This is a genomic window from Limnohabitans sp., from assembly GCF_031539175.1.
GTDB lineage: Bacteria > Pseudomonadota > Gammaproteobacteria > Burkholderiales > Burkholderiaceae_C > Limnohabitans.
In genome coordinates this window covers 1-52535 of sequence record NZ_JAVKLQ010000082.1, presented here as the reverse complement: position 1 = coordinate 52535, position 52535 = coordinate 1, and the positions used below count along the sequence as shown (strand labels likewise).

The 52535-nt window shown below is 53.5% G+C and carries 65 protein-coding genes, 1 tRNA gene and 1 pseudogene; 46 read left to right on the top strand and 21 right to left on the bottom strand.

Going from position 1 to position 52535, the window contains the following annotated elements; all coding sequences use genetic code 11:
- The 13 genes and pseudogenes from RMS95_RS15400 to RMS95_RS15340 all read left to right on the top strand — a co-directional run.
- A pseudogene (locus tag RMS95_RS15400) lies at window positions 1-141 on the top strand (elongation factor Tu); the annotation flags it as partial.
- A 13-nt stretch (window positions 142-154) separates the two neighbouring features.
- Window positions 155-469, top strand: coding sequence for a 30S ribosomal protein S10 (gene rpsJ / locus RMS95_RS15395; RefSeq protein WP_100133892.1), 315 nt, complete (start codon window positions 155-157; stop codon window positions 467-469).
- Window positions 470-667: 198 nt separating this feature from the next.
- Entirely contained in the window at window positions 668-1333 is a 666-nt protein-coding gene (gene rplC, locus RMS95_RS15390; protein ID WP_310647064.1) for a 50S ribosomal protein L3, read from the top strand.
- A complete protein-coding gene (gene rplD, locus RMS95_RS15385; RefSeq protein ID WP_104799799.1) occupies window positions 1333-1953 on the top strand; it encodes a 50S ribosomal protein L4 in 621 nt (206 codons plus the stop codon). Before rplC ends, rplD begins: the two co-directional genes overlap by 1 nt.
- Window positions 1950-2276, top strand: a complete 327-nt coding sequence (rplW, locus tag RMS95_RS15380; RefSeq protein WP_104799798.1) for a 50S ribosomal protein L23 — start codon at window positions 1950-1952, stop codon at window positions 2274-2276. The genes rplD and rplW overlap by 4 nt, the downstream gene beginning before the upstream one ends.
- 2 nt (window positions 2277-2278) lie before the next feature.
- Entirely contained in the window at window positions 2279-3103 is an 825-nt protein-coding gene (gene rplB, locus RMS95_RS15375) for a 50S ribosomal protein L2 (protein ID WP_310647063.1), read from the top strand.
- A gap of 10 nt (window positions 3104-3113) precedes the next feature.
- Entirely contained in the window at window positions 3114-3392 is a 279-nt protein-coding gene (rpsS, locus tag RMS95_RS15370; RefSeq protein ID WP_100133887.1) for a 30S ribosomal protein S19, read from the top strand.
- A 9-nt stretch (window positions 3393-3401) separates the two neighbouring features.
- A complete protein-coding gene (gene rplV, locus RMS95_RS15365) occupies window positions 3402-3731 on the top strand; it encodes a 50S ribosomal protein L22 (RefSeq protein ID WP_100133886.1) in 330 nt (109 codons plus the stop codon).
- 15 nt (window positions 3732-3746) lie between these two features.
- Window positions 3747-4631 carry a 30S ribosomal protein S3 gene (gene rpsC / locus RMS95_RS15360; RefSeq protein WP_104799796.1) on the top strand — a complete coding sequence of 295 codons (885 nt, stop codon included), beginning with the start codon at window positions 3747-3749 and terminating at the stop codon, window positions 4629-4631.
- Window positions 4632-4633: 2 nt separating this feature from the next.
- Window positions 4634-5050, top strand: coding sequence for a 50S ribosomal protein L16 (gene rplP / locus RMS95_RS15355; RefSeq protein WP_100133884.1), 417 nt, complete (start codon window positions 4634-4636; stop codon window positions 5048-5050).
- Between the two features lie 17 nt (window positions 5051-5067).
- Window positions 5068-5262 (top strand): 50S ribosomal protein L29, encoded by a 195-nt coding sequence (gene rpmC / locus RMS95_RS15350; protein WP_104799795.1) that lies wholly within the window; start codon window positions 5068-5070, stop codon window positions 5260-5262.
- 9 nt (window positions 5263-5271) lie between these two features.
- A complete protein-coding gene (rpsQ, locus tag RMS95_RS15345; RefSeq protein WP_104799794.1) occupies window positions 5272-5541 on the top strand; it encodes a 30S ribosomal protein S17 in 270 nt (89 codons plus the stop codon).
- A gap of 93 nt (window positions 5542-5634) precedes the next feature.
- Window positions 5635-6141 carry a peroxiredoxin gene (locus RMS95_RS15340; RefSeq protein WP_310647062.1) on the top strand — a complete coding sequence of 169 codons (507 nt, stop codon included), beginning with the start codon at window positions 5635-5637 and terminating at the stop codon, window positions 6139-6141.
- A gap of 102 nt (window positions 6142-6243) precedes the next feature.
- Here RMS95_RS15340 and RMS95_RS15335 read toward each other — a convergent pair whose 3' ends face one another.
- On the bottom strand, window positions 6244-6927 hold the full coding sequence (locus tag RMS95_RS15335) for a cytochrome b/b6 domain-containing protein (protein WP_310647061.1): 684 nt from the start codon (window positions 6925-6927) through the stop codon (window positions 6244-6246).
- A gap of 106 nt (window positions 6928-7033) precedes the next feature.
- Here RMS95_RS15335 and RMS95_RS15330 point away from each other — a divergent pair, with 106 nt between their 5' ends.
- Complete coding sequence (locus RMS95_RS15330) at window positions 7034-7477, top strand: cytochrome c (protein WP_310647060.1); 444 nt, start codon at window positions 7034-7036, stop codon at window positions 7475-7477.
- Window positions 7478-7572: 95 nt separating this feature from the next.
- Here RMS95_RS15330 and RMS95_RS15325 read toward each other — a convergent pair whose 3' ends face one another.
- Complete coding sequence (locus tag RMS95_RS15325; protein ID WP_310647059.1) at window positions 7573-8820, bottom strand: CaiB/BaiF CoA-transferase family protein; 1248 nt, start codon at window positions 8818-8820, stop codon at window positions 7573-7575.
- 99 nt (window positions 8821-8919) lie between these two features.
- On the opposite strand from RMS95_RS15325, the gene RMS95_RS15320 reads away from it, so the two are divergent.
- Genes RMS95_RS15320 through ptsP form a run of 5 tightly spaced genes read left to right on the top strand, consistent with a single transcriptional unit; the run spans window position 8920 to window position 13200 of the window.
- A complete protein-coding gene (locus tag RMS95_RS15320) occupies window positions 8920-9456 on the top strand; it encodes a hypothetical protein (protein ID WP_310647058.1) in 537 nt (178 codons plus the stop codon).
- Window positions 9453-10700, top strand: coding sequence for an MFS transporter (locus tag RMS95_RS15315; protein ID WP_310647057.1), 1248 nt, complete (start codon window positions 9453-9455; stop codon window positions 10698-10700). The genes RMS95_RS15320 and RMS95_RS15315 overlap by 4 nt, the downstream gene beginning before the upstream one ends.
- Window positions 10701-10743: 43 nt before the next feature.
- Complete coding sequence (locus RMS95_RS15310; protein ID WP_310647056.1) at window positions 10744-11193, top strand: PTS fructose transporter subunit IIA; 450 nt, start codon at window positions 10744-10746, stop codon at window positions 11191-11193.
- The gene (locus tag RMS95_RS15305; RefSeq protein WP_310647055.1) at window positions 11162-11431 is read left to right on the top strand and encodes an HPr family phosphocarrier protein; all 270 of its coding nucleotides are present in this window, start codon (window positions 11162-11164) and stop codon (window positions 11429-11431) included. Before RMS95_RS15310 ends, RMS95_RS15305 begins: the two co-directional genes overlap by 32 nt.
- Before the next feature lie 8 nt (window positions 11432-11439).
- Complete coding sequence (ptsP, locus tag RMS95_RS15300) at window positions 11440-13200, top strand: phosphoenolpyruvate--protein phosphotransferase (protein WP_310647054.1); 1761 nt, start codon at window positions 11440-11442, stop codon at window positions 13198-13200.
- Here the strand turns inward: ptsP and lipA are convergent.
- Genes lipA through RMS95_RS15285 form a run of 3 tightly spaced genes read right to left on the bottom strand, consistent with a single transcriptional unit; the run spans window position 13197 to window position 15227 of the window.
- Window positions 13197-14195 carry a lipoyl synthase gene (lipA, locus tag RMS95_RS15295; RefSeq protein ID WP_310647053.1) on the bottom strand — a complete coding sequence of 333 codons (999 nt, stop codon included), beginning with the start codon at window positions 14193-14195 and terminating at the stop codon, window positions 13197-13199. The two genes, ptsP and lipA, sit on opposite strands and share 4 nt — an antisense overlap.
- A 33-nt stretch (window positions 14196-14228) precedes the next feature.
- Window positions 14229-14909, bottom strand: a complete 681-nt coding sequence (gene lipB / locus RMS95_RS15290; RefSeq protein WP_310647052.1) for a lipoyl(octanoyl) transferase LipB — start codon at window positions 14907-14909, stop codon at window positions 14229-14231.
- A 6-nt stretch (window positions 14910-14915) separates the two neighbouring features.
- Window positions 14916-15227 carry a DUF493 family protein gene (locus tag RMS95_RS15285; RefSeq protein ID WP_310647051.1) on the bottom strand — a complete coding sequence of 104 codons (312 nt, stop codon included), beginning with the start codon at window positions 15225-15227 and terminating at the stop codon, window positions 14916-14918.
- Between the two features lie 247 nt (window positions 15228-15474).
- Between RMS95_RS15285 and RMS95_RS15280 the strand changes: the two genes are divergently transcribed.
- The 12 genes from RMS95_RS15280 (at window position 15475) to RMS95_RS15225 (ending at window position 24599) form a co-directional block, all read left to right on the top strand.
- Window positions 15475-15948: an ATP synthase subunit I gene (locus RMS95_RS15280; RefSeq protein WP_310647050.1), complete on the top strand. Its 474-nt coding sequence runs from the start codon at window positions 15475-15477 to the stop codon at window positions 15946-15948.
- 26 nt (window positions 15949-15974) lie between these two features.
- Window positions 15975-16853 (top strand): F0F1 ATP synthase subunit A, encoded by an 879-nt coding sequence (gene atpB / locus RMS95_RS15275; protein ID WP_310647049.1) that lies wholly within the window; start codon window positions 15975-15977, stop codon window positions 16851-16853.
- A gap of 53 nt (window positions 16854-16906) precedes the next feature.
- Window positions 16907-17155, top strand: a complete 249-nt coding sequence (gene atpE, locus RMS95_RS15270; RefSeq protein WP_019429175.1) for a F0F1 ATP synthase subunit C — start codon at window positions 16907-16909, stop codon at window positions 17153-17155.
- Between the two features lie 36 nt (window positions 17156-17191).
- A complete protein-coding gene (locus tag RMS95_RS15265; RefSeq protein WP_310647048.1) occupies window positions 17192-17662 on the top strand; it encodes a F0F1 ATP synthase subunit B in 471 nt (156 codons plus the stop codon).
- Window positions 17663-17671: 9 nt separating this feature from the next.
- Complete coding sequence (locus RMS95_RS15260) at window positions 17672-18202, top strand: F0F1 ATP synthase subunit delta (protein WP_310647047.1); 531 nt, start codon at window positions 17672-17674, stop codon at window positions 18200-18202.
- Window positions 18203-18251: 49 nt separating this feature from the next.
- Window positions 18252-19790, top strand: coding sequence for a F0F1 ATP synthase subunit alpha (gene atpA / locus RMS95_RS15255; RefSeq protein WP_310647046.1), 1539 nt, complete (start codon window positions 18252-18254; stop codon window positions 19788-19790).
- A 29-nt stretch (window positions 19791-19819) separates the two neighbouring features.
- Complete coding sequence (gene atpG / locus RMS95_RS15250) at window positions 19820-20686, top strand: F0F1 ATP synthase subunit gamma (RefSeq protein ID WP_310647045.1); 867 nt, start codon at window positions 19820-19822, stop codon at window positions 20684-20686.
- A gap of 21 nt (window positions 20687-20707) precedes the next feature.
- A complete protein-coding gene (gene atpD / locus RMS95_RS15245; RefSeq protein ID WP_310647044.1) occupies window positions 20708-22111 on the top strand; it encodes a F0F1 ATP synthase subunit beta in 1404 nt (467 codons plus the stop codon).
- 8 nt (window positions 22112-22119) lie between these two features.
- Entirely contained in the window at window positions 22120-22536 is a 417-nt protein-coding gene (locus RMS95_RS15240; RefSeq protein WP_310647043.1) for a F0F1 ATP synthase subunit epsilon, read from the top strand.
- A gap of 86 nt (window positions 22537-22622) precedes the next feature.
- The gene (locus RMS95_RS15235) at window positions 22623-23072 is read left to right on the top strand and encodes a nuclear transport factor 2 family protein (protein WP_310647042.1); all 450 of its coding nucleotides are present in this window, start codon (window positions 22623-22625) and stop codon (window positions 23070-23072) included.
- Complete coding sequence (locus RMS95_RS15230; RefSeq protein ID WP_310647041.1) at window positions 23069-24049, top strand: alpha/beta fold hydrolase; 981 nt, start codon at window positions 23069-23071, stop codon at window positions 24047-24049. Before RMS95_RS15235 ends, RMS95_RS15230 begins: the two co-directional genes overlap by 4 nt.
- Window positions 24050-24059: 10 nt before the next feature.
- Window positions 24060-24599 carry a DUF2946 family protein gene (locus tag RMS95_RS15225; protein ID WP_310647040.1) on the top strand — a complete coding sequence of 180 codons (540 nt, stop codon included), beginning with the start codon at window positions 24060-24062 and terminating at the stop codon, window positions 24597-24599.
- 42 nt (window positions 24600-24641) lie between these two features.
- Here RMS95_RS15225 and RMS95_RS15220 read toward each other — a convergent pair whose 3' ends face one another.
- On the bottom strand, window positions 24642-25148 hold the full coding sequence (locus RMS95_RS15220) for a c-type cytochrome (protein WP_310647039.1): 507 nt from the start codon (window positions 25146-25148) through the stop codon (window positions 24642-24644).
- A 78-nt stretch (window positions 25149-25226) separates the two neighbouring features.
- Between RMS95_RS15220 and RMS95_RS15215 the strand changes: the two genes are divergently transcribed.
- The 5 genes from RMS95_RS15215 (at window position 25227) to RMS95_RS15195 (ending at window position 29624) form a co-directional block, all read left to right on the top strand.
- Window positions 25227-25302 (top strand) — tRNA-Arg (locus RMS95_RS15215).
- 92 nt (window positions 25303-25394) lie between these two features.
- Window positions 25395-26810, top strand: a complete 1416-nt coding sequence (locus tag RMS95_RS15210; RefSeq protein WP_310647038.1) for a site-specific integrase — start codon at window positions 25395-25397, stop codon at window positions 26808-26810.
- A gap of 141 nt (window positions 26811-26951) precedes the next feature.
- The gene (locus RMS95_RS15205) at window positions 26952-27908 is read left to right on the top strand and encodes a replication initiation protein (RefSeq protein WP_310647037.1); all 957 of its coding nucleotides are present in this window, start codon (window positions 26952-26954) and stop codon (window positions 27906-27908) included.
- 340 nt (window positions 27909-28248) lie between these two features.
- Window positions 28249-28752 (top strand): hypothetical protein, encoded by a 504-nt coding sequence (locus RMS95_RS15200; RefSeq protein WP_310647036.1) that lies wholly within the window; start codon window positions 28249-28251, stop codon window positions 28750-28752.
- The gene (locus tag RMS95_RS15195; protein ID WP_310647035.1) at window positions 28752-29624 is read left to right on the top strand and encodes a Kiwa anti-phage protein KwaB-like domain-containing protein; all 873 of its coding nucleotides are present in this window, start codon (window positions 28752-28754) and stop codon (window positions 29622-29624) included. The genes RMS95_RS15200 and RMS95_RS15195 overlap by 1 nt, the downstream gene beginning before the upstream one ends.
- A 165-nt stretch (window positions 29625-29789) precedes the next feature.
- On the opposite strand, the gene RMS95_RS15190 is transcribed toward RMS95_RS15195, so the two are convergent.
- The 8 genes from RMS95_RS15190 to RMS95_RS15155 form a co-directional block, all read right to left on the bottom strand.
- Complete coding sequence (locus tag RMS95_RS15190) at window positions 29790-30500, bottom strand: DUF6977 family protein (RefSeq protein ID WP_310647034.1); 711 nt, start codon at window positions 30498-30500, stop codon at window positions 29790-29792.
- 1 nt (window position 30501) lies between these two features.
- The gene (locus tag RMS95_RS15185) at window positions 30502-31128 is read right to left on the bottom strand and encodes a DarT ssDNA thymidine ADP-ribosyltransferase family protein (protein ID WP_310647033.1); all 627 of its coding nucleotides are present in this window, start codon (window positions 31126-31128) and stop codon (window positions 30502-30504) included.
- A gap of 155 nt (window positions 31129-31283) precedes the next feature.
- Window positions 31284-31994: a UPF0149 family protein gene (locus RMS95_RS15180; RefSeq protein ID WP_310647032.1), complete on the bottom strand. Its 711-nt coding sequence runs from the start codon at window positions 31992-31994 to the stop codon at window positions 31284-31286.
- 69 nt (window positions 31995-32063) lie between these two features.
- Entirely contained in the window at window positions 32064-32633 is a 570-nt protein-coding gene (locus RMS95_RS15175) for a hypothetical protein (RefSeq protein ID WP_310647031.1), read from the bottom strand.
- Window positions 32634-32774: 141 nt separating this feature from the next.
- Window positions 32775-33281, bottom strand: coding sequence for a hypothetical protein (locus RMS95_RS15170; RefSeq protein ID WP_310647030.1), 507 nt, complete (start codon window positions 33279-33281; stop codon window positions 32775-32777).
- A gap of 29 nt (window positions 33282-33310) precedes the next feature.
- On the bottom strand, window positions 33311-34612 hold the full coding sequence (locus tag RMS95_RS15165; protein ID WP_310647029.1) for an MT-A70 family methyltransferase: 1302 nt from the start codon (window positions 34610-34612) through the stop codon (window positions 33311-33313).
- A 723-nt stretch (window positions 34613-35335) separates the two neighbouring features.
- A complete protein-coding gene (locus RMS95_RS15160) occupies window positions 35336-35998 on the bottom strand; it encodes a hypothetical protein (RefSeq protein WP_310647028.1) in 663 nt (220 codons plus the stop codon).
- A gap of 386 nt (window positions 35999-36384) precedes the next feature.
- Window positions 36385-37371 carry a hypothetical protein gene (locus RMS95_RS15155; protein WP_310647027.1) on the bottom strand — a complete coding sequence of 329 codons (987 nt, stop codon included), beginning with the start codon at window positions 37369-37371 and terminating at the stop codon, window positions 36385-36387.
- Between the two features lie 191 nt (window positions 37372-37562).
- Between RMS95_RS15155 and RMS95_RS15150 the strand changes: the two genes are divergently transcribed.
- The 5 genes from RMS95_RS15150 to RMS95_RS15130 all read left to right on the top strand — a co-directional run bounded on the left by RMS95_RS15150 (window position 37563) and on the right by RMS95_RS15130 (window position 42626).
- Window positions 37563-37925 (top strand): helix-turn-helix transcriptional regulator, encoded by a 363-nt coding sequence (locus tag RMS95_RS15150; protein ID WP_310647026.1) that lies wholly within the window; start codon window positions 37563-37565, stop codon window positions 37923-37925.
- A 275-nt stretch (window positions 37926-38200) separates the two neighbouring features.
- Entirely contained in the window at window positions 38201-38881 is a 681-nt protein-coding gene (locus tag RMS95_RS15145) for a hypothetical protein (RefSeq protein ID WP_310647025.1), read from the top strand.
- 14 nt (window positions 38882-38895) lie between these two features.
- The gene (locus RMS95_RS15140) at window positions 38896-40005 is read left to right on the top strand and encodes an ImmA/IrrE family metallo-endopeptidase (RefSeq protein ID WP_310647024.1); all 1110 of its coding nucleotides are present in this window, start codon (window positions 38896-38898) and stop codon (window positions 40003-40005) included.
- Between the two features lie 834 nt (window positions 40006-40839).
- Complete coding sequence (gene mobC / locus RMS95_RS15135) at window positions 40840-41238, top strand: plasmid mobilization relaxosome protein MobC (protein WP_310647023.1); 399 nt, start codon at window positions 40840-40842, stop codon at window positions 41236-41238.
- Complete coding sequence (locus RMS95_RS15130) at window positions 41235-42626, top strand: relaxase/mobilization nuclease domain-containing protein (RefSeq protein ID WP_310647022.1); 1392 nt, start codon at window positions 41235-41237, stop codon at window positions 42624-42626. Before mobC ends, RMS95_RS15130 begins: the two co-directional genes overlap by 4 nt.
- A gap of 84 nt (window positions 42627-42710) precedes the next feature.
- On the opposite strand, the gene RMS95_RS15125 is transcribed toward RMS95_RS15130, so the two are convergent.
- The 4 genes from RMS95_RS15125 to RMS95_RS15110 form a co-directional block, all read right to left on the bottom strand.
- Window positions 42711-43088: a lecithin retinol acyltransferase family protein gene (locus tag RMS95_RS15125; protein ID WP_310647021.1), complete on the bottom strand. Its 378-nt coding sequence runs from the start codon at window positions 43086-43088 to the stop codon at window positions 42711-42713.
- A 93-nt stretch (window positions 43089-43181) separates the two neighbouring features.
- Window positions 43182-43466: a DUF3892 domain-containing protein gene (locus RMS95_RS15120; protein ID WP_310647020.1), complete on the bottom strand. Its 285-nt coding sequence runs from the start codon at window positions 43464-43466 to the stop codon at window positions 43182-43184.
- A 27-nt stretch (window positions 43467-43493) separates the two neighbouring features.
- Window positions 43494-44222 (bottom strand): hypothetical protein, encoded by a 729-nt coding sequence (locus tag RMS95_RS15115; protein WP_310647019.1) that lies wholly within the window; start codon window positions 44220-44222, stop codon window positions 43494-43496.
- A gap of 20 nt (window positions 44223-44242) precedes the next feature.
- Window positions 44243-44419, bottom strand: coding sequence for a hypothetical protein (locus RMS95_RS15110; protein WP_310647018.1), 177 nt, complete (start codon window positions 44417-44419; stop codon window positions 44243-44245).
- 113 nt (window positions 44420-44532) lie between these two features.
- Here RMS95_RS15110 and RMS95_RS15105 point away from each other — a divergent pair, with 113 nt between their 5' ends.
- The 4 genes from RMS95_RS15105 (at window position 44533) to RMS95_RS15090 (ending at window position 50314) form a co-directional block, all read left to right on the top strand.
- On the top strand, window positions 44533-44934 hold the full coding sequence (locus RMS95_RS15105) for a helix-turn-helix domain-containing protein (protein ID WP_310647017.1): 402 nt from the start codon (window positions 44533-44535) through the stop codon (window positions 44932-44934).
- Window positions 44906-45475 carry an ImmA/IrrE family metallo-endopeptidase gene (locus RMS95_RS15100; RefSeq protein ID WP_310647016.1) on the top strand — a complete coding sequence of 190 codons (570 nt, stop codon included), beginning with the start codon at window positions 44906-44908 and terminating at the stop codon, window positions 45473-45475. Before RMS95_RS15105 ends, RMS95_RS15100 begins: the two co-directional genes overlap by 29 nt.
- Window positions 45476-45573: 98 nt before the next feature.
- Entirely contained in the window at window positions 45574-47685 is a 2112-nt protein-coding gene (locus RMS95_RS15095) for a DNA methyltransferase (protein WP_310647015.1), read from the top strand.
- A 28-nt stretch (window positions 47686-47713) separates the two neighbouring features.
- Window positions 47714-50314: a DEAD/DEAH box helicase family protein gene (locus RMS95_RS15090; RefSeq protein ID WP_310647014.1), complete on the top strand. Its 2601-nt coding sequence runs from the start codon at window positions 47714-47716 to the stop codon at window positions 50312-50314.
- Window positions 50315-50459: 145 nt separating this feature from the next.
- Here the strand turns inward: RMS95_RS15090 and RMS95_RS15085 are convergent, their stop codons facing one another.
- From RMS95_RS15085 to RMS95_RS15075, 3 genes are all read right to left on the bottom strand, one after another.
- Complete coding sequence (locus RMS95_RS15085; RefSeq protein ID WP_310647013.1) at window positions 50460-51059, bottom strand: type II toxin-antitoxin system YhaV family toxin; 600 nt, start codon at window positions 51057-51059, stop codon at window positions 50460-50462.
- Complete coding sequence (locus tag RMS95_RS15080; protein WP_310647012.1) at window positions 51056-51385, bottom strand: type II toxin-antitoxin system PrlF family antitoxin; 330 nt, start codon at window positions 51383-51385, stop codon at window positions 51056-51058. The genes RMS95_RS15085 and RMS95_RS15080 overlap by 4 nt, the downstream gene beginning before the upstream one ends.
- Before the next feature lie 490 nt (window positions 51386-51875).
- Entirely contained in the window at window positions 51876-52079 is a 204-nt protein-coding gene (locus tag RMS95_RS15075; protein ID WP_310647065.1) for a helix-turn-helix transcriptional regulator, read from the bottom strand.
- Window positions 52080-52182: 103 nt separating this feature from the next.
- Here RMS95_RS15075 and RMS95_RS15070 point away from each other — a divergent pair, with 103 nt between their 5' ends.
- Entirely contained in the window at window positions 52183-52464 is a 282-nt protein-coding gene (locus RMS95_RS15070; protein ID WP_310647066.1) for a hypothetical protein, read from the top strand.
- Window positions 52465-52535: the final 71 nt, after the last annotated feature.

Below are 52535 nucleotides of genomic sequence, written 5' to 3'. Positions count from 1 at the left end.
GAGATGGTGATGCCTGGTGACAACGTGTCGATCACTGTGAAGTTGATCCACCCGATTGCGATGGAAGAAGGCTTGCGCTTCGCGATTCGCGAAGGCGGCAAGACCGTTGGCGCTGGTGTGGTTGCTAAGATCATTGCCTAATCGAGGAATCTAAATGTCCTCGAAGCAAAAAATCCGCATCCGCCTGAAGGCGTTTGACTACAAACTGATCGACCAGTCTGCAGCTGAAATCGTTGAAACTGCCAAGCGCACCGGCGCGATTGTCAAAGGTCCCGTGCCTTTGCCAACACGCATGAAGCGTTTTGACATCTTGCGTTCACCGCACGTCAACAAGACCAGCCGTGACCAGCTCGAAATCCGTACCCACCAGCGTTTGATGGACATCGTGGACCCAACTGATAAAACAGTTGACGCCTTGATGAAGCTCGATCTGCCAGCGGGCGTGGACGTCGAAATCAAATTGCAATAAAAATTAAACGTTATTGCAGTTTTGGCGTGGGCCTCAAGCCCATTCCAAGCACCGCGCCAACGAGTAGTTGCTCTTGGCGCGGTTTTCGCGATATACTCGCGGGCTCTGTGCATTTTGTGCAGGGATTTATCAACCGTCTTTCACGTAAAAACGTAACTGCCAATTGAAGTGGTTGCGGTGAGAGTTTTGGAGAAAACAATGAGTCAAAGCATCCGTTTGGGATTGCTGGGCCGCAAGGTGGGCATGATGCGTCTGTTCACTGATGATGGGGATGCGATCCCTGTCACGGTGTTGGATGTGTCCAACAACCGCGTGACCCAAGTGAAAACCCAGGAAAACGACGGCTATGTGGCCTTGCAGGTCACATTCGGCGCGCGTAAGGCATCTCGTGTCACCAAGCCTATGGCTGGTCACTTGGCCAAAGCAGGCGTTGAAGCCGGTGAAATTATTCAAGAATTCCAAGTGACTGCTGATGTCGCAGCTAAGTACGCCGCTGGCGCTACTGTGCCTGTGTCTGATGTGTTTGTTGTGGGCCAAAAGGTGGACGTGCAAGGCACAACCATCGGTAAAGGCTTCGCAGGCACGATCAAGCGTCACCACTTCAAGTCGCAGCGCGCGTCGCACGGTAACAGCCGTTCGCACAACGTGCCCGGTTCTATCGGTATGGCACAAGACCCAGGTCGCGTGTTCCCCGGTAAACGCATGTCAGGCCACTTGGGCTCTGACACTGTGACGACACAAAACCTCGACGTGATTCGCATCGACGAAGCCCGCCAATTGTTGATGATCCGTGGCGCAGTGCCTGGCTCAGCTGGTGGTTTCGTGTCTGTGCATCCCGCTGTCAAAGCTAAAGGAGCGAACTGATGCAAGTCGAACTCCTGAACGACCAAGGTCAAGCTGCTTCTAAATACGAAGCACCTGAAGCTGTGTTCGGTCGTGAATACAACGAAGATCTGGTTCACCAGATCGTGGTGGCTTACCAAGCTAACGCGCGTCAAGGCACTCGTGCCCAAAAAGACCGCGAGCAAGTGAAGCACTCCACCAAGAAGCCGTTCAAGCAAAAAGGTACGGGCCGCGCTCGTGCTGGTATGACGTCTTCGCCTTTGTGGCGTGGCGGCGGTCGGATTTTCCCGAACATGCCTGACGAAAACTTCACACAAAAGATCAACAAGAAGATGTACCGCGCTGGTATGGCTTCGATCTTGTCCCAATTGGCCCGCGAAGGTCGTTTGGCTGTGGTTGAGTCTTTGACGGTTGACGCTCCTAAGACCAAGCTGTTGGCTGCCAAATTCAAGGCGATGAACCTTGAGTCTGTGTTGGTCATCGCTGATCAAGTGGACGACAACTTGTACTTGGCCTCGCGCAACTTGCCTAACGTGCTGGTTGTTGAGCCACGTTACGCTGATCCGCTGTCATTGGTTCACTACCGCAAGGTGTTGGTGACCAAGGCCGCCATGGACAAGCTCAAGGAGATGTTTGCATGAGCCACGGACAGAAAAAAACCAAATTCGACGAAGGTCGTTTGATGCAATTGCTGGTCGCTCCCGTCGTGTCCGAAAAGGCCACCATGGTTGCTGAGAAAAGCAACGTCGTCACCTTCAAAGTGCTGCAAGACGCTACTAAACCCGAGATCAAGGCCGCTGTGGAATTGATGTTCAAGGTTGAAGTGCAAGGCGTTTCTGTGGTGAACACCAAAGGCAAGTCCAAGCGTTTTGGCAAATCCATGGGCCGTCGCGACAACGTTCGTAAAGCTTATGTGACGCTCAAAGCTGGTCAAGAGCTGAACATCTCTGGGGAGGCCGCTTAATCATGGCAGTCATCAAGATGAAACCTACGTCGCCCGGTCAACGTGGCGTCGTTAAAGTTACCCGTGATCACCTGTACAAAGGTGACCCTTACGCGCCGCTGCTGGAACCCCAGCATCAAAAAGCTGGCCGTAACAACAACGGTCACATCACAACCCGTCATAAGGGTGGTGGTCACAAGTATCACTACCGCGTGGTGGATTTCAAGCGTAACAAAGACGCTATCCCCGCAAAGGTGGAACGCATTGAATACGATCCAAACCGTACGGCACACATCGCTTTGGTGTGTTACGCAGACGGCGAGCGTCGCTACATCATTGCACCGCGTGGTTTGGAAGTTGGCGCAACGTTGTTGAGCGGTTCGGAAGCCCCGATCCGTGCAGGCAACACATTGCCCATCCGTAACATTCCCGTGGGTTCAACCATTCACTGCATCGAATTGCAAGTCGGTAAAGGCGCTCAAATCGCGCGTTCCGCTGGTACTTCGGCCACCTTGTTGGCGCGTGAAGGCACTTACGCTCAAGTGCGTATGCGCTCGGGTGAAGTTCGCAAGATCCATATCGATTGCCGCGCCACCATTGGTGAAGTTGCAAACGAAGAGCACAGCCTGCGCCGATTGGGTAAAGCTGGTGTCAAGCGCTGGATGGGTATTCGCCCAACCGTGCGTGGTGTCGCTATGAACCCTGTGGATCACCCACACGGCGGTGGCGAAGGTCGCACCGGCGAAGGCCGTCATGCAGTTGACCCATGGGGTAACCTGACCAAAGGTTACCGTACCCGTAACAACAAACGCACACAAGTCATGATTGTGTCGCGTCGTAAAAAGTAAGGGGTAACAAATGACTCGCTCTCTCAAAAAGGGTCCGTTTGTTGACCATCATTTGGTAGCCAAGGTCGATAAGGCCATCGCTAACAAAGACAAAAAGCCGGTGAAAACTTGGTCGCGTCGTTCAATGGTTTTGCCCGATTTCATCGGCTTGACCATCGCTGTGCATAACGGCAAACAACACATCCCTGTTTACATCACCGACCAGATGGTGGGCCATAAGCTCGGCGAATTCGCCTTGACGCGCACCTTCAAAGGTCACCCCGCGGACAAAAAAGTCCAGAAGAAATAAGGAAAGACCATGGAAACACGTGCAGTCCTTAGGGGCGTCCGTCTGTCGGTCGACAAAGGCCGTTTGGTTGCGGACATGATCCGCGGCAAAAAAGTTGACCAGGCTCTGAACATCCTGACATTCACGCAGAAAAAAGCTGCGGGCATCGTCAAGAAAGTTTTGGAATCTGCGATTGCTAACGCTGAACACAACGACGGTGCTGACATCGACGAATTGAAGGTGAAAACCATCTACGTTGAAAAAGGTGCCACGCTCAAGCGTTTCACTGCCCGCGCCAAAGGCCGCGGCAACAGTATCAGCAAGCCTACTTGTCACGTTTACGTGACAGTCGGTAACTGAAAGGTATAGGAAGATATGGGACAAAAAATCCACCCCACAGGCTTTCGCCTTGCAGTGAGCCGCAACTGGGCTAGCCGCTGGTACGCGAACAACCGTGACTTCGCTGGCATGCTGGCTGAAGACATCAAAGTTCGTGAGTACTTGAAGGCCAAGCTGAAAAACGCTTCTGTGTCTCGCGTTCTCATCGAGCGCCCCGCTAAAAGCGCCCGCATCACCATCTTCTCGGCTCGTCCAGGCGTTGTGATCGGCAAAAAAGGCGAGGACATCGAGAACCTCAAGCGCGAATTGACAGCTCGTTTGGGCGTGCCAGTTGCAGTCAACATCGAAGAAGTGCGCAAGCCTGAAATCGATGCTCAGTTGATCGCAGACAGCATCACCCAACAGCTCGAAAAACGCATCATGTTCCGTCGCGCTATGAAGCGCGCTATGCAAAACGCCATGCGTCTGGGTGCCCAAGGTATCAAGATCATGTCGGCAGGTCGTTTGAACGGCATCGAGATCGCACGTACCGAGTGGTATCGTGAAGGTCGCGTGCCACTTCACACCCTGCGCGCAGACATCGATTACGCAACTTCTGAAGCAAAAACCACCTACGGCATCATCGGTGTCAAGGTGTGGGTCTACAAAGGCGATACCTTGGGTCGTAACGATCTGCCGGCCGCCGTTGAGCCTCGCGAAGAAGAGCGTCGTCCTCGCGGTCCCCGTCGTGATGCTCGCCCTACAGGTGATCGTCCCGCACGCAGCGGCGCTCGTCGTCCTGCAGGTACCAATGCCGCACCAACGGATGGCAGCGATAAACCCGCTGAAGCCGCTGATGCCCCTACAACTGCCGTCAAGCGCGTCCGTAAGGTTGCCGCGCCCGCAACCACTGGCACGGCTGCGGACGGTCAAGGAGAATAAGCATGCTGCAACCAGCACGCCGTAAATACCGCAAAGAACAAAAAGGCCGCAACACCGGCATCGCTACCCGTGGCAACACGGTGGCGTTCGGTGACTTCGGTCTCAAGTCAACTGATCGCGGTCGTCTGACGGCTCGTCAAATTGAGGCCGCACGTCGTGCGATCTCGCGTCACGTGAAGCGTGGCGGTCGCATCTGGATTCGCGTGTTCCCTGACAAGCCGATCTCCCAAAAGCCTGCTGAAGTGCGTATGGGTAACGGTAAAGGTAACCCCGAGTACTACGTGGCTGAAATCCAACCCGGTAAGGTTCTCTACGAAATCGTAGGTGTGCCCGAAGAGTTGGCCCGTGAAGCATTCCGTCTGGCCGCTGCAAAGTTGCCCTTGCGTACCACGTTTGTGGCCCGCATGATCGGCCAGTAATTCAGGAGAGATAAGAAATGAAAGCTGCTGAACTGCGCCAAAAAGACGTTGCTGGCATCGAAGCCGAAGTCAAAGAGCTGCAAAAGGCCCATTTTGGTCTGCGCATGCAAAAAGGCACGCAACAACTCAATAACACGTCACAACTGCGTTCTACACGTCGCAGTATTGCCCGTGCAAAAACCATTCTTGCTGAAAAGCAAGCCGCCAAGTAAGGAGTGAACATGACGGACGCTAAGAAATCCCTCAAACGCACCTTGATTGGCAAGGTGGTCAGTGACAAACGTGCTAAAACCGTGACCGTGCTGGTCGAGCGTCGTGTGAAACACGCGCTCTACGGCAAGATCGTGGCTAAGTCGAGCAAATATCACGCTCACGACGAAACAGGTGAATACCACTTGGGCGACGTGATCGAGATTACCGAAAGCAAGCCAATTTCGAAAACCAAAAACTGGGTTGCGACCCGTTTGGTTGAGAAGGCCGCTGCGGTTTAAAGCTTTTAGGACCTCGGTCCTGCAAAGTCCTGAAAAACGACCCACAATGTGGGTCGTTTTTCTTTTTTGTACGCATCATTTTTAGGATTCAACATGATTCAAGTCGGAGACACCCTGCCACACGCCACGCTGATGGAATATTCAGAAGTTGAAGGCGAGGGTTGCAGCATTGGGCCAAACGCCGTGGACGTGGCCAAAGCCGCTGCCGGTAAAACCATTGCTTTGTTTGCCTTGCCCGGCGCATTCACGCCGACTTGCTCTGCCAAGCACGTGCCTGGCTATGTCGAAAACTTTGAGGCATTCAAAGCTGCAGGCGTGGATGAAATCTGGTGCTTGAGTGTGAACGATGCTTTCGTCATGGGGGCATGGGCCCGCGATCAAAAAGTCGGCAACAAGGTTCGTATGCTGGCCGATGGCAGCGCAGATTTCGCCAAAGCCACAGGTTTGACTTTGGATTTGACCGCACGTGGTATGGGCTTGCGCAGCAACCGCTACTCGATGTTGGTCAAAGACGGCAAAGTGGTGGCCTTGAACAATGAAGGCCCAGGCAAATTCGAAGTCAGCGACGCTGCAACGTTGCTGGCCCAAGCCAAGGCCTGAGTCACTGGAACAAGCAAGTCAGCGTACTGACTTGCAACACGTGAATGAAAAAGCCGCGCAATTGCGCGGCTTTTTTCATTCAGGGATGGTGTGTGACCCACATCAGGCCAAATGAACCAGTCGATAAACCACATAGGCACATGTGGCAAAGACAGCGGCCGCAAGTGTGCGCGTACCCGCAGTGTCTTTGGAGGGCGGCGTATCGCTCGGTAAAGCCTTGTCACCCTTGAGCATGGGCGTCACCAAGTCTTCATGTTTGAAAAACTTATAAAAAGCGATAGAGCCCACATGCAACGCAATCAGCAGGATCAGAAGCACTTGGCCTATTTCTGTGTGGTAATTCGTGGCAAAACTCACCCAGTCGCCTGAAATCAGAGGCGTCCAAGGACCCATGGCGGCCACCTCGTCATCGCTGCAAAAGCCACTGACAACCTGTAATAGCAACGCCAACAGCATGGCCAGCACAGAGAGTGCACCCAGCGGGTTATGGCCAATCGTGTGTTCAGCCTTGTTTTGACGCAAACCCACAACGTATGTGAGCAAGCGACTGGGTGTCGGGATAAAGTGTGAAAAGCGCGACCAGTAGCCACCGACGAAACCCCATACCAGTCGAAACAAAATCAGGGTCAGGACAACGTAGCCCAACAAGAAATGCAAGCGCAGCCAGTCGTCGCCAACTTCGCCTGTGACATACATGCCAGCGACTGAAGTCAGCAACAAGACATGAAAAATCCGCGTGGGCAAGTCCCAAACTCGAACAGCTAAGACGGAATTGTTTGTAGACATGAAAGACCTTTGTCATCAAAAAGACAGCGACACATAAAGTACGTAAACTCAGCATCGCAAAAACCAATTCTATTTTCTATATTCAAAGGACGGATGCCATGAAAAAATGCTTTTGACACTGATCGCTGTCAGCAGCGCAGCCCTGAGTTTCTCGGCTGCCGCACAATTCGCCAAAGCGGAAGACGCGGTGAAATACCGCAAAGCCAGCTTCACAGTGATGGGCGCGCACTTTGGTCGTTTAGGCGCCATGGCGCAAGGCAAGGTGGCATTTGATGCCAATGCCGCCGCTGCCAATGCCGACATCGTCGCCAGCATGGCCAAATTGCCTTGGGCTGCCTTTGGTGAAGGAACCGATCAGGGCGACACCAAAGCGAAACACGAAATTTGGTCGCAAGCCCCCAAGTTCAAAGAAGCCGCCGACAAGCTCCAAGCCGAATCTGTGAAATTGGCCGCAGCCGCCAAAACAGGCAAAGAAGATGCATTCAAGGCCGCATTCACCGCCACTGCGGGTACCTGCAAATCGTGCCACGACGACTTCCGTAGCAAATAAGACTTGATGATGGGTTAAGTCACGCGAGATCACCTTGCGTGACACATCGGGGCACTGTTCTCAGAACGTGCCCCGTTTTTATGGGCGCTCGTGATTTAAATGATGTGTTGTTGGCGCAGGCTTGCAATGGCTGAAGCGTCGAGATGCAGCAACTCTTGGAGTACTTCGTCGGTGTGTTGACCCAGCGTCGGTGGTGTGATGTCTTGCCGAACAGGTGTTGCGCTGAGCTTCATCGGGCTGGCCACCAGCTCAACAGGGCCTGCCAAGGGGTGCTCCCAAGTGCTCACCATGTCTCGCGCTCTGATGTGGGGATCTGCAAAAACTTCAGCCAAGTTATTGATCGCGCCGCAAGGCACCTTGGCCGCTTCTAGGGCCTCCAGCCACGCCGATTTGCTGCGCGTCAGCATCACGGTTTCAAGAATGGGGACCAACACGGCGCGGTGACGCACACGGTCGGCATTTTTCACAAAGCGCGGATCGCTGGCCAAGTCTGGACGGTTTGCCACGGTACAAAATTTGGCATATTGGCCGTCGTTGCCTACCGCCAAAATCAAATGGTCTTTCGTGCCGTCTGGCATCGGGGCCACTTCAAACACTTGGTATGGCACGATGTTTTGGTGGGCATTGCCGGCGCGGCCCGGCACCTTGCCTTCCTTTTGTCCGGAGACCAAGTAGTTCGCACCTAAGTTGGCCAGCATCGCCACTTGCGTGTCGAGCAAGGCCATGTCCACTTGTTGGCCAATGCCTGTTTTTTCGGCGTGGCGCAGCGCCGCCAAAATGGCCACGGTGGCGTACATGCCCGTGAACAAATCGGCCACCGCAACGCCCACCTTTTGTGGTCCACCGCCCAAGTCGTCGCGCTCGCCCGTGATGCTCATGAGCCCGCCAATGCCTTGCACCGCGTAGTCGTAGCCTGCACGCTCGCGGTAGGGGCCTGTCTGGCCAAAGCCGGTCACGCTGCAGTAGACCAAGCGTGGGTTGATCGCGATCATGCTCGCGAAGTCGAGCCCATAGCGGGCCATGTCGCCCACCTTGAAGTTCTCGATGAACACATCGCAAGACTTGACCAATTCGCGAATCAGTGCTTGTCCTTCGGGTGTTGCGATGTCACACGTCACTGAGCGTTTGTTGCGGTTGGCGCCCAAGTAATACGCGGCATCTCGCGTGTCTGCACCGTCTGCATCCTTCAAAAAGGGAGGGCCCCAGCTGCGCGTGTCGTCGCCGGCGCCGGGGCGTTCAATTTTGATGACGTCTGCGCCAAGGTCAGCCAAAGTTTGGGTGCACCATGGGCCCGCTAAGACGCGGGATAAATCTAAGATTCGAATACCGTCGAGTGAGTTCATGTGCAAATTGTCGGGTAAGTGACAGACGTTGGGCGACATGCAAGTGACAGCCGTCTGTCGTATGCCGCCGCCGCATGAGCGCGCCTGATAATGCGAACCATGAAAAATATATGGCAAACCGTGGTGCTCAGTGCGCTGGTGACTGTGTTGGCGGGCTGCACGCCCGCCTTGAATTGGCGAGAAGTCCGCTTTGAGGACGGCATCGTCACCGCTCTGATGCCTTGCAAACCAGACACTGGGCAGCGCGACGTTACCCTGAAATCGGGGGATCACATCGTGGTGGCGAGCTTGCAAATGCGAGGCTGTGAGGCAAGTGATTTGCAATTTACTTTTGGACAAATGACCTTGCCCGCAGACATGACGTCCACCGAAGCCATGGCGGCATGGCGTTTGGCCAGTTTGGCGCCGTTGAATATGTCAGCCGCTGATGCCTCGGCACAGTCTTGGGTCTTGCGTGGCGCCGACGCCATGCCTGTGCCAGTGAAAACACAGGTCACAACGCCGTCGCACCGTGTGCAGTGGGTGTGGTTTGTGCGTGATGGCAAGGTGTATCAAGCCGCTGTTTACGGCAGCCTGCCATCGCCTAAGTTGGATGCGATTGCTGACGAGTATTTTTCAGGAATCAAACTCCCATGAACACCGATTTGTTGTCCCGTCGCGCCGCCGTGTGGGTGTTTGTGGCGTTCGCTTGCGCTTATTTTTTATCGGCCTTGCTGCGTGCCATCACCGCCACGCTCTCGCCCACGTTGTCTGTTGAGTTTGGGTTACATGCGCGTGATTTGGGTCTGCTGGCTGGCGGCTACTTTTTTGGCTTTTCGTTGACCCAGTTGCCCATGGGGCGTTGGCTCGACAGCCATGGCCCTAAAAAGGTGGTGCTGAGCTTTTTAGGTGTGGCGGTCTTGGGCTGCTTGGCCTTTGCGTGGGCAGACGGCTTTGTGGGCTTGCTGCTGTCGCGTGTGCTGATTGGCGTTGGCGTGAGTGCTTGTTTGATGGCCCCACTGACGGGCTATCGCCGCTGGTTGGTGCTTGAAAAGCAGCAGCGCGCCAATTCGTGGATGTTGATGACGGGCTCTTTCGGCATGTTGGCGTCTACCTTGCCTGTGCAGTGGTTGCTGCCCGTCATCGGTTGGCGTTGGATTTTTGTCGGCTTGGCACTGCTGGTGCTGTTGTCCATGGGCTTGATGGCTTGGCAAGTCCCCCGCTGGCGTGTGCCTGAGCCGGCTGATGCTGGGGCCCAAGGGGCGCCTGTGGCCGCCAGAGAAGGCATTTTGGCCAGCTACGCCCAAGTTTGGCGGCATCCGTACTTTCGCAGCCTCACGCCCATCGGGTTTTTCAACTACGGCGGTTTGATCGCCATGCAAACCCTGTGGGCGGGCCCTTGGATGGTCAAGGTGGCCGGTTACACCGCCTTCGAAGCCGCCACCGGCCTGTTTTGGATCAACGTTTGCATGTTGTTCACGTTTTTGGTTTGGGGGCTTGTGACGCCGTCGCTGTATGCCCGTGGCCTGAATGCCAACAAGTTGATGGCGTGGGGCGTGCCCCTGAACTTCATCGTGCAGATTTACATCGTCTGCGCAGGCGTCGATGCTGGGGCGCTCTCTTGGGCCTTGTTTTGTATCAGCAGTTCTTTTGTGTCCTTGGCACAGCCCGCCGTGGGGATGGCGTTTCCGTCAGCCTTGGCGGGGCGTGCTTTGTCTGCCTATAACTTGGTGTTGTTTTTGGGCGTGTTTGTGGTGCAGTGGGGCATGGGTTTGATGATCGACGGCTTTCAAACGGCCGGTTATGCTGAGCCTATTGCTTTCAGGGCGGCCATGGCTGTTTTCTTCTTCAGCTGCTTGGCGTCTTATGGCTATTTCTTGAAGCACAAATCTGACCATTGATAATGCACAACAAGACCTTCGCACAAGTGCACCCGCACACGTTATGACCAACTGTATTTTTATCATCGCCCACGCTCCTTTGGCGCAAGCCATGCGCGACTGCGCCATGCATGTGTACCCAGAGTGCGCGGCCACTGTGATTGCATTGGACGTGTTGCCCTATGCCGAGCCCGAAGACACCTTGGCTCAAGCACGCCAACTCTTGGCGCATGCTGAAGGTCAAGGCTTGTTGGTGTTGACCGATATATTTGGTGCAACGCCGGCCAATGTGGCGCAAAAATTGGTGGCCAACAATGGCAACGCCAAGCTCATTGCGGGTGTGAATTTACCCATGCTTTTTAGGGCGGTCTGTTACCGCCATGAATCTTTAGATGCCTTGGTGACGCGCGCTCTCGTGGGCGGCACGCAAGGCGTGATGCAGGTGGCGATCACCGCCCCTCAAAATCAAAACCGTCGAATCCATGATCAAAACCACCGCGACCATCAGCAATAAATTAGGCCTGCATGCCCGAGCCTCTGCCAAACTCACCAAACTCGCGGGCAGCTTCCCGTGCGAGGTCTGGATCAGCAAAGGCGAGCGCCGTGTGAATGCCAAAAGCATCATGGGCGTCATGATGCTTGCTGCTGGCATTGGCAGCGATGTGGAGCTTGAAACCAACGGCACGCAAGAGCAAGAGGCCATGGACGGACTGTTGGCGTTGATCAACGACAAGTTCGGCGAAGGCGAATAAGGGGCTTCATGACGTTTTCCATCCACGGTCTTGCAGTTGCGCGCGGTATCGCCATTGGGCGTGCGGTGTTGGTGGCATCCAGTCGCGTGGATGTGGCTCACTATTTCATCGACGAAGGGCAAATCCCTGCTGAGCTCCTGAGACTGTCGCAAGCCCGTGATGCCGTCTCGCAAGAGTTGCAGCAGTTGCATGACACCTTGCCCAAAGAATCGCCCCCTGAACTGGCCGCGATTCTTGAGGTGCACCTGATGCTCTTGCAAGACGAAATGCTGGCGGATGGCGTGAGCCAATGGGTCAAAGACCGGTTCTACAACGCCGAGTGGGCGCTGACTTCGCAGCTTGATGTGGTGGCGCGCCAGTTTGACGAGATGGACGATCCGTATTTGCGTGAACGCAAAGGCGATTTGGAGCAAGTGGTGGAGCGCATGCTGCGCCACATCAAAGGCGTGCCTCATGTTGTGCCACAAGCATCGTCTAAGCGCTCGCCATCGTCTCGTCAGCAAGACCTGCAGCTCGATGACGGCATGGATGTTCCCTTGGTCTTGGTCGCGCACGACTTGTCGCCAGCCGACATGCTGCAGTTTAAGCAAAGCGTCTTCACGGGTTTTGTGACCGATGTGGGGGGCAAGACCTCACACACCGCCATCGTGGCGCGCAGTTTGGACATTCCTGCGGTCGTGGGCGCACGCACGGCCAGCCAGTTGGTGCGTCAAGACGACTGGATCATCATTGATGGCGACGCAGGCGTGGTCATCGTCAATCCGTCCTCCATCATCTTGGCCGAATATGGCTTCAAAAAACGCCAGGCCGAATTGGAGCGCGAGCGCTTATCTCGTTTGCGCCACACGCCTGCCGTGACGATGGATGACCAACGTGTGGAGTTGTTGGCCAACATCGAAATGCCCGAAGACGCGCCTGCCGCTTTGGGGGTTGGTGCTGTCGGTGTGGGCTTGTTTCGCAGTGAGTTTTTGTTCATGGGGCGCATCGGTGCGTTGCCCGACGAAGAAGAGCAATTTCAGGCTTACCGTCGCGCGGTAGAGGGCATGCAAGGCTTGCCCGTGACCATTCGCACCGTGGACATTGGTGCGGACAAGCCGCTGGACCGTGCGCACAAAGAAGACACGCATCTGAATCCTGCCTTGGGCTTGCGCGCCATCCGTTGGAGCTTGGCTGATCCCGCTATGTTTTTGACCCAATTGCGTGCCGTGTTGCGCGCGGCGGCGTTTGGTCAAGTCAATTTGTTGATTCCCATGCTGGCGCATGCCCGCGAGATCAAACAAACCTTTGCCTTGCTGGACCAAGCGCGTGCGCAGTTGGACGCGCGAGGCGTTGCGTTTGGCCCCCTCAAAGTCGGCGCGATGATTGAGATTCCTGCGGCTGCGTTGAGTGTGAAGATGTTCTTGCGCCATTTCGATTTCTTGTCGATTGGCACCAATGATTTGATTCAATACACCTTGGCCATCGACCGTGCCGACGAGTCGGTGGCGCACTTGTATGACCCGTTGCACCCCGCGGTGTTGCACTTGGTGGCCGACACCATCGCCGAATGTCGCGCGCAAGGCAAGGGCGTGAGTGTGTGCGGTGAAATGGCGGGCGACCCCTCGCTGACGCGTTTGCTACTGGGTTTGGGGCTGCGAAGTTTTTCTATGCATCCCACCCAAATCTTGGCGGTGAAGCAAGAGGTGCTGCGCGCCGACGCTTTGCGTCTGCAAACGTGGGCGCAACAGGTGATGGCCAGCGATGAGCCAGCCGAGTTGATGGGCGTTTAAGCCTTAGACGCTTCCGATGCCGCGTGGGCCTGTTGGTCCGCGTGGTAGCTGGAGCGAACCATTGCGCCGACGGCGGCGTGACTGAACCCCATCTCGTAGGCTTTTTCTTCAAACATCTTGAACGTGTCGGGGTGAACGTAGCGGCGCACGGGGATGTGGCTGGTGCTAGGTGCCAAGTATTGGCCAATGGTCAACATGTCGATGTTGTGCGCACGCATGTCTTGCATGACCTGCAAGATCTCTTCATCGGTCTCGCCCAAGCCCACCATCAAGCCGCTTTTGGTTGGCACGTTGGGGTGGAGATCTTTGAATTTTTTCAGCAAGTTCAAGCTGAAGGCGTAATCGCTACCGGGGCGCGCTTCTTTGTAGAGGCGTGGCACGGTTTCCATGTTGTGGTTCATGACGTCAGGCGGCGCAGCTTTCAAAATTTCAAGCGCGCGGTCGTCGCGTCCGCGGAAGTCCGGCACCAAAATTTCAATTTGAGTTTGAGGTGACAGTTCGCGCGTGCGGCGAATGCAATCCACAAAGTGCTGGCTGCCACCGTCGCGCAAATCGTCGCGATCCACGCTGGTGATGACCACGTATTTCAGCTTCAATTCCGCAATGGTTTTGGCGAGGTTCTCAGGCTCGTTCGCATCCAATGGATCGGGGCGACCGTGGCCCACATCGCAGAAGGGGCAGCGGCGTGTGCATTTGTCGCCCATGATCATGAAGGTGGCGGTGCCTTTGCCAAAGCATTCGCCAATGTTGGGGCAGCTGGCTTCTTCGCACACCGTCACCAATTTGTTGGCCCGCAGGACATCTTTGATTTCGTAGAAACGTGTGGTGGGCGAGCCAGCTTTGACGCGGATCCAGTCGGGCTTTTTCAGCACTTCGCTTTGCTCGACTTTGACGGGAATGCGCGAGAGTTTGGCGGCAGCTTTTTGTTTGGCCGACGCGTTGTAGTTTTCGACGGTTTGCGCTTCGCGCACGACGGGGTTGTCAGAGGTGGACATAGCAATAAAGCCTGTGTTGGAGGCCCTATGGGGTCAGGGCGTCAAATAGGTGACGAGCTTTTGGCTCAAAACATCAGCGGCATCTTGCCAGCTGACCGATACGCCGATTGTAGAAAGGTCTACGGTTTGCAGGCCTTGGTAGCCGCAAGGGTTGATGCGTTGAAAGGGGGATAGGTCCATGGCCACATTGAGCGCAAGGCCGTGGTACGTGCAGTGGCGGCTGACTTTGATGCCCAGTGCCGCGATCTTGCCAAGCCCCGCGAAGTCGGGGGTCTTGTTGCCGTCTTTTTGTGGGCGTTGTGGCAGCGTGGCGTGGCTGTGTGGGGCGTCGAGGCGAACATAAATGCCTGGTGCCCCCGAAACGCGATGCCCTGTCACGCCAAAGTGCAGCAGCGTGCGAATGAGGGCTTCTTCCACACGGTGTACGTACTCTTTCACGTAATAGCCAGCGCGCTGCAAGTTCACCAACGGATAAGCCACCACTTGGCCTGGGCCGTGGTAGGTCACTTGCCCGCCGCGGTTGGTGGCTATCACGGGAATGTTGCCAGGGGCCAGCAGGTGGTCGGCTTGCCCTGCCAAGCCTTGCGTGAAGGTGGGTGGGTGTTCGCAGATCCAGAGCGCGTCAGGCGTGTCGGGCTCTCGCGCAGCCGTCCATGCTTGCATCGCGTCATACGTGGGCTGGTAGTCCACCAAGCCCAAATGGTGTACTTGCATGACCGGTTAGAGAACGACTTTGACCATCGGGTGAGAGGACAGTGCGCTGTACAAACTGTCGAGCTGCTCACGGCTGGTCGCTGTCACCGTGACGGTGATGCCCAAATATTTGCCGCCTGAGCTGGCGCGTAACTCGATGCTGGCTGCATCAAAAAAAGGGTCAAACATGCGCACGACCTGGGTCACGGTGTGCACGAAGTCGTCATGGGCGAGTCCCATGACTTTGATGGGGAATGCGCTGGGGTATTCGATGAGCGAATCTTTGCGCGCAGCCGCATTGGCGGTGGGGTCTTGAGGGGGATGGATGGATGCGCTCATGAGTTGGCGATGCTTATGGCGAAGCTGGTGAGAGGTTGAAATGGTTTTCAGTATGCATGAGGCGGCAGGTGCGCGCCCGTGAAAAAACGCTAACCTGAAAGATGCCGGCCATTTCATGGCCCGAAATGGGTCGATTTAAGTCGGAATAAGTAAGGGCTTTCTTAAAGCGCAGGTAAAGCGAGGGGGTTTCTACGTATAATCATAGGCTTTGCTAGTTCCAACTTTCGTAACTTCGGTGTAATTTGAGATGACTAAAATCTCGACAAGGCTAGAAGATGAGGCTCCAGAGCCGGAATTCAAGCCCTTAACGCCGCAAGAAGCGCAAGTCTGGCGAATGAAGAATCCAACCGCCTCGCCATGGCTTATTTTGGCGATGCAAGTTGCGGTTGCAGCCACTTTGGCGCTGGTTGTCGGCGTATGGAGTGACCGGCCTGCATGGATGTGGTCCGTGGCTTGGGGCGGTTTTGCTGTCGTGTTGCCTGCTGCCTTGTTTGCCAGAGCGTTGGCTCGGCAGATGAAGTTGGGTTCATCAAGCGCGGCTTTGGCTGGCTTGTTGATGTGGGAGTTGGTCAAAGTTGTTTTGACCGTGGCGCTGCTTGCCGTGGCGCCCAAAGTGATTTCTGAGCTGAGTTGGCTGGCATTGCTGGCTGGCTTTGTGGTGACGATGAAGGTGTATTGGTTGGCGTGGTATTGGTCAGCAATACGCAGTCGATCGGTATAAAAGTTTGAAAATTGAAATGGTGAACTATGTCTGCTGAACACGCTGGAGCGCACGCTCCGACGGCTGGAGAGTACATCCAGCATCACTTGCAACATTTGCAAAAGAACTTTGCATTTGAAAACGTGAAGCAAGAAACTATTGTTGACTTTTCGCTCTTCAACTTCGACTCCGTGGTTTTTTCCTTGGTGTTGGGTGCGTTGGGTTGTTTGGTCATGTGGATGGCGGCTCGCAAAGCGACTTCTGGCGTCCCAGGCCGCTTCCAGGCTGCAGTAGAAATGCTGGCTGAATTGGTGGAGAACCAAGCCAAAGGCGTGATTCACAACGAAAAAAGCCGCAAGCTGATTTCTCCTTTGGCGCTCACGGTGTTCGTTTGGATTTTCCTGATGAACGCCATGGACATGCTGCCTGTCGATTTGATTCCTCAAATTTGGCACAGCGCGGGTCCAGCGATGGGCTTCAAAGATTACATGCGTGTTGTGCCTACGGCCGACTTGTCCACTACTTTGGGCTTGTCCACGTCAGTTTTGCTGATCTGTTTGTTCTACAACATCAAGATCAAAGGTTTGGGTGGTTGGGCGCACGAGTTGATCGCTGCTCCCTTTGGTGACCACTGGGCGCTGTATCCGATTAACTTCTTGATGCAGATGATTGAATACGTTGCAAAAACCGTGTCGCATGGCATGCGGTTGTTCGGCAACATGTTTGCGGGTGAGTTGGTGTTCATGTTGATCGCTCTGATGGGCGGCGGATGGGCAGTCTCGGCATCTGGCATTGGCTTGGCTGTTGGTCACGTCATTGCTGGCACTGTGTGGACCTTGTTCCATATCTTGGTGATCACCCTGCAAGCCTTCATCTTTATGATGTTGACGCTGATCTATGCAGGTCAAGCGCACGACGCACATTGATGTAACTTTTTCTGTTTTCGTTTTTTCTTTTTCACAACTTTTAGGAGCTTTTCATGGAAAACATTCTCGGCCTGGTGGCATTGGCTTGCGGTTTGATCGTTGGTTTGGGCGCTATCGGCGCTTCTATCGGTATCGCTTTGATGGGCGGTAAATTCCTCGAGTCTTCTGCTCGTCAACCTGAATTGATGAACGAATTGCAAACCAAGATGTTCATCTTGGCTGGTTTGATCGACGCTGCTTTCTTGATCGGCGTGGCTATCGCTTTGCTGTTCGCGTTCGCCAACCCCTTCGTTCTGAAGTAATTTGAGCCCCCTTCACGTAAAAGAAGGACTTGAATCGTGAACATTAACGCAACCCTGTTCCTGCAGGCTATTGTTTTTGCAATCCTGGTGTGGTTCACGATGAAATTCGTGTGGCCACCCATTGCGAGCGCTCTTGATGAGCGTTCTGCAAAGATTGCACATGGCTTGGCTGCTGCTGAACACGCCAAAATTGAACTCTCTAACGCGCACAGAGAAGTGGAATTGAAGCTGGCTGAAACCCGCAACGAATCTACAACTCTGTTGGCTGATGCAGAGCGTCGTGCCCAACATTTGATCGACGATGCCAAGGTTCGCGCCTCGGAAGAAGCGAAACGAATCGTGGCTGCCGCTCAAGCAGAGGCTGCACAAGAAGCCGTGAAAGCCCGTGAAGCCTTGCGTGAGCAAGTTGCTGCATTGGCTGTTAAAGGTGCTGAGCAAATTCTCCGCAAGGAAGTCAATGCCAGCGTCCACGCCGACTTGTTGGGTCGCTTGAAGACAGAGCTGTAAGAGGAAGATATGGCTGAACTCGCCACCATTGCCCGTCCTTACGCTGAAGCTTTGTTCCAAGCCTCCAAAGCCGACCTGAGCGCTACTGCCGCATGGTTAGACGAACTCGCCGCAATCGCAAGCAATGCGCAGTTGATGCAATTTGCTGATAACCCCAAAGTCACATCTGAACAAGTGTTCGGTCTGATTCAGGGCGTCGCGAAAGCGCAGTTGTCGCCTGCAGCACAAAACTTTTTGCACGCCGTGATCGACAACGGACGACTGAGCGCAATGCCTGAAATGGCTGCCCAGTTCCGCGAGCGCGTGAATGCACAAAGTGGTACGTCAGATGCCGTGGTTTACAGCGCGTTTGACATCGACGCAGCGGCCTTGGCCAATGTGACGGAATTGCTGCAAAAACGTTTCGGCCGCAAGCTCAACGTTTCTGTGACGCTGCAGCCTGAGCTGATTGGCGGCATTCGCGTGGTGGTGGGTGACCAAGTGCTCGACACTTCGGTCAAAGCCCGTTTGGATCAAATGAAAGTTGCGCTGACTGCCTAAGCCTTTGGCTTGAAAGCAGTTGGCCCTTACAAGAAAGAAGGAAAGAGTCATGCAACTCAATCCCGCAGAAATCTCTGAGCTTATTAAGACTCGTATCGAAGGTTTGGGCACCGATGCCAACGTTCGTAATCAAGGTACCGTTCTCTCGGTGACCGACGGTATCGTTCGCGTGCACGGTCTCTCAGACGCGATGCAAGGCGAAATGTTGGAATTCCCCAACAACACATTCGGTCTGGCCCTGAACCTCGAGCGTGACTCGGTCGGTGCCGTGATCTTGGGTGAGTACGAGCACATCTCTGAAGGCGACATTGTCAAATGTACAGGTCGCATTTTGGAAGTGCCCGTTGGCCCCGAACTGATTGGCCGCGTGGTGAACGCCTTGGGTCAACCTATCGACGGCAAAGGCCCCATCAACGCCAAGTTGACTGACGTGATCGAAAAAGTTGCGCCAGGCGTGATTGCTCGCGAATCCGTGAGCCAACCCATGCAAACGGGTTTGAAGTCCATCGACTCCATGGTTCCCGTGGGCCGTGGTCAGCGCGAGTTGATCATTGGTGACCGTCAGACAGGTAAAACTGCTGTCGCGATCGACGCCATCATCAACCAAAAGGGTCAGAACATGACCTGCGTTTACGTCGCGATTGGCCAAAAAGCCTCGTCGATCAAAAACGTGGTGCGCGCTTTGGAACAAGCTGGCGCGATGGAATACACCATCGTGGTGGCCGCTTCTGCCTCTGAATCTGCAGCGATGCAGTACGTGTCAGCCTACTCAGGTTGCACGATGGGCGAATACTTCCGTGACCGTGGCGAAGATGCTTTGATCGTTTATGACGATCTGTCCAAGCAAGCCGTGGCTTACCGTCAAGTGTCTTTGCTGTTGCGTCGCCCACCAGGCCGCGAAGCTTACCCTGGCGACGTGTTCTATCTCCACAGCCGTTTGCTCGAGCGCGCTGCCCGCGTGAACGCCGACTACGTCGAAGCCTTCACCAAAGGCGCCGTCAAAGGCAAAACAGGTTCATTGACTGCATTGCCAATCATTGAAACCCAAGCCGGTGACGTATCTGCCTTCGTGCCAACCAACGTGATTTCGATCACAGACGGTCAAATCTTCTTGGAAACCTCGTTGTTCAACGCCGGTATCCGTCCTGCGATCAACGCAGGTATCTCGGTGTCTCGCGTGGGTGGTGCAGCTCAAACGAAATTGATCAAGAACTTGTCCGGTGGTATCCGTACCGACTTGGCTCAGTACCGTGAATTGGCTGCTTTTGCCCAGTTCGCTTCTGACCTCGACGAAGCCACACGTAAACAACTCGACCGCGGTGCTCGCGTGACCGAATTGCTCAAGCAAGCCCAGTACAGCCCACAAACCATCAGCTTGATGGGCGCTACTTTGTTTGCTGTCAACAAGGGTTACCTCGACGACATCGAAGTCAAACAAGTTCTGAGCTTTGAACATGGTTTGCATGCTTACCTCAAAGACAAGCACGCAGCGTTGTTGGCCAAATTAGAAGCCGACAAAGCCATGGACAAAGATGCCGAGGCCGACATGAATGCCGCTATCGCAGCATTCAAGAAAACCTTTGCTTAATTCCTACCTGACCACACAAGGAGCCTCTAATGGCAGCAGGTAAGGAAATTCGCGGCAAGATCAAATCGGTGGAAAACACCAAGAAGATCACAAAGGCCATGGAAATGGTGGCCGCGTCCAAAATGCGCAAAGCGCAGGAGCGCATGCGCGCTGCGCGTCCGTACAGCGAAAAAATTCGCCATGTTGCGGCTAACCTCGGCAAGGCCAACCCTGAATACGTTCATCCCTTCATGGAGATCAACGAAGCTAAAGGTGCTGGCTATGTCGTGGTGACCACCGACAAAGGTTTGTGCGGCGGCCTCAACACCAACGTGTTGCGTCTCTTGTCACACAAGTTGCGCGATATGCAAGCTGAAGGCATGACGGCGCAAGCCGTGGCCATTGGCAACAAAGGTTTAGGCTTTTTGAACCGTTCAGGTGTCAAAGTGGTGTCGCACGCGACGCAACTCGGCGATACGCCACATTTGGACAAATTGATTGGCCCCGTGAAGGTTTTGCTCGACGCTTACGTCAATGGCGAAATCAACGCTGTGTATCTGTGCTTCACGCGTTTCATCAACACGATGAAACAAGAAGCCGTGGTCGAGCAATTGCTGCCTTTGTCGGCAGAGTTGCTCAAGACCCACGAATTGCACAGCACATGGGACTACATCTACGAGCCCGAGCCGCATGTCGTCATCGATGAGCTGTTGATCCGTTACGTAGAAGCCTTGGTCTATCAGGCCGTGGCTGAAAGTATGGCGTCCGAGCAATCGGCACGCATGGTGGCGATGAAGTCCGCGACCGATAACGCTGGGAACGTGATCAACGAACTCAAACTGGTTTACAACAAGACGCGTCAAGCTGCGATTACGAAAGAACTTTCGGAAATCGTTGCCGGTGCGGCTGCTGTCTGATTTTAATTTTTGGAGCAAAAAATGGCTCATGCCCAAGGCAAGATTGTTCAATGTATTGGCGCTGTGGTGGACGTCGAGTTCCCACGCGACCAAATGCCCAAGGTGTACGACGCACTGAAGCTCGAGGGCACGGCCCTGACGCTCGAAGTGCAGCAACAACTCGGTGACGGCATCGTCCGTACCATCGCGTTGGGCACCTCCGACGGTTTGCGTCGTGGTTTGATGGTGACGAATACTGGCGCGGCGATCACCGTCCCCGTCGGTAAAGCCACCCTCGGCCGCATCATGGACGTGTTGGGTAACCCCATCGACGAACGTGGTCCTGTGGATTTGGCACAAACTGCCTCTATTCACCGCAAAGCCCCTGCGTATGACGAACTCAGCCCTTCGCAAGAATTGCTCGAGACCGGCATCAAAGTGATCGACTTGGTCTGCCCATTCGCCAAAGGCGGTAAGGTTGGCTTGTTCGGTGGCGCCGGTGTGGGCAAGACCGTGAACATGATGGAGTTGATCAACAACATCGCTAAAGCGCACAGCGGCTTGTCCGTGTTCGCTGGTGTGGGTGAGCGTACCCGTGAAGGTAACGACTTCTATCACGAGATGGCTGACTCTGGCGTTGTGAACCTCGAGAAACTCGAAGAGTCCAAAGTGGCCATGGTTTACGGTCAGATGAACGAGCCTCCTGGCAACCGTTTGCGCGTGGCCTTGACAGGTTTGACCATCGCTGAATCGTTCCGTGACGAAGGCAAAGACGTGTTGTTCTTCGTGGACAACATCTATCGCTACACCTTGGCCGGTACCGAAGTGTCCGCCTTGTTGGGTCGTATGCCTTCTGCTGTGGGTTACCAACCTACATTGGCCGAAGAAATGGGCCGTTTGCAAGAGCGTATTACATCGACCAAAGTCGGTTCGATCACCTCCATCCAAGCCGTTTACGTGCCTGCCGATGACTTGACCGATCCATCACCCGCGACCACCTTTGCTCACTTGGACTCCACCGTTGTGTTGTCTCGTGACATCGCCTCGCTCGGTATCTACCCAGCTGTGGATCCTTTGGACTCCACCAGCCGTCAGTTGGACCCCTTGGTTGTGGGCGAAGAGCACTACGCCACAGCCCGCGCTGTGCAAGGTACTTTGCAACGCTACAAAGAATTGCGTGACATCATCGCGATTTTGGGCATGGACGAATTGGCGCCTGAAGACAAGCTGGCCGTGGCCCGCGCTCGTAAGATCCAACGTTTCTTGTCGCAGCCTTTCCACGTGGCTGAAGTGTTCACTGGCTCGCCCGGTAAATACGTGACCTTGGCTGAAACGATTCGCGGCTTCAAGATGATTGTGAACGGTGAGTGTGACCACTTGCCAGAACAAGCCTTCTACATGGTCGGCACGATCGACGAAGCCTTCGAAAAAGCTAAGAAGATCTGAGAGATCCTATGAGTACCATCCACGTTGATGTCGTCAGTGCAGAAGAGTTGATCTTCTCCGGCGAAGCCACTTTCGTGGCTTTGCCTGGCGAGGCGGGTGAGCTCGGTATTTATCCGCGCCACACCCCGCTGATCTCGCGCATCCGTCCCGGTTCGGTGCGCATCCACACGGCAGATGGTGGCGAAGAGTTTGTGTTCGTGGCGGGTGGCATTCTTGAAGTGCAGCCCGATTGCGTCACCGTCATGTCTGACACCGCAGTTCGCGGCAAAGACTTGGACGAAGAAAAAGCCAACGCTGCCAAATTGGCTGCTGAAGAAGCAGTCAAGAACGCCAAAGGCGAAGTCGATTTGGCTCGTGCTCGTTCCGAGTTGACCATCTTGGCTGCCGAGTTGTCTGCTTTGCGTCGCTTCCGCGGTAAAAAGTAAAACAGCTTCACGGCTGCAACTTGCCAAAGCCCCTGTCTCACGACTGGGGCTTTTTTCTTGGGCAAAAATCAAGCGACAATTTAGCCATGCGAAAAGCCAAACTCCAAGCCGCAACTGTGGGCGGCAGTGCCGATGAGATTGAGGCCCAGTTCTATGAGGCCTTGCAGCAGGCTGACCTCGACAAGTTGATGGCTTGTTGGGCGGATGAAGACGAAATCATTTGCGTGCACCCGGGTGGCCCGCGTTTGATCGGCAGTGCCACCATTCGCGCTGCTTTTGAGGCCTTATTTGCCAACGGCAACATCGCTGTGCGCCCTGAGCAAGTGAGCAAAGTCGAATCGCTCACCAGTGCTATGCACAACGTGGTGGAGTGTGTGGCCGTGCTTTCTGCTGAAGGCCCACAAGAAGCCTTTGTCATCGCGACCAATGTGTACCAACGCACGCCCCAAGGATGGCGCATGGTGGCCCATCACGCGAGCCCAGGCACTTCGGCGTTGAAGCAAGCGTCAACCCAGACCCCTCAGGTTTTGCATTGAGTTGGGATTACCAAGCACCTTGGTGGCTACCGGGTGGAAATCTGCAAACCATTTATGCCGCCAAAGTTGCGCGGTACTTTAAAAACGCAGACACACGGTGGTCGCGTGAACGTTGGCCAACACCCGATGGCGACTTCATCGACGTCGATTGGCTCAATACCCCCAACGCCGCAGACGATGCGCCACTCTTGGTGCTGTTCCATGGGCTAGAAGGCTCCTCTGGCAGCCACTATGCCCAAGCCTTCGCTGCCGAAGTGCAGCAACGTGGCTGGCGTCTTGCCCTCCCGCATTTCAGGGGCTGTAGTGGCGAACTGAACTTGGCCCCCCGCGCCTACCATTCAGGCGATCACGAAGAAATCGCTTGGATGTTGTCCCAGTTTCGGCAACAACACGACGGCTTGATGTACGCCGTGGGAATTTCACTCGGTGGCAACGCCTTGATGCGTTGGGCGGGCGAGCAAGGGCATCGTGCATCAGGCGTGATCGATGGCATCGCGTCGGTGTGCTCACCCATCGACCTCGCTGCCAGCGGTCATGCGATAGACAGTGGATTTAACAAACGCGTCTATGCCCGCATGTTTTTGTCCAGCATGAAGCCGCGTGCTTTGCAGAAGTTGCATCAATTTCCTGGCCTGTTCGATCCGCACGCTTTGATGCGCGTGGACACCTTGTATGGGTTTGACAACGTGTTCACCGCACCTTTGCATGGCTTCAAAGACACCGATGACTATTGGCAACGCGCCTCCGCCAAGCCGGGCCTCGCCAGCATACGCGTGCCCGCCTTGGTGATGAATGCCCGCAACGACCCCTTCATTCCAGCCGCCTGTTTGCCCAATGCTCACGATGTGAGCGATTGGGTGCAGTTGTGGCAGCCCGCCACGGGGGGGCATGTCGGATTTGTGAGCGGGGCGTTTCCAGGGCATTTGGCTGACATGCCCCGCGCCGTCGTGGAATGGCTCAAGCAAGCCTCGATTTAAAAGGACAGCTATGGACGAGATCGTCAAACAAGCCATTGCCAAATGGCCGAATGTGCCCGACTGTTATGGGTGGCTTGGGCTAGACGCACGTGGCGATTGGTACATGCGTGACGACCAAGTGCAGGCCAAAGGTACGTTTACCCAAAGCAAGGGCTCTCGCCTACAGCACGAAAAGCTGATTGACTTCATTGGTCGTAACTACGAATGCGACAAGCAAGGTCGCTGGTTTTTTCAAAACGGACCACAGCGCGTGTATGTCGAACTTGAAGCCACCCCATGGGTTTGGCGTATTCAACCAGATGGCAGTCTGCAAACGCACACGGGTCGCACCGCACGCATGCAACGTTGCTGTGTGGACGAAGCGGGTTACTTTTATATGGACACCGAAATCGGATTTGGCTTGGTGCACACCCAAGATATGCATTTGGCACTGGCCCCCATCGAGTCGGGTTTGTGGGTGCCCCAAGAAGTGTCGCGTGCTACTTTGAGCCAGCAATTTGGCTACGTACGAAGTCCGCAGACTGCGCAAAAGCCAAACGCACAGGTATAAAAAAACCGGCCTAGGCCGGTTTTTCTGTGAGGTGCCACCAAATTACTTGGCTTCAGCTTTCTTAGGCTCGCTGAACTTAGCGCCGCCTTCGTTCGCCATGTACACCACGGCGCGGCCAATTTCGAGGTCTTCAAAATCGCCACCGCCTTGAGCGCCCATGGCGCCTTTGCCTTTGAGGGCAGAGGTCAACAAAGCTTCGTAACCCTTGCCAATGCGTGGGCCCCAAGCGGCTTTGTCGCCAAACTTAGGTGCGCCGGCAGCGCCGGTTGCGTGACAAGCAGAGCATTGTGCTTTGAACACATCTGCGCCAGCCTTCAGCTCGCGGTTCGCATCGCGAATCTCAACAGCCCCAACCTTTTGAATGCGGGCTGCGACGGCCTCAGGCGCATTGGACGAGCCAGCCTGTGGCTTGTTGGCGGAGGTGACAAAGTAAACCAAACCAATGATGATGAAAACGGGCAACACAAATGAGTAACCCACAGCCAGCAACAATTGCTTGGGCGTTTTGATTGGGCCGGTGTGGTCTTCTTCGTGGTGGTTGTCGCTCATGATGAATGTGTCCTTAGGAATCAACTTTTAAACTCTTGAAATTATAGCGGGCCCCCTACAATAGGGATCGACTCAGATGCGGCTGTAGCTCAGTGGATAGAGTATTGGCCTCCGAAGCCAAGGGTCGTGGGTTCGATCCCCGCCAGCCGCACCACTTTTTGAAACCCAAGCCCCATGCGGCTCTCCAGCCGGTTTGGGTTTGGCTATCATCCACTTCACTCATCCAGTTCCACCCAGGAACTGCCCATGAGCATCAAGACCCCACGTCTCACACGCGACCGCTGCGGCGTTTTTTACATCCGACTGGTAGTGCCCAAAGCACTGCGCGCAGATATAGGAAAATCTGAACTCAGGCGCAGCCTGCGTACCAAAGACTGCTCAATCGCGAAGCAGCGCGCACTGACGCTGAACCTGGCTTTGGAGGCCGCATTGACCAACCCGAAAATCTCGGACTTTGAGCACCTGTTCAACTCGCCCGAAGTCACGACCCGCAAGGCGATGACCATCGACTTTGAACGTGGGTTCTTCCATGCCGACACCCCAGAAGAAGGCCAGGCACTCCAAAGCATCGTGGCAAGCTACGCCAGCAACCGGGCCAACGCGGTGAGGGAACAAATCACCGAGATCATGCCTGTCAACAAGTGCGGCACCAGCCTGGAAACTGCCAAATTCCGCTACTTCATGGAGCGGATCAAGACCCTGAAAAAGTCGACCTACAACAAACAACTGGGCGTGGTCGGTGCGTTTGCAAAAATGACGGGCAATATTGACGTCGGCTTGATCACCGCCATGACGGTTGCGGACTACAAAATTCGCCTGCTCGAAGACAACCGCAGTGCCAGCACCGTCAACGACCATTTGTCCATTCTGCGAGGCTTTTTTGACTTCTGCATCAACAACAAAATCGCACGCATGGAAAACCCTGCAGTAGGAATGAACATCGCAGGCAGCAGCAATCAGATGGAGTCTTACGATACTTTCTCTGCCGAGGAAATTGAACGGATTTTTCATCCTGAGCAGTACCTCAAGCAACTGAAGCTGCCTGACTTTTATTGGTGCCCATTGATTGCTTTGTTTACAGGCGCCCGTGCAGAAGAGATCGCCAGCCTAGACATTAGCCAGATCAAGGAAGAACGAGGGATTGCCTACATTGACATCCTCAAGGGCAAGACGGACAACGCCAAGCGCAAAGTGCCTGTCCACGATCAACTGATTGCCCTTGGATTCTTGGGCTATGTGCAGGTCATGAAAGAAGCAGGCTACCTCAAACTGTTTCCACACCTGCGCGACGGAAAAAACGGCTATCGAAAAAACATGTGCCGAAACTTCGGCAAGTACCTGGACAAGAAGGAAGTCAATGTCGTCAGTGAACTCAAGGTGTTCCATTCCTTCAGGCACACGGTCGTCACGGCCCTGACCAACGCGGGCGTGAATGATGGCTTGAAACGGGTCATGGTCGGCCATGATATGGACACGCGAATGTCCTCTCACGACGTCTACATCCATGAAAGCGAATTGACCCTTGAAAACATGCAGCGTGCCATCAATAAGCTCAATTACAAGTCGGTCAACTTTGATGCCTTGAGGCTTACGTCGACCACATTTCTGGAGCCTGTTGCACGACGCCTGAAGTCAAAATTCAGCACACGCGAGGCCGAGTGAATTCGATTTGCAAGTCCAGAAATTCTTGGGTGTGGGCAGCACAAGGGTGCCACCTCTAAAAGTGTCCGTATCCATGACCCAATGACTTGACTTCCGCCGTAAACCCGCTAATTTGTACCGTATGAATAACGGAACAAAAGGATGAACCAGATACTGCAAGATTTTTACGATCACCTAAACGTTGCCGTGGTCACCACCAACGACTTTGAATACGGCACCAGGTTTCGCAAGCGAGAAAAGGTAGGGGACTTCGCCTACTGCGGTCTCAACCAGATGTACCGCCATTACCTAAGCTTCGACATTGACGAGCCAGGCTCAGCATTCCGATACGAGGCCGTAGGACTGCCACCACCGACCATCATCACGGTAAACCCAGTCAACACCCACTGCCACTACCTGTACAAGCTCAACACCCCCGTCGCCTTCCATGACGGCGGACGATCAAAGCCTCAAGACTTTTTCAAGGGCATTGAAAGGGCGATGACCGACTGCCTGGTTGCCGATCTGGCATACAACCATGTGATCACCAAGAACCCCTTGCATCCCAGGTGGCATGTCATCACCAATCCAGCCAGCTACGATCTGTCGGTGATCAACGAATACCTGCCAGACAAGCCCACCCCCCATCCCCACAGAAAGGGAACCGACCAGGATATACGAGGCCGCAATGACAAGCTGTTTCACACCATGCGACATTGGGCATACCGCGCTGTCCAGCAGTTTGCAGGCGAGGAAATCTGGCTGCAGGCCATCCAATTCAAGGCGACAGAAATCAATGCTGGATTTGCCGATCCCCTGCCTTACAAGGAAGTCCAGCATTCAGCAAAAGCATGTGGTCGCTGGGCTTGGAAAAACCGTCACAACTTTGGAAGCAGGCCCAAGGTGCTGAACTTCACCACGGAAACACCACAGGAGCGAATGAGCAAGGGTGCCGAGTACACCAATGCCATCAGAGCTGAAAAAGCCATCCAGACCCTGCAAAAGGCAGCTGCAGCCCTACGCTCCAGCGGCACCCTCGTGACACCACTGGCATTGCAGGCGGCATCGGGGCTGAACATCAAGACGGTGAGGAAGTACATGGGGCATGTTGGGCATTGAGGTGCAATTGCGATTTGGGAAGAACTACCTTCTGCGGTCAACTCAATGACGGCAATAGGCAGGAAGCGACATCGGGATGGCAAAACTGACCAGCGAAAACTAGTCGCTGGCGGGGCCAGCGGCCCCGAGGAAGTATCCGACCGATGTAGATGCATCTGATGCCGCCGCCGATATACCCAAGTCGTTGGGACTTTTTGAGCTATCGTGGCTAACTCGTTGGTTGACGCAAGATGGTGCTTTAACGAATGGCAAGTGCCACCTGGATCGACCTAGATGGCTGGCCCATGCCTTGAGCTATCATGCAGAGCTACTTCCAGACATTCGCGAAGTCGCTGAAATCATGAATGTCACCATTAGAACCCTGTTTTTTCTCTCCGCGATCGCGCCGGCGGTGGTATTGTCCGCTGCCGCACAGGTCTACAAGTTTGGCGGATCGTACGAGACCTACGGATGGATAGCTGCGGGGGCATTGGCTTGCGTGTTCCCGTTTTTGGTTATTCGAGCCGCCGGAGTCCAGACTGAGATACTTGCTTTCAGTGCGAAGAAGATCGAGTCGCAGGATTGGCTACTGGTAGTCTTTGTTGTGTCCTACTTTATTCCCTTGATAACCAAGCTGGAAGACCTTCAGGTGCTTGCGTTGATCTCCGCTGTCTCGGCTGTGCTTTTGGCAACGCTGGAGGCCATCCCATGCCATCCCATGCTGCATGTCTTTCGCTACCGGTTCTATAAGGTTGAAGGTGCTAACGGCATGGTTTACACCTTGATTTCGCGTCGAAAGTTACTCTCGGCGGCTGACATTAAGTCTGTTCGCCAGTTAAGTCCTCAACTACTGCTGGAGGGATGATGTATACACTTTTTGCCTATACCCGAGACCCCGGAAATCGAATCGTCAGGTTTGCGGTGAACAACGATGTTCAGACGTCGATGACCTCGTACTTGACGTCACAGGTTGAGGCTTTCGGTACCGGCTGCGAAGAGGTGTTATTCGATGGGAACTACAAACCTGATCAGGGAGAGATGCTCGTCATTGAGGAATTCGAGGACTTGGATAACCTGTCGAAAGTAGTCGCTACGCCCCTGGACGTGCCGGTCGCCGATCCATCAAATCTAGACTTTGACCAGATCAGGGCTCTGTTCTTCGGCCATAAGGAAGAGGAGGGCACTTGGGTGGTGTATCTTCAGAGCTTCGATCGACGTAGGGTGATCTCCTCTGCGGGGTTTTCGATCTTTCACTCGAAGGACACGTACAGGCGAATCGAGGGGGCTGGTCTGACGCTAGACAACAAGCTCGCGGCGAAGTTGCGCGGCACCAAACTGTCCTTCTTCAGTTTTTTCCACATTCGGCAGCTTTTTGACATGTCGAATTATTATCAGGAAGCGACTGACAACGACATCAAGCAGTTCTCAGAACTGAAGGAACTGCATGTCGAGAATGTTGACGCATTGATGACTGCCAGCGACTCCTGGGTCCGACGCAAGGTCTGGTTAGTAATGCAGAGCAACATCCTGAACAAGGTGCCATCAAACGACATCAAGGCCATCGCCTCGGAATTCAGTATCCCAATTGAATACGTTACTAAGGATGGTAGCGAAAAGATAAAACTCCCCGGCGACAGAAAGTCGCTGAAGACGTTGCTGCGCTTTCTGGACGAGGACTACTACAAGTCTCCCTTGTCGAAGACGAATTACCTCACTAACTCAAAGCGAGCAGTCTGACTAAACGAGAAATATAAGTATCCAGCGTCATGTCGATTTGTGCCCAGAAACTCTATCGATACACTGGCGAATGGTGACCTCAATACCAAGCCTGACCGACAACTTTTTGTGCGAACCAACGCATACCTTACACAGTTGAATTTTCGGAGAGTGCCGACGTTCCATTCAGCTGACTCCATCTAAGCGAACCTGAAGTTCGCTGTTCTCATGGGCGTTGCTCACAGCGCCAGTCGATATTACAGACAGGTAGGCCTCTTTGTCCCGTAAGATTTCTGCGGTCAACAACCCTCGATGATGCAGTGACACGTATAGCGCAGCGGCATACGCTTGACAGTTAATTGACCGCTCTGGATTGAATGCAATGTCTGAAAACGCTCGGTACTCCAGCACCTGCGTTGCCAAATCTGGATGCTTGTGCAGGGCATTGATATAGAGCCAGTCATAGAACGCAGTGCGCGGCTGAAGATCCCAATCGCACCCATAAATCGTGAACTTGATAAGCCGCCCATGTTGGAGCAGCCGTGGGTCACGTTTCGCGTCGATTGAACGCATTTCGCGTAGGTCAAGAAATGGCCCGCCACGTTCAAATACCTTGGCTGACTGATAAGCGCATTCAAGGCTGTATTCGCGCCCCCTCGGCGTTCGGATCATGAGATTGAAGGCACTGAGCGCTACGCCAAGCTCATCAAGTGACTTGCTCGAAATTTCAAGTACCTTGTCAACAACGATCTGGCGCATCGCGTTCTGATGCAAAGAGGCAATGGACTTCTGTGCCTGTACCTTCGCCATCCCCGGGAACCAATCAAAATCAACGTGGTGGGTCCACACGAGCAGCTTGCCGCTCGTGGATGGCGTGAAGATCGGACGGGTTGCCATGTCAGACGCCAGCCTTCCAAAATGCAAAGTCCTTGCGATACCGGAAGTAACCAGCATGCATCCATACCTGTAGACTTGGGTACTTCGTTCGGAGTCGTTGTTCCTGAGTGGTGTTTAAGGCGATCACGCCTCGAATATAGTTTCGCGGAATGCCCTGAAGCATCAAGACCTCAGCCTGCGGATTTGTAGGCCAGTGACTAGGGATGCCCAACTTCACCCGCTCCTTGCCTGGCACGTCTACGTACATGCCCTGGAAGGCTTGCAGCGTTTGACGCTGCGCGATGGGGATTGCTGCAACAGCCCCAAGCGCAGCATTCGCTGAACAGAACGCGCAAGGGAGTTCCCACAAAGCGGTGGGCGCGATGACCAAGATCACCCAATCAACATCCGGGTTGTCCTTTTTGATCCTGAACCACATCTTGTAGTTCGGGAATCCAATCGATACGCAAACCGCATGTGTGTAGTCTGCACGCACGTTGTCGTTGAAGGCTGCGAATCCCTCCAAAGTGAGGGTGTCTCGTGTGATTAGACCCCGCTGCAAAATGGAGTCAAGGCTGCTCTCTCGCGTGAAGTGCACGAGCTGCTTCACGTCAATCTCGGCCGCGTAGTCTTGTACATTGGTTGCCATGTGACCTCCCTCTGAAAGCTCATGTTACAGGAAGCTTCATAAGCACCCGAAGAGGTGGCCAACGAACTTTTGAATTGTTGGTCTACACCCAAATTTGCCCATCCATAACCAGCCGTTCATGACCGGCTGGTAACGCTGCATTGCCATCATCCAAATCAATGCAGATTCCCTGCAACCCCACAGCACTTCTTGAACTTGTTCCCACTGCCACAGGGGCAAGGCTCATTGCGTCCAACCTTCTTCTGCAAGGTGGTGGCGACATGCCGCTCATGGACGGCAAGACGATGCGGCAGCCAATACTCATAGATGGCGACCACAGCATCAGGAATTTGCAGTGCCAACTTTCCACGCATGGTTGGCGTCTTGGTCAATGCATCCTGGTCTGCTGAAAACTCATCCTCGCCCAATAGGCCTATGGGGCGATACCAGGCCTGTCCTTGCGGCGTTTGGAGCATGGGTTGCCAGTCGGACCAGCACAGCTTCATGCCCTGCCAGAAGCCATATGCCCAGCCCTCTGCATCGTCGTATTCTTTGCCACGGTAGGTCTGGGTGCACCAGTTGGGGCAGAACTCACGTGGCTCGGTTTCCAGACCCGCGATGATGCTGTTGAACAGCCGCATCACCAAACCCAAAATCTCATTGAGCTGCTCGATGCTTTCCATGGGCGGCATCATGCCTGTGTCCTGTCCCCATACGGCAGGCATCCACTTACTCGGATGAACGGAAGTCGGTCCGATGGCAATGGCATGCAAGTAGCCATCCAGAATGTCCAGCGTCATGCCCTCGTCGTTTTCCACTCCGTAAAGCAGGAAGTCATCGAGCTTTTGCAACTCGTCATCGGACAGTGGGCTAAAAGGTGAATTCATGGTGTAAAAACGACATTGGCTGCTCGATTATCGCAACGGTTATCAACGAGCGTGCAAGGCTAGTCATCTTCATATCTTGGCCAACTGAACCTCTCCCTTTCGAACCAACTTGGTGTCAAGCTTTTGGCGAAGCTTGTGATTAGCGACCGCGCTCTCGAAGTTGGCGATGATGAGGGTAAATTCATCGGGTCCCTTGATGCGTTCGTTGACCTCCCCCACATAGGTGGCCCACTCGTCCTGCGTGAAAGCAGGGCGCCATCCCTGTTGCAATTTGAAGGACTCCAAAAACACGTCGTATGCTTTTGGGATATCACCGAGTGCTAGTTGGGCGAAGATCTCGTTGACCTGAGCATCTGGGAAATGTGGAGCATCGCCGTCAATCATGTCTTGAAGCAATCCTGTTCCCACCCATGGTGTTTTGCCTGGGTGATGGGCAGGGTCCGCACCCAATAGTTCGGTCGCCACATGCTCAGCGATACGGCCATTGATGCCAATGCAAAAGTAGTCGGCAAAGGCGTCAAATGAAAGGTCGGAGTTCGCAGGGTGTTGAAGCTCCTCCAATGTCTGTCTGATTAGCTTTTGCAATACTTCAGGCTTGCCGAATACCTCATGAATTGCTTGTTGATTTGTTGTTGTCATCGTCGTCTCCTTTAAAAAATGGTTCAATGTGATTTAGTTCAAAATCAGGCTCGCATGCGAGCAGGTGTTGGTGCGGCTTCGGTAGTTTTCGTCTCAGGCGGGGTGTCTTCAAATTCGTTACCCCAGCTCTTCGATTAGTTGTTAAGCGGTCAATTTTTTGATGGCATTGCCGATGCTGTGTTCCCCATTCAATTCCGAATTCACATTGATGAGGTAGGTCTGCAAAGCCGCAGGATTCATTCGTGGAAAGTCGCTCTTTTGACGGACGATGATGTCCCTGAAAAGAACCTGAGCATCGGTGGCATCATTACGGTGCAAAGCATCAAGCAACTTGTTGACACAGTGGTCGCGGTCCTTGAACTCAATCTCGTCAATGATTCGTTGCACATCGCCCGATTCCATCTGGCTGCTGGTCCTGATGTAGTAATGGGTAAGGTCCACCCCCAATGCCATAGCGGCATTTTCGGCAGCAAGACTGTTAAAGTCATAGCAGAACTGGTCAAGAGCATCTTCAAATGAAGTGTCCTCATCCATGCTGTCTTCCATTTGTTCGATGGCCTGATTGATGATTTCCCTCAATCGGGCTTTTTTCCCAAATACGGCCTTGATGGCTTTTTGGTTGTCGTTCGCGTCTTCACGTTTTTTCATAGCTTTCTCCTTGTAATAAGTCTTTAAATTCATGCGCGTTTGCGAGCAGGCAAAGGTGCTGATGCAGCTTCAGTAGTTGTCGCATCGGGTGGGGTGTAATCGCACTCGTTGCCCCAGCCAGCCCAGCCATGCGCGGGCGTTCCGCGGCAGAACAACTCCACCTTGGAAAGCTCGGGATACATGGCATCGATCAAGTCACAGACCTCGGGAGGCTTGCGGCTGTGCTCAAGTCTTGGGTACTTCAAAACAGAAACAGGTCGTGCAGAAAATGGCACCTCTGGCACAGCCCCGCGCAAACAAATTACGAGGGTTTCATGCATCTGGCGGCAATAAGCTCCCTGGCCGGCGATGCCCTTATCCCAGACCATGGAGGTCTTGAAAGTGAAGCCCCATGCCTCAACCACTTTCAAAGCATCGGGCAACAATGAGTTGGAGCACCACATGAACAACACCGCATCCTCAGCGCAAATGGTGTTGATGGGCATGTCGCAGATTTCCTGCAAGGTCATCACAGGGTAAGGAACGGCAGTGCCAAGGTAGTCCCATGGAGGATCTGCATAGATGACCCCAAAGTTCCCAAGTCCAGAAGTCAATGGCTTGTTGTTGGCCCTCTTGGCTTCAATGGCCTGCAATCGCTCCTGGCGACGCACTTCAAACTTGGCCTTGTTGATGGCCTTGCTGGCATCCTGAATGGCCTTGATGTCGTCGAAATTCAGCTGGCTCTGGTCTTCCTTGGCAAGGTCTGCCAACTTGGCCGCACTGGTGATGTTCAGGCGACCAGAGGAAACCGCTTCCACCAACTCAGGGATGCCGTGTTTAAGCACCTTCTTGCCGCGTGCAATGGAGTCCACAGAAATGCCAAGGTCTGCTGCCACCTTGGTCTGGCTTACCGCTCCAGCGGTATGCTGATTGCTGCCAATGGCGGAATTGGTCAAACTGGCACCAATCAAGGCGCGTTTGCCTTCTGACAAGTGACGGCGGTGCAAATTGATGCCGACTACTGCTTGGACGATGGAAGCGTCATTGGCGGCAACCATCTGTTCAAAGCGAGGGATGATGCCCAGCTCCATGCAAGCACGAAGACGGTGGCGACCGTCCACCACTTTCTCACCGAAGGTCAAGATGGGAATTTGAAGCCCGTTGACACGGATGTCTTCCTTTAGTTCAGCGAACTCTTGCTCCTGCATTTCAGGAAAGAGGTAAGCCGCCTCGTGGATTTCCAGAGAGCTCAAGTCCGCAAGGGACATGACACCAGCATTCTGGGAGGAAGAAACCAAAGACACAGCCCCAGCGATGGGGGTAACCAAACCGATATTATTTTGCTTATTCATAGCGTTCTCCAATTCAAAAAGCGTTGTTAGAACCCGCCTGTTGGGTTGATCGCTATGAATGGGGGAGGGAGTCGCTATTAAATAAGTGCTCTTCGCTAATTAAATTAGGCTGTCGTCAATAATAAGTATTTAGTCGCTGTAGGTTGTATTATGCTAAATAATATCGGCCGTGTCAATAGATTATCTGCATTTAATTCAAAATATATTAAAATTCATTGTATTCAATAGATATTGACAAATAATAGACCTCACCGTAGGAGGTGCATTGTTGGGCTTTGCATTGAAGCCGACCAGTTATCTATGGTCTCGCGCCCTTGTGGCTTTTGTTCGGGTTGTGTAACTTGACCCAGTATGGAAGACCACTACGCCTTACATCAGGTAATTCACCAAGTGGGAATGATTGTTCCCAGCAGGAATAACCAATGAATTGATCTACCAACACCGATGAGTATCAACTTAACTAAGGATAAAGATAGAAGTGGACTGCTGGATTGCTTGGCTTATTACTCCCATTGGTCTGTTGGCTTGAATGCATAGACTGATGCCAGATATTCAATCCAGAAGTCCACAACGCCTCACATCAGGTAATTCACCCAGTGGGAATTGAAATCCCTCAGAGCAAAACCCAATGAATCCACATCCAGCGACCAATGAACATCCATCCAATAAACGATGGGAGTAAAAATTGGCCGCTCGATTTTTTTCGCTTCGTCCGGCTCGCCTTTACTTGGCGTTGCGCTTCCTGGCAGCGTTGTAGGCTTTGACAGCAGCGATGGTCACCAGAATGAAGGCAAACAGGTACTCCCTCAAAAATCCACCCAGATAGGGCATTTGCCGCACCAGTGAGAAGCTGAGGATGAACGGGTAGATGAAGAACAGCCCTGCCACGCTGAGCATGACCTTCACGGTTTTGGTCAGCATGAAGTTCCGTGCCAGCACTTCCTTCCAGATCCAGTCCCTGACACCTTCTGTCCACTTGAACGAAGGATCGAGGAAGACGCGCTTGCAGTCCCCGCATTTCCACTGGTTGATGTAGCGCCGCATCACGTCGGGAAACACACGGTTGCGATGGTTCCAGATGATGGGGTATTGGTAGGCGGCATACACCATGGCCGGGCAGACCAGCAGCCACATCCACGGTGGCGGAAAGTTCATCAGCGCAAACAGCATGATGACCAATGCGATGTAAACATTGCCGTAGGAGAACTTCTTCGGTGGTTCAAGGCCTGCGGCCTCCAGTGTTTTGCTCACCGTGGTGGTATTGGTCATGATGACCTGACCGTCTGTGGCGAAGCCAAACCCACTGCCCGTGGAGATGGAAGTGCCCGCGTTGTGGATATCAAAAATCCTGCGGGTGTGGTCTGAGTTGCAGTAGTCGCATTTCATGGTGGTCTCCTTTGTCTGGTGGTTCTTTGTTGGTGGTTGGCTGTTGGGGTGCTGATGCAGGGAGCCTCCTGCTGGGGCGAGACCCTCGATGTGAAATCCATTGCCCTGAGCACTGATGCAGAGCGGCATCCGTTACTCAGGTTGAACTCAGGTTGAAGGGCCGTGCCCGTTAGTAACAAGTGTGGGTGCCGCTGGAGCAAGACCCTCCACCCTGGTCAGCACATCCAGCAGGTTCCCCCGGTGGTCATAGACAAACAGTTCCTCCCGTCCTTGCTCGTCACTTAGCATCTGCGCACGCAAGTGACCATCGCGGGATTCAAACTGCACTGACGGTACCAAGGGTGCTGTCGGCGTCACTGCCAAGGTTTGTTCTGTAGTTGCCGACCTCAAGGCTTCACTCCGAAGGAGAAGTAGCCCGGTCCATTGGCAAAGTTGTTGGCATCGTTGTTGCCAGTCACTACCAGCCCTGCAGGAGAAGACACCAGATAGTTGATGTTGCCATTAGAGGCCGTTGTCGTGGCCACGCCCGTGACGGGGCTATCCGCAGTCAATGCATGGTTTTGGCTACCCACCACCACGTTCTGCAAGGACACCGACAAGGGGTTTTGAATGCCATCGCTGGAATTCATCACATAGCTGCCCGCCACCGGCGACCATGCCGACTGCGGCGTACCCAACCAGAGCCCTGTCACCACACCATTGCCACCGGAGTCGTTTTCGGCCACCACCAGCACACGGTTGGCACCTGTGCCCATCAGATAGGCCTTGGCACGCACCAGCCCACTGGAGGACAGGTCAAAGGCGGTGGAGCTGCCAGCAGTGGCTGCAAAGCTTCCTGTGGCCGTTGGGGTAGAGCAGCTTGCGGTGTTTTTGCACATGCTCCAGATGCCACTTCCATCGATGGAGAAGGCGGCATACGACATGCGAATCTGACCGCCGCCACTGGTGTCCTTCTGGTAGCGCAGGACAACGTAGTTACCCTGAAGGGTGGACACGGAACCGTTGGATGCCAGCCCGTTCGTGTTCAAGAGCAGTGCAGGCTGGTTGACACCAGCCACGGTGACATGGGAAACGCCCAGCCCAGAGGCTCCGGTTTGCATGGCTGTGGCCATGCTGGTATTGCTACTGGTGCTGTCGAGACAGGCAGCACTGCTGCCATCTTTGACCAAAGCAAATGACCCCGTCAGACCACCTGAATAGGTAAGCTGGCTACCGCCACCAGAAAACTGGGCAGAGCCCACAGCACCATTTAAAGACACCGCAAGCATTGGATCGGTGCTGGCAATCGTGCATGCCGAGGCCACAGGGGTGTTGTCGGTCTTGGAAGCTGTGGAGGAATCCGAGCCACCACCACCGCAGGCCACAAGAGCCATGCACATCGCCCCGATGGCGAGAAAACTTGAAAACCGCATTGCCAGTCCTTCCAAAGCATGAGAAAAGTCGAAAACATGATGAAATTCAACCCTATGGGGTGATCTTCAACTTTAACGCATGTTCACCCAAAAGGTTGACTATCAATACAATGAGGTGATCTATTTATCTCCGACCAAGAACACCAACCGTCATGGCAGCAAAACAGGTTCCATTCCAAGAGCAATCCATCGGGCCACTGATTGGTCGGTGCATCGCCAAGCGCAGACAGGCTGCTGGCCTCACGCAGGGACAAGTGGGTGAGGAGTTAGGCATCGGACTTGAGGCCGTTTCCAGAATGGAACGAGCCCTGACCATCCCAACGGTGGTACGTCTTGCCGAATTGGCGGAGATCTTTGGATGCGGGATTGATGCACTGGTGATTGAAACCAGTGAACGAAGCAGCGATCAGGCCGAACACATTGCCACCTTGCTCAGTACCCTGAGCAAAAAGGACAGGGCCATGGTGGTGGATGTGGTGGAGAGAATTTGTGATGGGGTGCGGGGGAGGAAGTAGTCATTTCGCGATTGACATGACTGCAGTGAGTTGCGGTCATGGGCGAACGGCTGGTTTCTGGAAACCAATCGTTGGCAAAGACGGCACATCCATTGAGCCAGCGCAAAGACTCTTTTGCAGCGTTTGCAGTCGTCATTTTTTGTCGCTGAACACTTACTATGCCTATTTCAATGGTCTAGGCCATCATCACCTCTCCAATCAATCAGTTTTATTTTTTTCCGCTTTTCATGACTCAATATGAGGTATGATTTACGGAAATTACTGCAGGAGTCAATGTGTCGAATTCTGGTTTCCGATTAGTCCCTGATCCCTTCAATCAGCTTGCCAAGATCGTCGTCCAGCCCGACGAGGTGCGCGCACGGCTCCTGCAACTCCACTCTGACCTTGCGCCAGAACTCATGTCCAAGGCGATCCTGAAGGGCCTCAGTGCTCGCAATGACACCACCAGAGCATCTGCACCGACCGCAGCAGGCGGAAAGCAATGGTTCGACACACTGGATGAGCTGCGCAATCTACTGCTTGAAAAGCAGTGGAACGCTCATGACCAGAGAAACTGCCCATTCGCCATCGCTCCTGATCGCAGCATTTCAATCGTGGTGATGACAGGCAACGCTGAAACCGGCAAACAAGGGCTGGAAGATCCCAGTACCGCTGCTGATAAAGGTGCCGTTGCTGAAGGCTATGTCGACGCCAATCGTCAGCAGAAGCTTTTCAACCAAGCCCGGGATCAACAAGGCACGCAAGTCTGGGCACTGCTTTACCACTACGACAAAACTTTGAAAGAAGTTCGATACGAACTCTCACTTCCAACGGACTTCAGTAAGAAGAAAATCACTGGCTGGGGTGAACGCCTGATTCTGGGTAGCATCCCTAATAGTCCAACCGACTTCACCATCCGCGAGGACGTACCCAACGCCCCAGCCACGGTCGAAGTCCAGCCCAAAACCGGCACATAACTGAGTAATAAATCATGTCAGACATCAACCCCAAGCAAATCACATTTGCCCGGGTTAGACGGCGCTACACCAAAGCGCAATTAGCCAAGGAGCTGGGCGTTACCAGCCGCACCGTACAAAACTACGAAGCTGGAACGCCTGCTCCTGACTTAGGAACCTTGGCACAAATCGCAAAACTGCTGGACTTTCCCCAGCAGTTTTTTTTCATCGATGAAGATATGCCAGAGCTGCAAGAACATGCAGTTAGTTTTCGTGCGCTCTCAAAAATGTCAGACGCGATGAAGAAGGGCGCGTTCAGTGTGGCCTCTATTGCCTTCAAAGTGAACGACTGGATTGAAGAACGCTTCAATCTGCCGCAAGCAGACCTGCCTGACTTGAGCGATCTTGATCCCGAGGATGCCGCCGCAGCCCTGCGCCGCTTGTGGGGGTTAGGCAATGCGCCCATACCAAACATGATTCACCTCCTGGAATCCAATGGCATCCGCATCTTTTCTCTGACAGAAGACGCTCGTGACGTGGACGCTTTTTGCACATGGCACAACGGCAAACCCTTTGTACTTCTCAACACATTGAAATCTGCTGAGCGCAGCCGCTTTGATGCAGCCCATGAACTAGGTCATCTGGTGCGCGATGTTTACTCCATGCAGCACGGTAAGGCCCCTGACCCGGAAATCGAGAAACAGGCAAACGCCTTTGCCTCGGCTTTTTTGATGCCGAAGGAGAGCGTCGTGGCTAACCAGCCTCCGGCATACACGATCAACTACCTCATGAAGCTCAAACACTACTGGGGAGTATCGCTGGTCGCCATGGCTTACCGCTTCCACTCGCTCGATCTTATTACCGAATGGAACTATCGCATCCTGTGCATTGAAATGGCTAAAAAAGGCTACCGCACCCAAGAGCCAGAAGAGATGGATCGCGAAAAATCTCAATTACTCACCAAGGTGCAGGACTACCTGCAAATGTACAAACAAGGTTGGCGGGATATCGCTCAGAGTTTGAGCTTGACTGTAGATGAGATCAATGCGCTTACCTTTGGATTAACGCAGCTATCGGTAGTCAAAGGAGATGCGGTAGGGAGACCAACAATTAAGGCCCCTCCTAAATTGCGGTTGCTGTCTTAACTTATCAAGTCTGCTCCCGGGAGTAGAGATAGCGTTAAAGAACTGTCCGAGTTTGGTCTCTGAGAAATCAATCTCGGTGGACATATCTTCATCAATGAGGGGCTGTGTATTTATGGCAGTCACCTTGGAGAAGTCGTTTAACCGGCTCACCGCTTCCGCCGTCGAATATCCTTTATCTACTTCACCCCCCAGAACCCCTTGCTATTCGAAATCGTTCCTGTAACTTGTTCAGCAGGAGGAAATCAATATGCAAGAAAATATACAGTTCCCAGACGGAACAAAAATCTACATCACTGACGGCAGGTTGCACCGAGAGGACGGGCCAGCCCTAGAAACTTCGGACGGCACAAGCTATTACTTCATCGATGGAGCTTTGCACCGTGACAACGGCCCAGCAATCTGTTTAGCCGATCCCAAACTCTGCCACTGGTACAAGCACGGAATCCGCATACCGTCGCAAGAGCGCAGTCGTTCATTGATCGCAGAGCTACGTCACAAGCACCTTGGCATTCACCCGGTAGGCACAGCGGGTTCAGACGGCAGGAGTGGAAACGGTGATGGAGCGGGTGGTGGGACAGTCAACAACTCACCCAGCAAACCGAAGAGGTAGGAAGCCCAAGCTGTGAGAGGGGTACACAGCAAGGTCAATCTATAACCCGTCGCAAATTTTGCGTTTCGGGTTATCGAGTTATCTGGGGTGTTTCCCCAGTCCCCCGTGCGCACCATCAACCCGTGAATGCATAACCCGCATACGGCACAGCGCATACGAATTAGCAACCAACCAGAAAGGAACGAGGCCCTGCCTCAACAGAACAAAAACCAAAGGAGGTCACCATGACACAAAAGAAAAAAGCCGGCCAGTCTGGCATCGAACAAAACCAAGAATTGAGAACCCTGCGTTTTGAACTGCGCCTCTCACCCGCAGAGCACAGCACCCTCGTTACACAAGCCCTGCTTGCCGAAGAAAACTCACTGGCCCAATACGCCCGTAACAAACTGGTCTATGGCGGCATGGCAGTCACCCAGCACATTCGCCAAGAGCGCGACACCAGCAAAGCCATGATTGCCGAGTTGGCCCGCATTGGCAACAACGTCAACCAGATCGCCAAAGCCCTCAACAGCGACGAGGAAGTCTCCACCGCCATGCTGGAAGAGTTGTGCAAAGTGGAGTCCAGGCTCACAGCCATGGACCAGCACTACCAAAGCATCATGCGCGCGCAGGTGCAATCATGATGGTGCGCATCTTCAAAACAGGCACAGGCAGTGCCAAGTCCGCCATCAATTATTTGATGGGCAACAACGACCACACCGGCCAACCACGATCTGTGCCGCCAGAATTGCTGCATGGCTCCCCCAGCATGTTTCAACTGGTCTCCAACGGCACCAGCAGAAAACACAAGTACGTGTCAGGGGCCATCAGCTTTCGTGACACCGAAAAGCCCAATGCCGCGCAAATCCAAAAAATCATGGATGCCTTCAAAGCCAGCTTTCTTCCTGGTTTGAAAGACTGCGACAACTATGCCGACGCCTGGATTGCCCACCGAGACAAAGGCAATCTTGAACTGCACTTTGTGGTGGCTGGAACGGAAATGCAGACTGGAAGGCAGCTCAACATCCACCCACCGGGCAAGAGAAACATCGAGCACTTCCAAGCCTACACGCAGGTCATGAACCAGGCCATGGGTTACAACCAGGTCACGCCTGATCCCTTGAAGGTGGCCCTTAGTGAATTTGAGGCCAAGTCACAAGCAGGCAAGCAATCCAGAAGGGTCAAGACCCTGCTGGCGAAAGAACTGCACGGTCACATCGTCAGCGGAAGAATCGCTGACCGCGATGAACTCATCACCCATCTGGAAGACAACTATGGTGAAGTCACCCGTGTCGGCAACGACTACATCTCCATCAGGTTACCGGGCAGCGCCAAAGCGAAGAGGCTCATGGGACCCTTGTTTCAGGAAGGGGCTGATTACCAGCAATTGGTGGAACAACACAAGAAGGCACAGCAGCCCCAGAAACTCACCGCAGAGGAATACACCCAAGCCAAGGCCACCCTGGAGAAGCTGACCCTGGAGAGGGCTGAGTATTTCGCCAAGCGTTACAAGAAGAAGACTACGTTCAAACGAACCATCCGTCGCAAAGGCGGTGTCAAGGGACAACCCGAAACCATGCCGAACTTACCCGCACAGAAGCCCACTGAACCCGTCAAAACGGCATCAAAACCTGCGCTTCCAGTCACCATGCCATCAGAAGCCGATGTCGCCACTGTGGCCAGCACTCAAGCCAAACAGGCAGACCATGGTGCCGTAGCTCGTGGAGCGGCTCCAAGCCACACAGCCAAAGAATCTGAAGGCAGCTCCGCTGTCCAATTTGCCAGCATTCCGACGACATCGGTCACGGCCATCGGCATGGAAATGCAGCTCGGCAGTCTGGCCAATCTGGTGTCCAAACTAATGGTCAAGGCCAGAACCACGACCAACACCATGTACTACGAGGTGCTGAATGCCCAGATCATCAAGCTCCAGTATCAGATGGCACAACTGAGTTTGAATTTGGAGGCTGAGAAAGTGAGGGCCTCATTGGATGCCAGTCAGGTGGCTGACAAGGGCAAGCCCAAAATCTGACCGAGGGAGGGTGCCGCTTGAGCGGGAGGCTTTGTGCCTGAGAAGCAGGTGTCCGCCTGCACCGTTCGAGAATGGGCGAGAAGGCTACGAAGTCATAGCAGCAAGTACCCCGATCAAGGTAAGTGCAGCAACTGCAGTTACCTGGGCGCTTTGAGGTTCTTCGCCTAGTAGCCAAGTGGCATAGTGCTCACAGTTGCGGTTCAATAAGTCATATTTGAATGCTCCACCTATTGACTGGAACGCGTTCCACTGAATCTGCTGATGTCGGTGAAGTAGGGTTTCTCTTTCATATGTGATGGGTCGTCCTTGGGCGAATTCGGTCAGCGTGACAATTGCCTGCCCATCGGGTGTCATGTGTGCAACATGACCATTGGGTAGCAATACACCTGCATGCCGCCCAATTCCGCTGAGTTTGGGGCGCGAGATAAGACCAACGAACGGTTGTGCAATAGTGGTTTGCATATGCCTGCTTACCTCAGTGATGTATCGGATGCATGTGATGGCACCGCTGCTGCAGCAATACCGAATCGTCAATATGGAACGTCTCGCATTGAATTACATGCATGCGGGCAATGACAAGAGGTTGTCGTTCCATACACCGTCTGCGTAGGTTCTGATATACGCACGTCCCTGTGCTGGTCGCACAACGCCAACATTCGCGCGTTTGCCGGTCTTTTGGTCCTTGACATAAAACGTGTTGGAATTGGAGTCGATACTTTGAATGACCTGCTCCACAGTCCAATACCAATTTGCCGTGACGCGGTTGCCCACGTGCGTAATGTGCTCATGACCTCCCTGAGGGTGAGATTTGGTAATACAACGGATTTCGCAATCTGCCATGATGGTGTCTTTCTGAAAAAATTATTTCTACTTTATGCAGAGCAAAAGAGAAGGAGGTTCTTTGATGAATTCACTCCAAGTATTCCAGCCTGCCGGTGTATGGAAGTAGCTTGCGGTGCATACAAAGAAGCCACCGAGTGTGATCAATACCCACGAGGACATCCGCTCAAGCCAGGTATAAGTGGTCTCGCTGACGGCGATGTCAAAGTATCCGAAGATGGTTGCAACTGTGCAGACGGGTAACAGAAAAAGTAACCCAACAGCAAACCCTATCCCTGCGGTCAGTGCATGAAGCAGCGCAAGCTGCCGACCATATACGTTAAGCCCGCACCAGAAAGTGCGAACCCCCTCTGATTGCTGCGCGAGATGAACGATCTGATTTGGGTAGTTGGCTTGGGCAACTGTCAGGCCGAAACATCCGATGGCCGATAGTGCGGCCACAAAAGTCATCTTGATAACAATTTCAGGTGCGTCGCGTTGACTGTAGAGATAGATGGCCCAAGCTGCGCCAATGGCTTCTAGTCCCGCCAAAGTCCGCAGCACTAAATAAATCACCTCAGAATAGAGCGCGAAGTAAAAGCTCGCACCAGCCAACGCAAGGGCCATGGCGATTGCAATAGCACCAATCCCGCCACCTTTCTCTCCGTCTCCGTTCTTTCCACCTCTGTAGTGGTGGTTTTGATGCTTGATGACGGTGATGCGATTGTTGTTGCCGACGGCGTTGCCGTCACCTTGAATCCCGACAATGCTTCGCATAGATTTCACCCTTAAAGCTGTTATTTATTTTCTTTGCGCACGCCTTTAAAGGGTGTGCCGTCCTGCTTTTGATCCATGAAACGGCCTGTGTTTGCATCCCGTTTTACCCAGGTATCAGTTTTTGGGTTGTGTACTTGCGAGCGTTCACGAACGGCGCCTACTCGTGCGTTGTCTCCGACTGGTGCGTTTTTAGCCATGTTAGGCCTCCAAAGTTGTTGATGCATGCAATGTAGCACTGAATATTGCTATATAGCAATACGCATTCGGTGCTTTTTCTATAAAATATTGCCAATTAGCAACAGGAGAACCAATGGCCGCTAACCGTGGACATTTCGACTGCGATGCCTTTTACGCTGCACTCGATGAAATCCGTAAGCGAAAAGGGCTGCCGTGGAAGAAGCTTGCCGATCAGACTAAAGTGAGTGCATCAAGTCTGACGAGAATGGGGCAGGGAAAGCATCCAGATGCAGATAGCCTGACAATGCTCTCCGCTTGGTCTGGATTGAATCCAGCAGATTTTGTGACCGACGAGGAGTTGAAGGCGAAAGACGCAGAGTCTTTGCCGAAGGTGATGGCTTTGTTGCGTGCTGACAGGACATTGTCGCCTGAGGGCATAGAGGCCATACAAGATCTTCTGAATGCGGCCTACCGGACGTTCGGACGGAATACGACGGAGCGTGCAGATGCCAGTTCAACTTCGGCGCGGGTTTAAGTCGGAAGCTGAGGCGTATGCCAAGGACTATAGGCAGGAGCTAGGCATCCAGCCGATAGCTCCTCTGGACATGTTCTGCTTGGCGGCACATTTGGCAATGCCGGTGTTTGCACTCAGCAAATTAAACGAGGAAATGCAGGAGAAAAACTATATGTTTTTAGCATGTAGCTATGGAAGTCCTTTTTCAGCAGTGACCCTGTTCCAGGGGCGGCGCAGGTTTATTGTGTTCAACGATAGCAATGCTGCAACACGTCAACAAAGTGATATGGCGCACGAGCTGTCGCATGCGATTCTCGATCATCCTCCAAGTGAACTCACTGATGAATCTGGTGGACGGCACTACAACGAAGTGCTGGAAGCAGAGGCTAACTGCTTGTCAGGAGTGCTACTGGTTCCGGGTCCTGCGGCCATTCGTTTGGCGACAACCAGAACTTCCTTGGACATAGCTGCTGCACGCTACAACATCAGTCCCGCCATGATGCGCATGCGCTTGAATCAGAGCGGGGCAATGAAAATTGCTGCACGATCTGGAATACGGTGACCGAATTCGTCGAGCAAGTGAATTGCAATGCTCAGAACCCAAACACCATGTAAGCGGACATATGCCCACAAAGTCAAAACACACTGTCATGCTGCACATTGAGAAAAAAATTGTCCCGACTAACTGATCTCATTGCCCAGGCAAAAGCCAAAGATTCGCAGTTCGGTGCAGACCTAGAGCGTGAGGTCAAGGCACTATCTTCTCGCCTGCCTTTTGGTCTGAACTTCGAGCGACACAGCCCCGAGGCGGTGGAGCTGCCGTTGCGTCCAATCCGTAAAAGTGACAAAGTGCGCGTGCTGCCACTGCGTGGATCGGTCAAGAAAGGTGATCAACGCTTGTGGCAAGTGAAAGACATTCACAAGGCCAAGAAAGTAGCCGAAATTGAGCTGACCGATTCAGATGCGGTGGAAAAGCAAACCGTGTCAATGGATGAGTTGGTGGTGGTGGCCGAATTCCGGGACATCATTTATCCCGGCTTGGTCAGTACAGGTAAGGTGGAGCGTGGTGGCGATCAGCCTTTCCACACCGTCATCAATGGCGAAAATTACCATGTGCTCAAGGCATTGACCTATACCCACCGTGGCAAGGTGGATGCGATCTACATCGACCCGCCCTACAACACTGGTGCGAAAGACTGGAAGTACAACAACGATTACGTAGAGAGCGACGACCAGTACCGACACAGCAAATGGCTGGCGATGATGGAGCGACGTTTGTTGGTTGCAAAGGATTTGCTAAACCCCGCCGATTCCGTGTTGATTGTCACAATTGACGAGAAAGAATACCTACGGCTTGGACTGCTGCTCGAACAGGTGTTTACTGATGCTCGAGTTCAGATGGTCTCCATTACTACGAATCCGAAAGGTGCATCCCGCCCCGATATGTTCGCCAGGGTGGATGAATTCGCTTACTTTGTTTTGATCGGTAACTCTGCCGTATCTGGAATTGCAGTCTCTGATTCTGAAGGGCAGGCTGTTCGTTGGCCCTATTTACGTCGGTCAGATGAGCAATCCATGCGAGGAAATCGACCTCGACAATTTTATCCAGTGTTCGTCGATCCAGTCACCTCGAAAATTACGGGAGTTGGTGAACCCCTAGCTCATGACGTAGCGCGTGAGACTATCCTGCCCCCTCCGGGGGTGGTTGCAGTCTTTCCTGTCCGTGATGATGGGGTTGAAATGGAGTGGGGTCTCACGGGTCCAAGTCTTATGAAGGCGGTGCGCGCTGGTTTCGCTAGAGCGACTCGTGCGAATTCCCTACAGCCGTATGCGATCTCATACCTAACTGGGCCTGCAATCAACAAGGTCGAGTCTGGGGAGTATGTCGTGTCTGGTATTCGAGAGGACGGAACAAAGCTTGTTATCGCACCAGCTGGCAAAACGACCCGACCCACAACAGTTTGGGTCGAGAGCCGACATAGTGCACCTGACCATGGGAAAAAAGTCGTAGGAGCGTTACTGCCAACTCGGTCTTTCCCATTTCCAAAGTCGTTATACGTTGTGGAAGATTCGCTGCGGCTATTCGTCGCTAACAAGCGGGAAGCAACGATCCTTGATTTTTTTTCGGGATCGGGCACGACAGCGCACTCAGTCATGCGACTGAACCACCAAGATGATGGTCGTCGGCAATGTATCTCCGTAACGAATAACGAAGTTGCCGCCGATGAACAAGAGGCACTGCGTGGACAAGGCTTGCGGCCCGGTGATGCTGAATGGGAACAGCACGGCATTTGCGACTACATCACAAAACCACGAGTCGCTGCAGCCATTACGGGCAAGACCCCTGTCGGCGATGCTATCAAGGGCGATTACAAATTCACTGATGAATTCCCAATGTCAGAAGGCTTTGAAGCCAACGCCGAGTTCTTTACCCTTACCTACGAAGCGCGCAATGCCGTCAACCACAATTTGGCCTTTTCGCGCGTGGCACCGTTGCTGTGGCTTCGTGCTGGTTCGCAGGGAAAGCGTATCGACAAGCTGCCTGCCAATGGGTGGGAAGTGGTTGACACCTATGGGCTTCTGACGGAAGTGGATCAAGCCACGACGTTCCTTAAGGCCCTGCAAAAAGCGTCGGACTTAAGAATGGCCTATATCGTCACCGATGACGACCGGCGGTTTCAAGCGATAGCAAAACGCTTACCCAGAACCGTAGAGCCCGTGCGTCTGTACGAGTCCTATTTGACAAATTTCAGCTTCACGAGTGGGGAATAGGCGTGGGGAACAAGAAGAGGAATAGAAAATGAAGTTCACCCTCAAAGACTATCAGCGGGATGCTGTACGCGATGCCTTGGTCAATCTTAAAGACGCTCGTGATGATTGGCAGCGGAAAGCACGCAAGTGTGCATTTTCTTTAACCGCCGTGACTGGTGCGGGTAAGACAGTGATGGCTGCTGCTGCCTTCGAAGCGTTGTTTCATGGTGACGATGAGTTGAACTTTGATGCTGACCCCGGTGCCGTGGTCATTTGGTTCAGCGATGACCCTTCGCTCAATGAGCAGACCCGGTTTCGTTTGATGGAGGCCAGTGATCGCATCAACCACTCCGACATGGTGGTGGTGGAAAACACGTTCAATCAGCCACGGTTTCAGGCAAAAAAAATCTACTTTCTCAACACGCAGAAGCTGAGTAAAAACAGCCTGCTGGTTCGTGGCCATGACCCTGTAGAGCTACAAGCCAAAGGCGGTGACCTGCTACCTGAAACAAGGCCTGATTTGCGCGCCTTCACCATCTGGGACACCATTCAGAACACGATTGACGACCCAGAGTTGACTTTGTATCTGGTGTTGGACGAGGCACACCGAGGAATGGGCAAGCAAACGACGGCTGCCGAAAACTCCAAGAGCACCATCGTGCAGCGTCTCATCAATGGTGCGGGCGGCGTCCCCGGCATCCCAGTGGTGTGGGGTATCTCGGCAACGGTTGAACGCTTCAACCAAGCAATTGCGTCAGCAGGTAAACATATCAAATTGCCCAATGTGGTGGTCGATTCAACCAAGGTGCAGGAGTCGGGCCTCATCAAAGACACCATCTTGTTGGACATACCCGATGAGGCAGGCAACTTTGACACTGTGCTGGTGCGTCGTGCGACGGATAAGCTCAAAGAATCAACCTACGCATGGGGTGAGTATGCGAAGCAGCAGGAAGAATCTCGCGCAGTCATTCCACTGATGGTGCTGCAAGTGCCCAACACCCCTGACCCAGATGAAATGGGTCGCGCGTTGGATACGATTTTTGAACGCTATCCTGAGATGCCTGCAGCCAGTGTTGCCCATGTCTTTGGAGATCACACGACCCAGCGATTTGGGAACCGTGATGTGCCATATATCGAGCCACAACGCGTTCAAGATTCCACTTGGGTTCGGGTGCTGATTGCCAAAGATGCCATTAGTACGGGCTGGGATTGTCCCCGTGCGGAGGTGATGGTGTCGTTCCGCTCCGCAAGTGATGAAACGCATATCACCCAGTTGCTCGGGCGTATGGTTCGTTCACCATTGGCGCGCAGGATTCCTGGCAACGACCGTCTCAACGCGGTGGATTGCTTGCTGCCCAGATTCAATAAAAAGACCGTTGAAAAAGTTGTTGATGTACTGATGAAGGGTGACGAATCTGGGCCACCCACCGGACGCATCCTGATCGATTATGTGGAAGTCAAACCCAACCCCGCTGTGGCCGATGCAGTCTGGCAAGTGTTTGAATCACTGCCTTCGCAGACGCGCCCACAACGTGGCGCAAAACCAGCTAAGCGTTTGACCGCATTGGCGCATGAACTGGCATCCGATGGCATTCTTGCTGGTGCTGGCAAGTTGGCACATCGCAAGCTACACGAAGCACTTGATGAATTTGCGGAGAGCTACCAGGACAAGATCAAAGCCAAGCGTAAAGCCGTGCTGACGGTTGATGGGCAGACTGTTAAGGCTGACCTCAAAGGCAAGGAAAAGAGCTTCGATGAGTTTTGGGAAAACGCTGATATGGCGGTCATTGACGATGCCTATCGCCGTGCAGCCAGAGTTTTCAGTCCCGACGTGGCCCACACCTATGTTGACTATCTGGCTCAGAAAACCGCCAGCATTGACGACGATCCCGAAGAGTACCTCGAAGCGATCACTGAAGCACGGGTCACCGTTGCTGGATTAGGTTTGGTGATGGAAATCGGGCCTTATTTCGATGCCAAAGCTGACGAAGTGGCCAAAACATTTCTTGCGGATTATTCGGCTCAAATCAAGTTGCTAAGCGATGACCGCAAAGAGTCGTATCGGCAGATCATTGAGATGAGCACCGATCCGCAAAGCGTTGATGTCGCCAAACCTGAATCCCGATACGAAGCGACTAAAGCCGTCGATAACGGCAGCACGTCAACTTTCGACAAATGGAAAAACCACCTGCTGTGTGACAAAGAGGGGCAGTACCCCGCTGAGTTCAAGAGTAGCTGGGAGCCAGCTGTTATTCGTGCCGAAATGAAGCGTGTAGGCTTTAGATTCTGGTATCGCAATCCACCGCAACCCGGTCAGTCGTCACTCGGTGTGGCCTACATGGAAGATGGCGAATACAAAATCGTCCGCCCTGACTTTGTTTTCTTCGCAGAGCCTGATGGGATAGTTGTTGCAGACATTGTTGATCCCCACGGCATTCATTTGGCTGATGCCCTACTGAAACTGCAAGGATTAGTCGAGTATGCAAAGGTTCACGCTGGTTCCTATCGTCGCATTGTGTCGGTTGCGGAAGTCAACGGAAAACTGAGGGCCTTGGACTTGACCAATTCAGATACTCAGCATGCCATTCTTGAGGCTGACAGTGCGAAGAGTTTGTTTGAGGGGGTAGTTGCGAATGACTATGAGCAATAGCGTCATGCAGCACTGTCGGCGCCAATCATTGTTCAAACGGAAAATAATTTGAAAGCGACAAGTTAACTTCGTTGCTGATCCAAATAGTTGACAGCTAGGGTGCCGCTGAGGCGGTAGGCGATCTGGGAAAGAATGACGAAAGGCCTTATTTGCGGTCGTGGCGTGCAGCCTGCAATCGCTCCCGTGAATCAGCAGCAGAGATACCATTGCCCGCTAGGCGATCTTGTTCGCCTGACGCGATGGCGTGCAGTGCGGCGATCACATTCTCAGCTTTGCCCGCAACGCCTCGTGCTTCGGCCAAAAGCTTTGACCAGTCATCGGGCGGCTGACCTGATTCCAGCATTTTGCGAAACACCCGATACGCATCCTCGCTGCTCTCATAGGCTCGCTTGGTGTCTTCGTCATTGACCCAAGCCAGCACGATCACCTTGCTGGGAGCGTGGTAGCGAAAAAACAGTCGGTACTGCTGGAAGAACTTCGCACGAAACCAGTGCTTGTGTTCTTCGCCGAGGGTGTTTCCTTGTCGGTATTCTGGCCGTGTTGGGTCTTGTGGGATGGCATCGAAAGCCAGCTTGGTAATGGCTGCCAAACGCTTGGTTGCGTTTTTCTTTACAAACCCGATAGGGTCTTTTTCCTTGAGGAAACTGACCTGCTGAGCAAGTGCGTCAAGTTGCGAAATGAACAGCGGGTGGGCAAATACTGTCCAGCCATGAATGACCAAAGGTGTGGGATTCGGCCCATTCATTCATCGTCTGCCGACAGCGGGGCGTCAAGGTCCACTTCGATGCCCATGGTGAGTGACTGAAAGCGTTGCGCGAAGCTGGCATCCAAGGCTTGCAATCGCTCTGGGTGTTCGGCCATGTCGCGGGTCAGAAAGCCCAAAAACTGACCTAGCACAGGGTCATCAGTCTCAGAGACTTCCGCACGACTGAGAACGACCTCGCCGTTGGGGCGAATGGAGTAGTGGACCTTGTCGCGTTTGCCCAGGCGAAGACTGCGGCGCACCATTTCTGGCACCGTGGTCTGGTAGCGGTCGGTCAGCGTGGATTCAACTTCGAGGGTGGCGGGCATGGGGTCTCCAGTTCAGAGAAGATGCCCAATGGTAATGCAATTGCATTGCCGCGTCAATCTTGCAGGCGTCCAAGACTGGACTGCTGGCTTTCCAAGAAAATGGGGGCACAATGTCATCCACTTAGGTCATCCACTTCAACCCACTTTTTTCAACCACTGGAATGTGTGAAAGTGAGTGCTGGTGCGGGTTTGCGGACGATTTGCCCCAAAGTGGGTTCGATCCCCGCCAGCCGCACCAAATTTACATGCGCCATCCTTCGGGGTGGCGTTTTTGTTTGCGGCAAAGCCTTACCGGACAAGGGTTTGCTGGATTTTTGAGTTCCTGAGTCTTCGTCATGTTGCGCCGACAGTCGGGGGTTGAACAGGGTTTGAAGAGGGTTTTGTGCCTGAAACGGACAAAATCAAACCCTGGAAATTACCCTGAGGCCTATGTCGCTGAGGGTTTCGGTATGTTCCTCGCGCGCGAGTGCCCGCGCGTATCGTTCGCCGGTCAATTTGACATGCGCTTATCGGCATCTTTTAAAAGTTCCGATGGGCGAATATCGAGGGCATCATATAGCTTGTAAAGCATCCGCACACTAGGACTGTTCTTGCCTAGCTCGATGAGCGAGATGTAGTTGCGGTCAACGTCAGCACGCAATGCTAAGTCGGTTTGACTCAATTTACGCTTTGTGCGTTGGTCCCGAAGTGCCAAACCGAATGCCTGATGTATATCCAATTTGCTTGCTCAATTTATTAAGCAAGGTTCGTTGATACGCGGCTAGAAATTGCTGTATGTGTGCGGCAGAATGAGAAGCATGTATTTAGGAACAGAATTTCATCGCTATTGGGCTGAATGCGGTGACGCCTTAATCCATCCAAGGGATCAAAGCTACTTCGAAAACAACAAAACAAAACAGAGCAAAGAAGCCTGTGACTTTGTAACAAGTGACTATGGGCCATGGTCTTTCGATGGGCCGATGGAGACGGCAAAAATTGTCGTTTGCTATGCCAATCCAGCTTATTCAGTAGAAGGCGGATTCAAGGACGAAGTGCAACACGCTTTAACGAGGCATGGAATACCTCGTGAGGTGTCTTGAATCCTAGTCGCTTTCTGGGGCGATGATTCAATCGGTTTTCAATCATAGTCAATTCCTCATCCGTCACGGTT

Coding starts and splice junctions, on each gene's coding strand:
- RMS95_RS15090 (WP_310647014.1), top strand. CDS start 47,714: ATGAAGTTCACCCTCAAAGACTATCAGCGGGATGCTGTACGCGATGCC.
- RMS95_RS15220 (WP_310647039.1), bottom strand. CDS start 25,148: ATGAGCGACAACCACCACGAAGAAGACCACACCGGCCCAATCAAAACG.
- RMS95_RS15185 (WP_310647033.1), bottom strand. CDS start 31,128: ATGGCAACCAATGTACAAGACTACGCGGCCGAGATTGACGTGAAGCAG.
- atpD (WP_310647044.1), top strand. CDS start 20,708: ATGGCTCATGCCCAAGGCAAGATTGTTCAATGTATTGGCGCTGTGGTG.
- rpsS (WP_100133887.1), top strand. CDS start 3,114: ATGACTCGCTCTCTCAAAAAGGGTCCGTTTGTTGACCATCATTTGGTA.
- RMS95_RS15330 (WP_310647060.1), top strand. CDS start 7,034: ATGCTTTTGACACTGATCGCTGTCAGCAGCGCAGCCCTGAGTTTCTCG.
- RMS95_RS15235 (WP_310647042.1), top strand. CDS start 22,623: ATGCGAAAAGCCAAACTCCAAGCCGCAACTGTGGGCGGCAGTGCCGAT.
- RMS95_RS15200 (WP_310647036.1), top strand. CDS start 28,249: ATGAATGTCACCATTAGAACCCTGTTTTTTCTCTCCGCGATCGCGCCG.
- RMS95_RS15125 (WP_310647021.1), bottom strand. CDS start 43,088: ATGCAAACCACTATTGCACAACCGTTCGTTGGTCTTATCTCGCGCCCC.
- RMS95_RS15320 (WP_310647058.1), top strand. CDS start 8,920: ATGAAAAATATATGGCAAACCGTGGTGCTCAGTGCGCTGGTGACTGTG.
- RMS95_RS15260 (WP_310647047.1), top strand. CDS start 17,672: ATGGCTGAACTCGCCACCATTGCCCGTCCTTACGCTGAAGCTTTGTTC.
- RMS95_RS15120 (WP_310647020.1), bottom strand. CDS start 43,466: ATGGCAGATTGCGAAATCCGTTGTATTACCAAATCTCACCCTCAGGGA.
- RMS95_RS15315 (WP_310647057.1), top strand. CDS start 9,453: ATGAACACCGATTTGTTGTCCCGTCGCGCCGCCGTGTGGGTGTTTGTG.
- RMS95_RS15105 (WP_310647017.1), top strand. CDS start 44,533: ATGGCCGCTAACCGTGGACATTTCGACTGCGATGCCTTTTACGCTGCA.
- RMS95_RS15070 (WP_310647066.1), top strand. CDS start 52,183: ATGTATTTAGGAACAGAATTTCATCGCTATTGGGCTGAATGCGGTGAC.
- RMS95_RS15240 (WP_310647043.1), top strand. CDS start 22,120: ATGAGTACCATCCACGTTGATGTCGTCAGTGCAGAAGAGTTGATCTTC.
- lipB (WP_310647052.1), bottom strand. CDS start 14,909: ATGCAAGTACACCATTTGGGCTTGGTGGACTACCAGCCCACGTATGAC.
- atpB (WP_310647049.1), top strand. CDS start 15,975: ATGTCTGCTGAACACGCTGGAGCGCACGCTCCGACGGCTGGAGAGTAC.
- lipA (WP_310647053.1), bottom strand. CDS start 14,195: ATGTCCACCTCTGACAACCCCGTCGTGCGCGAAGCGCAAACCGTCGAA.
- rplC (WP_310647064.1), top strand. CDS start 668: ATGAGTCAAAGCATCCGTTTGGGATTGCTGGGCCGCAAGGTGGGCATG.
- RMS95_RS15305 (WP_310647055.1), top strand. CDS start 11,162: ATGATCAAAACCACCGCGACCATCAGCAATAAATTAGGCCTGCATGCC.
- RMS95_RS15285 (WP_310647051.1), bottom strand. CDS start 15,227: ATGAGCGCATCCATCCATCCCCCTCAAGACCCCACCGCCAATGCGGCT.
- rplD (WP_104799799.1), top strand. CDS start 1,333: ATGCAAGTCGAACTCCTGAACGACCAAGGTCAAGCTGCTTCTAAATAC.
- rpsQ (WP_104799794.1), top strand. CDS start 5,272: ATGACGGACGCTAAGAAATCCCTCAAACGCACCTTGATTGGCAAGGTG.
- RMS95_RS15170 (WP_310647030.1), bottom strand. CDS start 33,281: ATGAAAAAACGTGAAGACGCGAACGACAACCAAAAAGCCATCAAGGCC.
- RMS95_RS15325 (WP_310647059.1), bottom strand. CDS start 8,820: ATGAACTCACTCGACGGTATTCGAATCTTAGATTTATCCCGCGTCTTA.
- mobC (WP_310647023.1), top strand. CDS start 40,840: ATGACACAAAAGAAAAAAGCCGGCCAGTCTGGCATCGAACAAAACCAA.
- RMS95_RS15080 (WP_310647012.1), bottom strand. CDS start 51,385: ATGCCCGCCACCCTCGAAGTTGAATCCACGCTGACCGACCGCTACCAG.
- RMS95_RS15160 (WP_310647028.1), bottom strand. CDS start 35,998: ATGAAATGCGACTACTGCAACTCAGACCACACCCGCAGGATTTTTGAT.
- RMS95_RS15130 (WP_310647022.1), top strand. CDS start 41,235: ATGATGGTGCGCATCTTCAAAACAGGCACAGGCAGTGCCAAGTCCGCC.
- atpA (WP_310647046.1), top strand. CDS start 18,252: ATGCAACTCAATCCCGCAGAAATCTCTGAGCTTATTAAGACTCGTATC.
- RMS95_RS15085 (WP_310647013.1), bottom strand. CDS start 51,059: ATGAATGGGCCGAATCCCACACCTTTGGTCATTCATGGCTGGACAGTA.
- RMS95_RS15155 (WP_310647027.1), bottom strand. CDS start 37,371: ATGGCTCTTGTGGCCTGCGGTGGTGGTGGCTCGGATTCCTCCACAGCT.
- RMS95_RS15210 (WP_310647038.1), top strand. CDS start 25,395: ATGAGCATCAAGACCCCACGTCTCACACGCGACCGCTGCGGCGTTTTT.
- RMS95_RS15195 (WP_310647035.1), top strand. CDS start 28,752: ATGTATACACTTTTTGCCTATACCCGAGACCCCGGAAATCGAATCGTC.
- RMS95_RS15140 (WP_310647024.1), top strand. CDS start 38,896: ATGTCAGACATCAACCCCAAGCAAATCACATTTGCCCGGGTTAGACGG.
- rplW (WP_104799798.1), top strand. CDS start 1,950: ATGAGCCACGGACAGAAAAAAACCAAATTCGACGAAGGTCGTTTGATG.
- RMS95_RS15335 (WP_310647061.1), bottom strand. CDS start 6,927: ATGTCTACAAACAATTCCGTCTTAGCTGTTCGAGTTTGGGACTTGCCC.
- rpsJ (WP_100133892.1), top strand. CDS start 155: ATGTCCTCGAAGCAAAAAATCCGCATCCGCCTGAAGGCGTTTGACTAC.
- RMS95_RS15340 (WP_310647062.1), top strand. CDS start 5,635: ATGATTCAAGTCGGAGACACCCTGCCACACGCCACGCTGATGGAATAT.
- RMS95_RS15175 (WP_310647031.1), bottom strand. CDS start 32,633: ATGACAACAACAAATCAACAAGCAATTCATGAGGTATTCGGCAAGCCT.
- rpmC (WP_104799795.1), top strand. CDS start 5,068: ATGAAAGCTGCTGAACTGCGCCAAAAAGACGTTGCTGGCATCGAAGCC.
- rplP (WP_100133884.1), top strand. CDS start 4,634: ATGCTGCAACCAGCACGCCGTAAATACCGCAAAGAACAAAAAGGCCGC.
- RMS95_RS15115 (WP_310647019.1), bottom strand. CDS start 44,222: ATGCGAAGCATTGTCGGGATTCAAGGTGACGGCAACGCCGTCGGCAAC.
- RMS95_RS15310 (WP_310647056.1), top strand. CDS start 10,744: ATGACCAACTGTATTTTTATCATCGCCCACGCTCCTTTGGCGCAAGCC.
- rplV (WP_100133886.1), top strand. CDS start 3,402: ATGGAAACACGTGCAGTCCTTAGGGGCGTCCGTCTGTCGGTCGACAAA.
- rplB (WP_310647063.1), top strand. CDS start 2,279: ATGGCAGTCATCAAGATGAAACCTACGTCGCCCGGTCAACGTGGCGTC.
- ptsP (WP_310647054.1), top strand. CDS start 11,440: ATGACGTTTTCCATCCACGGTCTTGCAGTTGCGCGCGGTATCGCCATT.
- RMS95_RS15205 (WP_310647037.1), top strand. CDS start 26,952: ATGAACCAGATACTGCAAGATTTTTACGATCACCTAAACGTTGCCGTG.
- RMS95_RS15165 (WP_310647029.1), bottom strand. CDS start 34,612: ATGAATAAGCAAAATAATATCGGTTTGGTTACCCCCATCGCTGGGGCT.
- RMS95_RS15280 (WP_310647050.1), top strand. CDS start 15,475: ATGACTAAAATCTCGACAAGGCTAGAAGATGAGGCTCCAGAGCCGGAA.
- atpG (WP_310647045.1), top strand. CDS start 19,820: ATGGCAGCAGGTAAGGAAATTCGCGGCAAGATCAAATCGGTGGAAAAC.
- atpE (WP_019429175.1), top strand. CDS start 16,907: ATGGAAAACATTCTCGGCCTGGTGGCATTGGCTTGCGGTTTGATCGTT.
- RMS95_RS15150 (WP_310647026.1), top strand. CDS start 37,563: ATGGCAGCAAAACAGGTTCCATTCCAAGAGCAATCCATCGGGCCACTG.
- RMS95_RS15190 (WP_310647034.1), bottom strand. CDS start 30,500: ATGGCAACCCGTCCGATCTTCACGCCATCCACGAGCGGCAAGCTGCTC.
- RMS95_RS15225 (WP_310647040.1), top strand. CDS start 24,060: ATGGACGAGATCGTCAAACAAGCCATTGCCAAATGGCCGAATGTGCCC.
- rpsC (WP_104799796.1), top strand. CDS start 3,747: ATGGGACAAAAAATCCACCCCACAGGCTTTCGCCTTGCAGTGAGCCGC.
- RMS95_RS15100 (WP_310647016.1), top strand. CDS start 44,906: ATGCCAGTTCAACTTCGGCGCGGGTTTAAGTCGGAAGCTGAGGCGTAT.
- RMS95_RS15110 (WP_310647018.1), bottom strand. CDS start 44,419: ATGGCTAAAAACGCACCAGTCGGAGACAACGCACGAGTAGGCGCCGTT.
- RMS95_RS15180 (WP_310647032.1), bottom strand. CDS start 31,994: ATGAATTCACCTTTTAGCCCACTGTCCGATGACGAGTTGCAAAAGCTC.